General features: G+C 47.6%; 47 protein-coding genes and 3 pseudogenes (1 of these 50 running past the window's edge). 45 read left to right on the forward strand and 5 right to left on the reverse strand.

What is annotated here, in order from left to right:
* The 9 genes and pseudogenes from ACFO8Q_RS14190 to rsmI form a co-directional block, all read left to right on the forward strand.
* Positions 1-1033: the 3' portion of an aminotransferase class I/II-fold pyridoxal phosphate-dependent enzyme gene (locus ACFO8Q_RS14190; RefSeq protein ID WP_380026465.1), read on the forward strand. It extends 419 nt beyond the left edge of the window; the window shows 1033 of its 1452 coding nt (coding positions 420-1452); the start codon falls outside the window, past its left edge; the stop codon is at positions 1031-1033.
* Positions 1034-1043: 10 nt separating this feature from the next.
* The gene (gene tmk, locus ACFO8Q_RS14195) at positions 1044-1712 is read left to right on the forward strand and encodes a dTMP kinase (protein WP_380026466.1); all 669 of its coding nucleotides are present in this window, start codon (positions 1044-1046) and stop codon (positions 1710-1712) included.
* A gap of 28 nt (positions 1713-1740) precedes the next feature.
* Positions 1741-2070 carry a cyclic-di-AMP receptor gene (locus ACFO8Q_RS14200; protein WP_380026467.1) on the forward strand — a complete coding sequence of 110 codons (330 nt, stop codon included), beginning with the start codon at positions 1741-1743 and terminating at the stop codon, positions 2068-2070.
* A 101-nt stretch (positions 2071-2171) separates the two neighbouring features.
* On the forward strand, positions 2172-2618 hold the full coding sequence (locus ACFO8Q_RS14205) for a YaaR family protein (RefSeq protein WP_380026468.1): 447 nt from the start codon (positions 2172-2174) through the stop codon (positions 2616-2618).
* 10 nt (positions 2619-2628) lie between these two features.
* Entirely contained in the window at positions 2629-3609 is a 981-nt protein-coding gene (gene holB, locus ACFO8Q_RS14210) for a DNA polymerase III subunit delta' (RefSeq protein ID WP_380026469.1), read from the forward strand.
* A gap of 4 nt (positions 3610-3613) precedes the next feature.
* Positions 3614-4255 (forward strand): annotated as a pseudogene (locus ACFO8Q_RS14215) (PSP1 domain-containing protein); the annotation flags it as partial.
* Between the two features lie 30 nt (positions 4256-4285).
* On the forward strand, positions 4286-4609 hold the full coding sequence (gene yabA / locus ACFO8Q_RS14220; RefSeq protein WP_380026470.1) for a DNA replication initiation control protein YabA: 324 nt from the start codon (positions 4286-4288) through the stop codon (positions 4607-4609).
* A 186-nt stretch (positions 4610-4795) separates the two neighbouring features.
* A complete protein-coding gene (locus ACFO8Q_RS14225) occupies positions 4796-5566 on the forward strand; it encodes a tRNA1(Val) (adenine(37)-N6)-methyltransferase (RefSeq protein ID WP_380026471.1) in 771 nt (256 codons plus the stop codon).
* Entirely contained in the window at positions 5550-6434 is an 885-nt protein-coding gene (gene rsmI / locus ACFO8Q_RS14230; RefSeq protein WP_380026472.1) for a 16S rRNA (cytidine(1402)-2'-O)-methyltransferase, read from the forward strand. Before ACFO8Q_RS14225 ends, rsmI begins: the two co-directional genes overlap by 17 nt.
* 83 nt (positions 6435-6517) lie before the next feature.
* On the opposite strand, the gene ACFO8Q_RS14235 is transcribed toward rsmI, so the two are convergent.
* Positions 6518-6757: an AbrB/MazE/SpoVT family DNA-binding domain-containing protein gene (locus ACFO8Q_RS14235; RefSeq protein ID WP_380026473.1), complete on the reverse strand. Its 240-nt coding sequence runs from the start codon at positions 6755-6757 to the stop codon at positions 6518-6520.
* A 238-nt stretch (positions 6758-6995) separates the two neighbouring features.
* Here ACFO8Q_RS14235 and metG point away from each other — a divergent pair, with 238 nt between their 5' ends.
* From metG to ACFO8Q_RS14260, 5 genes are all read left to right on the forward strand, one after another.
* Positions 6996-8999 (forward strand): methionine--tRNA ligase, encoded by a 2004-nt coding sequence (metG, locus tag ACFO8Q_RS14240; protein WP_380026474.1) that lies wholly within the window; start codon positions 6996-6998, stop codon positions 8997-8999.
* A 47-nt stretch (positions 9000-9046) separates the two neighbouring features.
* Positions 9047-9835 carry a TatD family hydrolase gene (locus ACFO8Q_RS14245; RefSeq protein WP_380026475.1) on the forward strand — a complete coding sequence of 263 codons (789 nt, stop codon included), beginning with the start codon at positions 9047-9049 and terminating at the stop codon, positions 9833-9835.
* Between the two features lie 5 nt (positions 9836-9840).
* Positions 9841-10404 (forward strand): ribonuclease M5, encoded by a 564-nt coding sequence (rnmV, locus tag ACFO8Q_RS14250; RefSeq protein ID WP_380026514.1) that lies wholly within the window; start codon positions 9841-9843, stop codon positions 10402-10404.
* A gap of 25 nt (positions 10405-10429) precedes the next feature.
* Positions 10430-11296 (forward strand): 16S rRNA (adenine(1518)-N(6)/adenine(1519)-N(6))-dimethyltransferase RsmA, encoded by an 867-nt coding sequence (gene rsmA / locus ACFO8Q_RS14255; protein ID WP_380026476.1) that lies wholly within the window; start codon positions 10430-10432, stop codon positions 11294-11296.
* Between the two features lie 250 nt (positions 11297-11546).
* Positions 11547-12029, forward strand: a complete 483-nt coding sequence (locus ACFO8Q_RS14260) for a ribonuclease H-like YkuK family protein (protein ID WP_380026477.1) — start codon at positions 11547-11549, stop codon at positions 12027-12029.
* Between the two features lie 43 nt (positions 12030-12072).
* Here ACFO8Q_RS14260 and asd read toward each other — a convergent pair whose 3' ends face one another.
* Positions 12073-12912 (reverse strand): archaetidylserine decarboxylase, encoded by an 840-nt coding sequence (gene asd / locus ACFO8Q_RS14265; RefSeq protein WP_380026478.1) that lies wholly within the window; start codon positions 12910-12912, stop codon positions 12073-12075.
* A 299-nt stretch (positions 12913-13211) separates the two neighbouring features.
* On the opposite strand from asd, the gene ACFO8Q_RS14270 reads away from it, so the two are divergent.
* The 15 genes from ACFO8Q_RS14270 (at position 13212) to ACFO8Q_RS14340 (ending at position 27178) form a co-directional block, all read left to right on the forward strand.
* Positions 13212-14156, forward strand: a complete 945-nt coding sequence (locus ACFO8Q_RS14270; protein WP_380026479.1) for a DHH family phosphoesterase — start codon at positions 13212-13214, stop codon at positions 14154-14156.
* Positions 14157-14199: 43 nt separating this feature from the next.
* A complete protein-coding gene (gene yabG, locus ACFO8Q_RS14275) occupies positions 14200-15060 on the forward strand; it encodes a sporulation peptidase YabG (RefSeq protein ID WP_380026480.1) in 861 nt (286 codons plus the stop codon).
* Positions 15061-15245: 185 nt separating this feature from the next.
* The gene (veg, locus tag ACFO8Q_RS14280) at positions 15246-15524 is read left to right on the forward strand and encodes a biofilm formation stimulator Veg (protein WP_380026481.1); all 279 of its coding nucleotides are present in this window, start codon (positions 15246-15248) and stop codon (positions 15522-15524) included.
* Between the two features lie 103 nt (positions 15525-15627).
* Positions 15628-15807, forward strand: a complete 180-nt coding sequence (locus ACFO8Q_RS14285) for a small, acid-soluble spore protein, alpha/beta type (protein WP_380026482.1) — start codon at positions 15628-15630, stop codon at positions 15805-15807.
* Positions 15808-16061: 254 nt separating this feature from the next.
* Complete coding sequence (locus ACFO8Q_RS14290) at positions 16062-16895, forward strand: cyanophycinase (protein ID WP_380026483.1); 834 nt, start codon at positions 16062-16064, stop codon at positions 16893-16895.
* A 4-nt stretch (positions 16896-16899) separates the two neighbouring features.
* Positions 16900-19560, forward strand: coding sequence for a cyanophycin synthetase (gene cphA, locus ACFO8Q_RS14295; RefSeq protein ID WP_380026484.1), 2661 nt, complete (start codon positions 16900-16902; stop codon positions 19558-19560).
* Positions 19561-19696: 136 nt separating this feature from the next.
* Complete coding sequence (gene ispE, locus ACFO8Q_RS14300) at positions 19697-20545, forward strand: 4-(cytidine 5'-diphospho)-2-C-methyl-D-erythritol kinase (RefSeq protein WP_380026485.1); 849 nt, start codon at positions 19697-19699, stop codon at positions 20543-20545.
* Positions 20546-20593: 48 nt separating this feature from the next.
* Positions 20594-21286 (forward strand): molybdenum cofactor guanylyltransferase, encoded by a 693-nt coding sequence (gene mobA / locus ACFO8Q_RS14305; protein ID WP_380026486.1) that lies wholly within the window; start codon positions 20594-20596, stop codon positions 21284-21286.
* A 66-nt stretch (positions 21287-21352) separates the two neighbouring features.
* A complete protein-coding gene (purR, locus tag ACFO8Q_RS14310) occupies positions 21353-22186 on the forward strand; it encodes a pur operon repressor (RefSeq protein ID WP_380026487.1) in 834 nt (277 codons plus the stop codon).
* Positions 22186-22566 (forward strand): RidA family protein, encoded by a 381-nt coding sequence (locus ACFO8Q_RS14315; protein ID WP_380026488.1) that lies wholly within the window; start codon positions 22186-22188, stop codon positions 22564-22566. Before purR ends, ACFO8Q_RS14315 begins: the two co-directional genes overlap by 1 nt.
* A gap of 183 nt (positions 22567-22749) precedes the next feature.
* A complete protein-coding gene (gene spoVG / locus ACFO8Q_RS14320) occupies positions 22750-23022 on the forward strand; it encodes a septation regulator SpoVG (protein WP_380026489.1) in 273 nt (90 codons plus the stop codon).
* Positions 23023-23138: 116 nt separating this feature from the next.
* Positions 23139-24539 (forward strand): bifunctional UDP-N-acetylglucosamine diphosphorylase/glucosamine-1-phosphate N-acetyltransferase GlmU, encoded by a 1401-nt coding sequence (gene glmU, locus ACFO8Q_RS14325; protein WP_380026490.1) that lies wholly within the window; start codon positions 23139-23141, stop codon positions 24537-24539.
* Between the two features lie 2 nt (positions 24540-24541).
* Positions 24542-25486 (forward strand): ribose-phosphate diphosphokinase, encoded by a 945-nt coding sequence (locus ACFO8Q_RS14330; protein ID WP_380026491.1) that lies wholly within the window; start codon positions 24542-24544, stop codon positions 25484-25486.
* 146 nt (positions 25487-25632) lie between these two features.
* The gene (locus ACFO8Q_RS14335; RefSeq protein ID WP_380026492.1) at positions 25633-26292 is read left to right on the forward strand and encodes a 50S ribosomal protein L25; all 660 of its coding nucleotides are present in this window, start codon (positions 25633-25635) and stop codon (positions 26290-26292) included.
* 238 nt (positions 26293-26530) lie between these two features.
* Entirely contained in the window at positions 26531-27178 is a 648-nt protein-coding gene (locus tag ACFO8Q_RS14340; protein ID WP_380026493.1) for a sigma-70 family RNA polymerase sigma factor, read from the forward strand.
* A 110-nt stretch (positions 27179-27288) separates the two neighbouring features.
* Here the strand turns inward: ACFO8Q_RS14340 and ACFO8Q_RS14345 are convergent, their stop codons facing one another.
* Both ACFO8Q_RS14345 and ACFO8Q_RS14350 read right to left on the reverse strand, forming a co-directional pair.
* Entirely contained in the window at positions 27289-27840 is a 552-nt protein-coding gene (locus ACFO8Q_RS14345) for a hypothetical protein (protein ID WP_380026494.1), read from the reverse strand.
* Between the two features lie 81 nt (positions 27841-27921).
* Positions 27922-28338, reverse strand: coding sequence for a hypothetical protein (locus ACFO8Q_RS14350; RefSeq protein ID WP_380026495.1), 417 nt, complete (start codon positions 28336-28338; stop codon positions 27922-27924).
* Positions 28339-28621: 283 nt separating this feature from the next.
* On the opposite strand from ACFO8Q_RS14350, the gene pth reads away from it, so the two are divergent.
* The 14 genes and pseudogenes from pth to ACFO8Q_RS23950 all read left to right on the forward strand — a co-directional run.
* Positions 28622-29179, forward strand: coding sequence for an aminoacyl-tRNA hydrolase (gene pth / locus ACFO8Q_RS14355; protein ID WP_380026496.1), 558 nt, complete (start codon positions 28622-28624; stop codon positions 29177-29179).
* Positions 29180-29239: 60 nt separating this feature from the next.
* Positions 29240-29473: an anti-sigma-F factor Fin gene (locus ACFO8Q_RS14360; protein WP_380026497.1), complete on the forward strand. Its 234-nt coding sequence runs from the start codon at positions 29240-29242 to the stop codon at positions 29471-29473.
* 86 nt (positions 29474-29559) lie between these two features.
* The gene (gene mfd, locus ACFO8Q_RS14365) at positions 29560-33087 is read left to right on the forward strand and encodes a transcription-repair coupling factor (protein WP_380026498.1); all 3528 of its coding nucleotides are present in this window, start codon (positions 29560-29562) and stop codon (positions 33085-33087) included.
* Positions 33080-34012, forward strand: coding sequence for a peptidylprolyl isomerase (locus ACFO8Q_RS14370; protein WP_380026499.1), 933 nt, complete (start codon positions 33080-33082; stop codon positions 34010-34012). The genes mfd and ACFO8Q_RS14370 overlap by 8 nt, the downstream gene beginning before the upstream one ends.
* Positions 34013-34300: 288 nt before the next feature.
* Entirely contained in the window at positions 34301-34843 is a 543-nt protein-coding gene (gene spoVT / locus ACFO8Q_RS14375) for a stage V sporulation protein T (RefSeq protein WP_380026500.1), read from the forward strand.
* Positions 34844-35017: 174 nt separating this feature from the next.
* The gene (locus ACFO8Q_RS14380; RefSeq protein ID WP_380026501.1) at positions 35018-36640 is read left to right on the forward strand and encodes a putative polysaccharide biosynthesis protein; all 1623 of its coding nucleotides are present in this window, start codon (positions 35018-35020) and stop codon (positions 36638-36640) included.
* Between the two features lie 12 nt (positions 36641-36652).
* Positions 36653-38113, forward strand: coding sequence for a bifunctional methyltransferase/pyrophosphohydrolase YabN (yabN, locus tag ACFO8Q_RS14385; RefSeq protein ID WP_380026502.1), 1461 nt, complete (start codon positions 36653-36655; stop codon positions 38111-38113).
* A 113-nt stretch (positions 38114-38226) separates the two neighbouring features.
* Complete coding sequence (locus ACFO8Q_RS14390) at positions 38227-38502, forward strand: HU family DNA-binding protein (RefSeq protein ID WP_380026503.1); 276 nt, start codon at positions 38227-38229, stop codon at positions 38500-38502.
* 1 nt (position 38503) lies between these two features.
* Positions 38504-38794, forward strand: coding sequence for an RNA-binding S4 domain-containing protein (locus ACFO8Q_RS14395; protein ID WP_380026504.1), 291 nt, complete (start codon positions 38504-38506; stop codon positions 38792-38794).
* Positions 38795-38981: 187 nt separating this feature from the next.
* Positions 38982-39281: a sporulation protein YabP gene (yabP, locus tag ACFO8Q_RS14400; protein WP_380026505.1), complete on the forward strand. Its 300-nt coding sequence runs from the start codon at positions 38982-38984 to the stop codon at positions 39279-39281.
* A gap of 98 nt (positions 39282-39379) precedes the next feature.
* Positions 39380-40069, forward strand: coding sequence for a spore cortex biosynthesis protein YabQ (yabQ, locus tag ACFO8Q_RS14405; RefSeq protein WP_380026506.1), 690 nt, complete (start codon positions 39380-39382; stop codon positions 40067-40069).
* A 14-nt stretch (positions 40070-40083) separates the two neighbouring features.
* Positions 40084-40455 (forward strand): FtsB family cell division protein, encoded by a 372-nt coding sequence (locus tag ACFO8Q_RS14410; RefSeq protein ID WP_380026507.1) that lies wholly within the window; start codon positions 40084-40086, stop codon positions 40453-40455.
* 80 nt (positions 40456-40535) lie between these two features.
* Positions 40536-40997, forward strand: coding sequence for a S1 domain-containing RNA-binding protein (locus ACFO8Q_RS14415; RefSeq protein ID WP_380026508.1), 462 nt, complete (start codon positions 40536-40538; stop codon positions 40995-40997).
* A 146-nt stretch (positions 40998-41143) separates the two neighbouring features.
* A pseudogene (locus tag ACFO8Q_RS23950) lies at positions 41144-41293 on the forward strand (response regulator); the annotation flags it as partial.
* 364 nt (positions 41294-41657) lie between these two features.
* On the opposite strand, the gene ACFO8Q_RS14420 reads toward ACFO8Q_RS23950, so the two are convergent.
* Positions 41658-42062: a hypothetical protein gene (locus ACFO8Q_RS14420; protein WP_380026509.1), complete on the reverse strand. Its 405-nt coding sequence runs from the start codon at positions 42060-42062 to the stop codon at positions 41658-41660.
* A 151-nt stretch (positions 42063-42213) separates the two neighbouring features.
* Between ACFO8Q_RS14420 and ACFO8Q_RS14425 the strand changes: the two genes are divergently transcribed.
* Complete coding sequence (locus ACFO8Q_RS14425) at positions 42214-42975, forward strand: hypothetical protein (RefSeq protein ID WP_380026510.1); 762 nt, start codon at positions 42214-42216, stop codon at positions 42973-42975.
* Between the two features lie 129 nt (positions 42976-43104).
* Positions 43105-43350: pseudogene (locus tag ACFO8Q_RS14430) on the forward strand (IS110 family transposase); the annotation flags it as partial.

Consider the following 43350-nt stretch of genomic DNA (forward strand, 5'->3'; position numbering starts at 1 on the left):
TCCAACGGAAATTACGGTTCAAGAAGTCAGACGCGCCCTGGAAGAGAACCCCGATGCTCAAGCTGTAATGCTGACGAGCCCGACCTATCAGGGAATTTGTTCGGATATTGCGGCAATTGCGGCGGAAGTTCACGGGCGGGGGAAACTGCTGTTGGTGGATGAGGCGCACGGGGCCCATTTTTCGTTTCATGAAAAATTGCCTGTTTCCGCGATCCGGTTGGGTGCCGATCTGGTCGTTCAGAGCACCCACAAAATGTTGGGGTCGTTGACGGGCAGTGCGATGCTGCATGGGAAACACGGCAGGTATGATGGGGAGCGATTGCGAACCATGCTTGGAATGGTGCAGACCTCAAGTCCGTCTTATCTGATGCTGCTGTCCTTGGACGCAGTCCGGCATGAAATGGCAACTCGTGGTCGCGGTCTGTTGGATGAAGCTCTGGAAGCGCTGGATGTGGGAAGAAATGAGGTAAACAAGCTCTCGGGTCTTACCCTTTACGAAGGGAAGAACATCACGTCAGGAGTGGACCCGTTTAAGTGGTGGATTCAAGTTGAGGGGTTGGGATTGAACGGTTTTGACGCAGAAGAGCTTTTGCGAGCGCGGAAAGGAATCTTTTTTGAGATGGCGGATGAGGCACATTTACTCGCCGTCTTTTCCTATGCGGATACCCAAAAACAGGTGAATCGCCTGGTAGAGGGACTGCGGTTTTTGGCGGAGACCCGGGCGGATCATTTGGCATCCGGTGCGGGGAAACGAAATCGGCCGGTATTCCCGCAACCTCATTTTCGTCTGGAACAGGCTGCACTTCCAAAAGATGCCTTGCATGGATTGCGCCGCCGTGTCAAACTGGAGGTAGCGACCGGACAAGTTGCCGCTGAACCTGTGATTCCTTATCCTCCCGGAATTCCTTTGATTCTGCCGGGAGAACGATATACCTCCGAGTTAGTCGAATATTTACAAGGAATGAAACAAATTGGTGCCCGGTTCCAAGGGACAGTTGATCCAACGGTTGAATATGTCCGGGTTCTGGAATAGGAGAATGCCCATGTCAGGATTGTTCATCACATTTGAAGGACCCGACGGAGCCGGCAAATCCACTCAATTGCGGCTGCTGGCTAACCATTTGGACTCTCTGGGCATAGCATACATTACAACCCGCGAACCGGGCGGAACGCCCATTTCCGATAAAATTCGTGCCCTGCTGCTCGATCCGGAAAACTCAGCCATGGCTCCGAAAACGGAGGCCTTCTTATACGCGGCTTCCCGAGCCCAGCATGTTGAGGAAGTGATAAGACCGGCTCTTGCTCGGGGAAAAGTGGTGCTGTGTGACCGGTATATCGATGCAAGCATTGCCTATCAAGCGGTTGGTTTAGGGCTATCACCGAAGATGATTCGGCGGTGGAGCGAAGAAGCGACCGACGGGTTGTGGCCGGTCCGAACATTTCTGATCGATATTCCCCCTGATCAAGGTTTGACAAGGATTCAATCACGGGGAGGACCGGATCGGATTGAAGGACGGGATCTGTCCTACCATTCCCGGGTTCGGGAAACTTTTCTTGCGTTAGCTTCTCAAGAACCGAATCGCTTCGTAGTGCTTGATGGAACAAAAACGATTCAAGAAATTGCAGATCAGGTTCGGCACGAGATGCAGACACTTCTAAATTTGGGAAACTCCGAAAAGAACGCCACCGTCCGTGGTGGCAAATCGGACTAGATCATCCATGATCTAAGGAGGGATTGCCTTGCGTCTAGTGATTGCAGTGGTCCAGGACAAAGATAGTGTGAAATTGTCAGACCGTCTTGTCAAGGCAGGCATCCGTGCGACCAAACTTGCGAGTACAGGCGGATTCCTGAAGTCAGGGAACTCCACGTTCCTGATTGGGGTAGAAGATGAAAAGGTGGACGAAGTTCTCGAACTCATACGGCAAAGCTGCCGGGCTCGGGAACAACTGGTTTCTCCCATGTCCCCAATGGGGAATCAAATGGATTCCTACGTCCCTTATCCCGTATCCGTTCAAGTAGGCGGTGCCACCGTATTCGTAGTGGACGTTGAAAAATACGCGCACTATTAAAATTACCCATTAAAGTGACGTAAGCCTTCGCAGCTTAATCCGAGTACTTTAATGGGGACCCGACAAGATCACTCATAGCCTCTAAAGCGAGGTGTATCGCAATGAAGATTAACCGCAGTTCGAGGTCGTTTATCGAACAATTGGGGTTACGTGAGGAGAAACAGGCAGGGGATGTGAATCGCCCTGCCTTTCAAGATATTTTATCCCTGTCGAATTCCCGCCTTCAGCAAGCTGAATTGGACAAGCTCCTGAGATCGATAGACCAACTCGGAAAGGAGCTGTCAAAACAATGCTCATGGAGAGCGTTGATGAATTACAAGGAGCGAATTCGCAGATTCCTGGAAGAGGTTGTGAAGGGCGGTTACGGAATCAGGGAACGACAGGGGTTTGACCGCCGCGGAAGGATGAAACTCTACAAAATGGTTTCTGAGATCGATGAATTGATGGCTCAATTGGCGGAAGAAGTGTTGAAGGAAGAAAAAAATGAACTCGAAATTCTGAAAAACATCGGGGATATTCGAGGTCTTCTTGTGAATCTTTATTCTTAAGGAGAACGTGATGCGTGTAAAATGGCCAGTGGCAGGCGTACCTGCAGAAATGTTACAAAATATGTTGGCAACCGGGCGATTGGCACATTCTTATCTGTTTCTGGGGCCGGAAGGTTCGGGAATGAAAGAAACAGCCGTTCATTTTGCCAAGGGCATCCTTTGCGAGCAGGAGCTCCCCGAAAGGCCTTGTGGGACATGCATTAACTGCCGGCGGGTGGATTCCGGAAATCATCCGGATCTTGTGTTTCTCGAACCGGATGGCCAAACCATCAAGATCCAACAAATCCGCGAGGTGCAGAAGTCGTTTTCGTTAAAAGCTTTGGAAGCCTCCCGCAAGGTGTATATTGTGACCCATGCCGAACTGATGACACCCGAAGCTGCGAACGCGCTGCTCAAGTTTCTTGAAGAACCTTCCACTCCAGTTGTGGCGATTCTGCTTGCGAATCGAAAGTCCGGCTTGATGCCGACCGTTGTTTCAAGATGCCAAATTATTCCATTTCAAAGAATTTCACCCGCTTTGATTCAGGCTGCCTTACAGGCTGAAGGAATGCCGGCTGCAAAGGCAAAATTGCTGTCCTACCTTAAGGAAAGTATTGACTCCGCTAGGAAATTTTCCGAGTATGAGAAATTTGCCGAAATTGTAAATCTGGTGGTACAATTAAGCGAAGAAGCAGCTTCGACAAGAGGCAATCCTCTTTTTCTTATACAGGACAAAATTCACAAGCCAGGTTGGACCTCTGAAGATGTGGAATCTTTCCTGGATTGTCTAGCATGGTGGTATCGAGACTTACTGAACGCGAAACTCGATAATATAGATCGGATTGTATTCGAGAGCCAAGCCTCTCGCATCCAGACCCAGGCAGCCTCCTACCGTTCAGAAGATTTGGTCCAAATGGTAGAGATTGTCCTGTCGACCAAAAAACGTTTACAATCCCATGCGAACCAGCAGTTGGCCCTGGAACACATGGTATTGCAGCTGCAGGGGGAATAATTCAATGAAATATACAGTGATCGGTGTCCGCTTCAAAAAAGCGGGCAAGATCTATTATTTCGATCCGGGACCACTTCCTGTGAGCGTCAACGATCATGTGATCGTCGAAACGGCCAGAGGAATTGAATACGGACATGTCGTAGTCGGGAAAAAAGAAGTTACGGAAAATGACGTAATTCTTCCGCTCAAAAAGGTCATCCGAATCGCAGACAAGAAAGATGCGGATCAGGTGGAGCAGAACAGGGAACAGGCGGTAAAAGCCCGCTCCATCTGCCTTGAGAAAATTCGCGATCACCAGTTGGAAATGAAGCTGGTGGACGTGGAATATACGTTTGACCGTAACAAAGTGATTTTTTATTTTACCGCGGATGGCCGGGTCGACTTCCGTGAACTGGTCAAGGATTTGGCAGCCGTATTCCGCACTCGCATCGAATTGCGTCAAATCGGTGTCCGTGATGAAGCGAAACTTCTCGGCGGAATCGGTCCGTGCGGTCGAGTTCTGTGTTGTTCTTCCTGGTTGGGTGACTTCGATCCGGTTTCCATCCGTATGGCGAAAGATCAAAATCTGTCCCTGAACCCGTCCAAGATTTCGGGTCTGTGCGGACGATTAATGTGCTGCTTGAAGTTCGAAAACGATTCCTATGAACAAGTTTCGGGATAAAGTGGGGGGAAGGCCATGGACAAACAAGCCGTGTTTGCCCAGGTCGCTAACTTAGAAGAGCGAATCGGGGAGCTTTATGGGGAACTGGGAAGCCTGAAGAAAAAGATTATGGAACTGCTGGAAGAAAACTCGAAGCTCCAAATCGAGAATGAGAATCTTCGCAACCGGCTGGAACGTCAAACCCACAAACAAGGGGACGTAAGTGTTCCCTTGGGGGAAGGGTTCGATGCCTTGGCGAGGCTCTATCACGAGGGGTTTCATGTCTGCAATGTCCATTACGGTTCCATGCGGACAGAGGGTGACTGTTTGTTCTGTCTCTCATTTCTTCATAAGTCTTGAGGTGTGACTTTCTTTGCGATTAAAGTTTTACACGCGTCCGATCAACGAGTTGCCTGGCTGTCATCGCTTCCTGCAGTGACGGGAATTTTGGCGCTGATCCCGGGCGCTATTTTTTTGGACAGATTGAAACCGAAACACTGCAGGAATTGGAATGATTGCAAATTGGACAGATGCGGAGGGGGACAGGTGGGATTTCAGCTTAAGCTTGGTGAACGTTTGGATGATCTGATGACAAAGGGGCTGTACTTGATTCAAAGCGAGGAAGTGTTCTCCTTTTCAATGGATGCGGTGCTGCTGGCTCATTATGCTTCTGTTCGCCCAAATGATCGGGTATTGGATCTCGGAACCGGCAATGGTGTCATTCCAATCCTGCTTACGACAAGAACGCGTTATCCTTTAAAACGGATTGTTGGGCTTGAACTTCAGGAACGGCTGGCAGACATGGCCCGGCGCAGTGTAGAAGGAAACAAGCTGGACGACCTGATTGACATTGTGAGAGGGGATCTAAGAGAAGCGGTGTCCCTGTTTGGGGCGGGCCAATTTGATCTGGTTACCTGCAATCCCCCTTATTTGCCGGTGGGACAGGGCGATCCCAATGCAAATGAACATGTTCGGATTGCCCGGCACGAAATGACGTGTACCCTGCATGATGCGGTAAAAGCGGCCGGTCAGATGACGAAGTCCGGCGGAAAAGCGGCTTTTGTTCACCGACCTGACCGTTTGGCGGATTTGCTTTATGAGATGAGGTGTGCGAAATTGGAACCCAAGCGAATGCGCTTGGTGTATCCACGGATTTCTCAAAAGCCCAGCATTATTCTGGTGGAAGCGATCAAGAACGGAAAACCGGATCTGAAGATCGATCCCCCTTTGATCGTCTACGGGGAAGACGGGAAGTGGACGGAGGAAGTCGAGGCTATTTATAACGGCGGGAGCGGTTCTCATGGAGAAGAAATTTAGCTTTCAAGGCACAAACGAAAAAGGCACGTTGTTCTTGGTTGCCACCCCGATAGGCAATTTGCAGGACATGACATTTCGGGCTGTCGAAGTGCTTAAGCGGTCTGCAGTCATTGCCGCAGAAGACACGCGGCAAACCCGCAAGTTAATGTCCCATTTTAACATAGAAGGTCCACGGCTGATGTCCTACCATGAACACAATAAAAATCGCATGGAGAATCAGATTCTTGAATTCTTGGAAGGTGGTCTCGATGTATCGCTTGTATCGGATGCGGGGACTCCGGGGATTTCCGACCCGGGCGAAGATATTGTTCGGGCAGCCGTGTCTGCAGGGCATACAGTTGTACCGATTCCGGGGGCGTGCGCGGGCATCACGGGGTTGATTGCTTCAGGACTGCCAACCGGTCAGTTTTCGTTTGTCGGGTTTCTGCCCCGGGAACGCAAAGACCGAAAAAAAGAATTGGAGCGCTGGAAGGGCCGCAAAGAAACATTAATTTTCTATGAAGCGCCTCACCGATTAAAAGATACGGTAAAAGACCTGCTTGAGCTGTTTGGCAACCGGCCAGTCACCGCTGCCAGAGAGTTGACCAAAAGATACGAAGAGTTTGCGAGGGGAACCCTTGAACAATTCCATGAAAGTCTTCAGACGGAGGCTCCAAAAGGGGAATATGTGCTGCTTGTTGCAGGCGCCAGTGAGGAGACGGCGGATGGGGAGCAGGAGGTTTGGTGGAGCAGCTTAACTCTGGAAGAACATGTACAAGCATTAATGAATCGGGGGATGCCGAAAAAAGATGCGATCAAGCAGGCGGCGAAAGATCGGAACATGCCCAAGCGCGATGTTTATAACGCGATCTTGCAGACTGAACAATAAAAGCGTTTTCTTACAACAAGAAACCATTGAATCGGACAAGCCGGTTCAATGGTTTATGTTTTGCCGGCTTTAAACCGTTTTCTTTATGCGTTCATTTCGGTAATGCAGGTTGGGCAGATATTCTTGCCTTTAAAATGAACAATCTCATCGGCCTGTCCGCAGAAAATACAAGCTGGCTCGTATTTGCGAAGGATGATGCGGTCGGAATCAACATAGATTTCGAGAGCGTCTTTTTCCCCAATTCCCAAAGTTCTGCGCAATTCGATCGGAATTACGACACGGCCAAGTTCATCAACTTTACGTACAATACCAGTCGATTTCATGAATCCCTCTCCCTTGAATAAAATTCTACAAATATCGACATCTGCTTTGATAAGGCAATCGTACCAATTACTCCCAAAATAGTCAATAGAGAAATTCAAAAAATTTTGGTGATACATAAATAACTTAAATTTATTGTACAACAGAATCGAACTTTATGAAAAGATGAAAAGTTGTTATTGTAAGGGATGTAGGGTACAATATCCTTTATATAGCGAGGAAATATCTGGGGGATTTAAGATGTCGCGACCAACTTTTTATATTACGACTCCGATTTATTATCCGAATGACAAACTGCATATCGGCCATGCGTATACAACTGTCGCTGCCGATGCGATGACCCGTTACAAAAGGTTACGGGGTTATGACGTATATTTTCTGACAGGCACGGATGAGCACGGTCAGAAAATCGAACGGCGAGCGGCGGAAGCGAAGAAGAATCCGCAGCAGTTTGTTGACGAAATTATTGCGTGGATCAAAGAGCTCTGGAAAGAACTCGACATCTCGTATGACGATTTTATTCGGACAACGGAAGACCGTCACAAAAAAGTGGTACAGAAGATTTTTCAAAAGTTTCTTGAACAGGATGATATTTATCTGGCTGAATATGAAGGCCTTTACTGTACACCGGATGAGGCGTTCTGGACAGAACGGCAGGCACCTGATAAAAAATGTCCGGACTGCGGACGCGATCTGGAACTGGTCCGGGAGAAAAGCTACTTTTTCCGGATGAGCAAATATGTGGATCGTCTGCTTAAGCATTACGAGGAGAATCCTGATTTTATCCAACCGGAATCCCGTAAAAACGAGATGATCAATAACTTTATCAAGCCAGGACTGGAGGATCTTTGTGTATCCCGCACCACTTTTGATTGGGGGATTAAAGTTCCGAACGACCCGGAGCATGTCATTTATGTTTGGATTGACGCTTTGACAAACTATATCACCGCGCTCGGATATTTATCGGACGACCCGGAAGAGCGTGCAAAATTCGAACGGTATTGGCCGGCGGACGTTCACTTGGTAGGAAAAGAAATTATCCGTTTCCATACGATTTACTGGCCGATTATGCTGATGGCCTTGGGACTTCCACTGCCCAAAAAAGTATTCGGTCATGGATGGCTGCTGATGAAAGACGGCAAAATGTCCAAGTCAAAAGGAAACGTAATTGATCCGAAGCTGCTGATCAACCGGTACGGTCTGGATTCGATTCGATATTTCTTATTGCGTGAGGTGCCTTTTGGATCAGACGGAGTCTTCACTCCGGAGGCCCTGATTCAAAGAATGAATTACGATCTTGCAAACGATCTGGGCAATCTGTTGAGCCGTACGGTGGCGATGTTGGAGAAGTATTTCGACGGTGTGCTGCCTGCGTTGAACGATGCCACCGATCTGGATAAGGAATTACAGGCGCTGGCAACTTCCACTGTCGAAAGGGTGGAAGAGGCGATGGATAAAATGGAGTTCTCCGTTGCTCTGAGCGCCATTTGGCAGTTGATATCGAGAACGAACAAATACATTGATGAGACAGCTCCCTGGAATCTGGCAAAGGACGCTGCACAGAAAGATCGTCTTGGAACGGTACTGTATCATTTGGCGGAGACACTCCGAATTGTATCCATCCTGATCCAGCCGTTCATGACCCGGACACCCAAAGAAATGTGGCGGCAGCTTGGCATGGTTGAAGGAGAAATGACTTCCTGGGACAGCACCCGTCATTTTGGTTATCTCCAGGCGGGGACTCACGTTGCCAAGGGAGATCCGATTTTCCCGCGCCTTGATCTGAAGGCAGAGGTGGAGTACATCGACTCCGCGACCGGGGCAAACAAACAGGCGGCCACTCAACCGCCGCAGAGCCCGGCTGCCAAAGATGCGGGTGCAGAGAATCAGGTCGAAGCAAAAGTCACGGATGAAGAGACGGCTTTGATTACGATTGATGATTTTATGAAAGTCGATTTGCGGGTTGCACAGGTACTGCAGGCAGAGAAGATTGAAAAGGCCGATAAACTGCTGAAGCTCCAGCTTGACGCAGGCAATGAGCAGCGTCAAGTGGTATCCGGCATCGCGAAATATTACTCGCCAGAGGAACTGGTCGGACAAAAGGTCGTTCTGGTGGCGAACCTGAAACCGGTGAAGTTGCGCGGTGTGGAATCGCACGGCATGATTCTTGCCGCTTCGGAAGGGGACCGGCTGGTTCTGGTTGCCGTATCGGCAGATATTCCGAATGGTGCAAAAGTGAAGTAAAAACACCCCGAAAACATAGGCATTTGAACGAGAGTAGGTGCAAGAAGTTGTTATTTGATTCACACTGTCATTTAAACAGTGACAAATTTGATGAGAACGATATCCTTGAGATGATTCATACGGCTCGGGATCATAATGTGGTTCAGATCTTGGTTCCCGGATACGATATGGACTCTTCCCAGCGGGCGGTGGAACTGGCCGATGATTGGCAAGGTCTCTATGCTGCGGTGGGGATCCACCCGAACGATGCCAACGGTGCAACTGAAGAGATGTATCAGAAGCTGCGTGATTGGGCGCAGCTTCCGCATGTTGTGGCAATCGGTGAAATTGGACTGGATTATCATTGGGACACCACACCCAAAGAAGTGCAGTTTGAAGTATTCCGCCGTCAAATCCGGCTGGCGAAAGAAGTGAAGCTTCCGATTGTGATCCATGACCGGGAAGCGCATGCTGATATTGTGCAGGTATTACGGGAAGAGGGAGCCAAGGAAATTGGCGGGATCATGCATTGCTTCTCCGGCTCGTGGGAGATGGCGAAGGAATGCATGGACATGAATTTCATGATTTCGTTTGGCGGGCCTGTTACTTACAAGAATGCGAAACGGCCGCAGGAAGTGGCATCAAAAGTTCCGCTTGATTATTTGCTGGTGGAGACCGACTCTCCTTACTTAACGCCGGAGCCGCATCGCGGCAAACCCAATCAACCGCTCTATGTTCGCCACGTGGCCGAGAAGATCGCCGAGCTTCGCGGCATGGAGTTTGAGGAAATCTGCAGGATTACATCAGAGAATGCGGAGCGGATTTTCAATGTCCGGAATCCATTCGTTTCGTTATAGGCATGATGAAGATAAAAGAAGTTATCGTTGTGGAAGGATTGCATGACAAAATTGCGATCGAGCGGGCAGTTGAGGCGGACTGCCTGATATCCGGCGGGTCTGCCGTGTCGGAATCATTCTTGAAACAGGTGGAGCGTGCGCAGCGGGAGCGCGGGGTGATTATATTCACCGATCCTGACTATCCGGGTGAAAGAATCCGTAAGATCGTGGCAAAAAGGGTACCCGGCTGCAAGCATGCTTTTCTGCCTAAGGAAGAAGCCATGGAGAACGGAGATATCGGGATCGAGAACGCCTCGCCGGAGAGTATCCGTCGTGCTTTGGAAGCGGTTCGAACAGAATGGGCCGGTGCGGAAGAGCAATTCAGTTGGCTTGAGATCCAGCAGCTGGGATTGACCGGTTTGCCGAATTCAGCGGAACTCCGGGATCAATTGGGGCGGATACTGGGAATCGGTCATGGAAATGCCAAAACGTTTTGGAAGAAGTTAAACATGCTTGGCATAACCCGGGCAGAATGGGAAGCGGCATGGAACCAAGTGGAGACGGCCCATTCCAACACCGGGAAGAATTGAACACATACAACAAAGGTGGCTTGTGATGAAACGGCTTGTCAATCCCTCGGTTACCCGAGAGGTAGTGGACCGATTTAGTTTTCATTTCAAGAAACAGCTTGGACAAAACTTCTTGATTGACGCCAATATTCTCAATAAGATTGTGGAAGCCGCGGAATTGTCCGAAGCGGATGGGGCGCTTGAAATTGGCCCGGGAATCGGCACTCTGACACAGGCTTTGGCTGAACAAGCAGGGGTAGTTGTGGCGGTTGAGAAGGACGATCGTCTCATTCCCATTTTGTCGGAAACATTAAGCGACTGCGCGAATGTTACAATTCGTCATGCGGATGTACTGGACACCGATCTGCATGCACTGTTTGAAGAAAAGTTTTCAGGCCGCAGGGTGAGTGTGGTGGCCAATCTGCCTTATTACGTCACCACTCCGATCGTCATGAAGCTGCTGGAGGAAGGGCTTCCTTTACGATCCATTGTCGTCATGGTGCAAAAGGAAGTGGCGGAGCGCATGGCTGCTTCTCCCGGCGGAAAGGACTATGGAGCGCTTACAATTGCGGTGCAGTATTATACTGAGCCTCAGATTGTCTGCAAGGTGCCTAAGACAGCATTTATGCCGCAGCCAAATGTGGAATCGATTGTGATCCGGTTGAAGCTGCGGGAGAGCCCTGCAGTGAGCGTTCAGGACGAGGAGCTTTTTTTTAAAGTGGTGAAGGCAAGCTTCGCTCAACGTCGGAAGACGATCTTAAACAATCTGCAGCACGGCTTTTCGCTGCCTAGCGGCAAAGAAGCGATGCTTGAGATCCTTCAGCGTGCCGATATTGATCCCACACGGCGTGGCGAAACTTTGTCACTTGACGAATATGCACGTTTGGCAGATGAATTTGCCCTTAAGAGGTAAGGAACAGTAAACAACTTGGCATTCACCAAGTCCAGAACTTGGCGAATGCCAAGTTTTCTTTTTACCGAATCACATCACGGGTTTTTGCAAAATCTTAAAGTATTGAGAAAGGAGCCGGGACATTGGCCGGCGAAATCTCTTAATAATGAATATGCGTTTCAGGCCAGCCGGAACCAAATGTTGAAGTTAAGTCAAAGCCCACATCTTGACCGTTGGTAACGAATATGATGTAGAAAAGGGCGGTGGTTGCGTGCAGTTCCTCAATCCGACAAAAGGAACCTTAACGCTGGACGAAGTGATTGGAGATATCTGTGAATTTGTGGGGGCCGGACCTGACGACGCATATAAAGTTGTGATCGGTTCCGATTCGCAGAATCGTTATGACCGGGGAATCACGATGTTTGTGACTGCCATCATCGTGCATCGTGTCGGCAAGGGAGCCCGCTATTACATTCATCGGCGTCCTTCCCGGGAGATTCGATCACTGAAGCAGAGAATGTTTACAGAAGCTTCGTACTCCCTTCTCTTATGTCAGGAAATGTCGGAAAAAATTCCTCAAATCTGTGGCGAGCATTTGGAAATTCATCTCGACGTCGGAGAAAAAGGCGCGACGAAATCTTTGATCAAGGAAATCGTCGGTTGGGTAACAGCTTCCGGATATACGGCAAAAGTAAAACCAAACGCGTTTGGTGCTTCCAAAGTGGCCGACCGATATACAAGATCACTTGGATAACAAAAATGCAACCGGCTTTGCAGCAGCCGGTTTTTTATTGGAATCAGGTGGCGGCTTGGACTTCCCCAATTCGCTGCCCCATTCGAACGAATTGCCCTTCTTTGATATCCTCTAATGCAACCATACCCGGTTCGAATAAACAAACTACGGTGGAGCCGAAACGGAAAAGGCCGAGTTCATCCCCTTTTTCGAGAGTTGGGCCTTCAAGAGACTCGTGAGTCATACGTCCGTTCCGTACATTGGTCGCAAGTTTCTTGTCGTAAACAACCTGAACGGATCCGACGATGGTGGCACCCACTTTCACAATCGCATATTCGCCGTACGGGGACGAGAGATAAGTGGTAAGACGTTCATTTTTGGAAAAGAGGCCGGGCACGTTGCGGACACCAAACGGATTGACCGGAAACAAGGTTCCCGGTATGTAGGAATATCCTGTCACGCTTCCCTTCAGACATGTATGGATTCGATGATAATCGCGTGGCGACAAGTAAATGGTAAGAAAGGTCCCACCTTCGTACAATTCGGCTTTCCGGGAGTCTGCGAGCAGCTGTTCCAGTGAATAGGCAACCCCCTTCGCCTGAAGCAGCGTTCCGTCCTGAATCTTCCCGAATTGCGAGACAACTCCGTCTACGGGCGAGACCAGTACTTTATCCCCTTCTGCGATCGGACGGAATTCACTCTTGAGTTTCCGAGTAAAAAACTCTGTGAGCGTCCGGTAGTCCCCGATCGGTTTTTCCGCTTGTTCCAAGTCGATCTGAAAGTGTCGAGCGTAATAAGGAATCACCCACTTAGAAAGCCTGCTCCCCGCGAAACGACCGGCCAAACGGGAAATTGTATTCTTTGGAAGCAGGTGAAGCAGGGCTAGACGTAATCGATCACTCATGACTTTTTCCTCCGATTCTGAATGTACAATTTCCAATATAAAGGTCACAGCGTTCCGTTGCAAGGACAAGACACTCGACAGTGGCGTCCTGCTGGTAATAGTAAGTGAGTGCGGGAGGGAATCCGGCACATTCAGTTCAAACATGGGGTTATACTATTCTTGGGATGAGAACCATTCGATTCGGAATTTCATATAGTACTAGAAAAATGTAGCAACATCCCGGCAAGAAATGGTACAATCGAGTAGCTCGTATTTAAATGATCGGACAAACGTTCGGTCGTAATGTAGGATGGTGTCACATGAAGTCGTTTGTGGAAGCTATGGCCAAGATTCAGGGAGGAAACAATCTGATTCTTTGTCATGACCAGGCGGATAGTGATGCAATAGGTGCCGCTTATGCATTGTCCCGGTTGATTGGCGGAGATATTGGTGTTCCGCAGGAAATTGCCGGCCATAGCAAGCGTCTGATTGAGGAGCTTGGGATGACGGTTGTGCACGCTCCCCAAGTTTGCGATTATAAAAATATTGTGGTGGTGGATACCGCTCATGGAGCCCAATTGTGCGATTCGGTGCCTCAGCGGTTTTTTGTCATTGATCATCATCCGAACAACCACCTCATTCAGAAAGCCGATGTGGCACTTCACGATGTTGTTTCCTCAACCAGTCAGCTGGTTTATCGAGTTCTGAAGGAATTGAAGGCACCGATTGACAAAAAAATGGCACTTGCGATGTGCGCGGGCATCCTGACAGATACCATCCACTTTCACAAAGGCGATCCGGAAGCATTTCAAGTATTTGGTGAACTGCTTTCAAGGGGTGGTCTCAGTTACGAAGACATCCTGAATCTTTATGTGGTGGAAGATCGCCGGGACCGGGGGGCGATTATTGATTCGGCACTGTCTGCGAGAAAAGCCACCTTTGGCGGGTATCACATCCTGGTAGCTGAAATCGACGCCAACATTCCAACGTATGCGGCACGGGCACTGTTTGATCTGGGAGCGGATGCAAGCGTTGTGGGGTACCGCAAAGGGGAAGAAGTCGAAGTACGAATGTACCTGCGCAATGAACTGTTGGAGCAGCAGGGGATTCAAGCCACAGAAGTATTCCGCAGCACCAATTCGATGAAGAAGGGGAAAACGTGGGGATACGCATTATTTGCCGGATTCCGCAGTTCCAACGGCCAACTTGATCTTATCTTTGACGAGATCCTGCAGGTGTTTCATGATCGATTGACACGGGTTTAATGACATTCACATACGATATCCTAGTTCGATTGGGGGGATGCGTATGTGGAAAGTCGGTGACCGGGTAGCCCGTAAATCATATGACAAAGACGTCCTTTTTATGGTGATAGACGTTGATCCATCCAGCCGGGTTGCAACCCTGAAAGGGATGGAGGTACGACTGCTTGCAGACGCTCCGTTCGAGGATTTGGTACCGGTAGCGGATCAGGAATGGCAATCCCATATGCTGCAGCATTCAAGACGTGAGGCGGACAGTTTGAGGTTAATTCGCATGCGCCGTCTTATAGAAAAAGAAAAACAAATGCTTCGTTCAGGGGTGAAACTGCAGGAAGGCAAGGAATTTTTTGAGCGGCCGGGGCGGGTACTCCATTTGGACGGTGACGGCTCCTACCTGAACAAATGTATGCTTTTTTACGAAGAACTGGGGCTGCCGGCGAATGGGCATCACGTAAGCGAATCACGAATGGCGGATGTGCTTCCCCATTTTCTCGAGTCCTATCAGCCCGATATTTTGGTAATCACCGGACATGACGGTTTGATCAAAAAAGGGCAGGATACAACGAAAATATACAACTACCGGAATACGGAGAACTTCATTCACGCAGTGCAAGTGGCCAGAAAATACGAGCGCAGCCTTGACGAGCTTGTAATTTTTGCCGGCGCGTGCCAGTCGTATTATGAAGCGATCCTTGAGGCAGGGGCAAACTTTGCGTCTTCACCGAAGAGAATCTTGATTCACGCTCTTGACCCTGTACTTGTAGCTGAAAAAGTCGCCTATACCCCGATCAATCAGACAATTAACATCTATGATGTTGTACAATCAACGATTACAGGAACTGACGGATTGGGAGGATTGGAATCCCGTGGAAAATACCGCCTTGGGCTCCCGAGAACTCCGAGATAAAAGGGAAAGTGGAATGCGTCGAATATTGCCAAAATTAGAACTTTAAACGTAAAAGTACCAAAAAATTTCTCAATAGGCGACAAAAGCCCCATTGACAGGGTTTTGCAAGCGTTGTTATAATATTTTACTGATTTGACACACCCTTTCCCTGGTGGTATACTTGTCAATGGAAAGAGGTGGTGTCGATGGCAACGAAAAACCCTCTAAATGAAATCAAGCGGAATCTTGATGGATTCATTGGGGAAAAGATCTTGCTTCGAGCTAACGGTGGTCGTCGAAAGACGATTGAACGAATGGGGGTACTGGAAGAAACATACCCTTCCGTATTCGTTGTGAAGCTTGAAAACACTGGAAACTCTTTTAAACGAGTATCTTACAGCTATGCGGATATCCTCACCGAAACCGTCGAGTTGACGGTTTGCAAAGATGATGAACACATCCGGGTAACTTACGTAGAGGGATAAAGGATTATGATGCAACGAGGAAATGCTTCCGAAAACGGGGGCATTTTTATTTTGCCCGTATCCAATACTATACCTGGACGCCAAAACAAAGGAGGCGATGACAATGGCTCGACGTCGCGGCATCATGTCCGAAGAGTTGAAGGTGGAATTGGCCAAAGATCTTGGTTTCTATGACACTGTCCAACGCGAAGGTTGGGAGAACATCCGGGCGAAAGACGCGGGAAACATGGTCAAACGAGCGATAGAGATTGCCGAACAGGCTATGGCCAAGCAGAATCTCTAACCTACGACTCCTATAAGGCGTACCAAACCAGGGCAAATGCCCTGGTTTTTTAAATTAGAAAGGTTTATCTCGCTTTCTTACTTTGATGGGGGACGTGGCGTACGCTTTTTCGCGGGGTTCTTTGTTCAATGTTGAATATCCCGCATTATCTTGGGTCAAGCTAAAAATTAATCTGCCCATTAAAACACAAGTGAAACTCTGTTGCTAATTATGGGAACCCAAATTCATGTTGGAACGTGGAGGAGGCACGTGCAGTGAGCCAGACCCCCGGACATTTAGTGGTTATCGGTGGAGCTGAAGACAAGAAGGGGGAATGTAAAATCCTTCGGGAATTCGTTCGGCTAGCCGGAGGACCTCATGCGCGAATCGTCGTAATTACGGTGGCAACGGAACTGCCGCTGGAAGTGGGGGCGGAATACCTGGAGGTATTTGATCGAATAGGTGTGGAAGATGTTCGAACATTTGACGTTTCCAACCGCGAGAATGCCAACTCGGTCAGTGCTGTGAAAGCAATTGAAAAAGCAACCGGTGTATTCTTCACAGGGGGAGACCAGGTTCGCATTACGAATCTACTTGGTGGCACCAAGATTGATGCGGCGCTCCATAAGCGCCATGAGGAAGGAATGGTGCTGGCGGGTACAAGTGCCGGCGCTTCCATGATGTCTACCACAATGATCATTGAAGGGGTGCCTGAAACGAATCCGCGGATTGGAATTGTAGAGATGGCTCCGGGAATGGAATTTATTCCTGGGGTTGTGATAGATCAACACTTCGCTCAACGGGGCCGGTTAGGACGGCTATTGTCGGCTGTTGCTCAATACCCTCACCATTTAGGGCTTGGTATTGACGAAAATACAGCTTTGGTGCTGCAAAATCATGAATTCGTCGTAATCGGAGACGGTGCGGTAACCGTTATCGACGCTGGCGCCCTTATTTATTCCAATTTGCCGGGGCTGAGAAAAAATGATGATTTGGCTTTGTGCGGAGTTGCGCTTCATATTCTTCCGGCCGGGTATAGGTTTAATTTGCGGGAACGGACTCCTGTCATAGAGAAAGATGCAACGAAAGCAGACCGAACGAGGAGCTGACACAATGAGAATCAGTGAGATTCGGACGTTGCCGGGTCCGAATATCTATAATCATAAACCGGTTTTGGTGATGAAGTTACATTTGGAAGAGTTAACGGAAAAAGAAAGTTACGAAATTCCAGGCTTTATTGAACGGTTACTCAATCTGCTTCCAGGCGTCCATACCCATCATTGCGCGAAAGGGCGGCCCGGGGGTTTTATTGAACGGCTTTACGGGGGTACATATTTCGGACATATTGTGGAACACGTAGCGTTGGAATTAACAGAGTTAGCCGGAATCCCTGCGTTTTTCGGCAAAACGCTTTATGCCGATGGGCCAGGCATTTACGATGTGGTAGTGGAATATAAAGCGGAACAAAGTACTCGATACATCCTGAAAACAGCGGTGGAGCTGGTCGAGGCTTTGGCAAAAGGAGAACCGTTTCCCTTGGAGAAACATGTGGAAGAGGCAAAGCGTATCGCGGCTCTAACGGAGCTCGGCCCTAGTACCCGGGCTATTGTCGATGCGGCCGAGCGACGCGGTATTCCATATGTGCGTTTAAACGACGGGAGTCTGGTTCAGCTCGGGCACGGGAAAAACCGAAAGCATATTCAAGCTACCCTATCGGAGCATACTCGAGCCATAGCAGTTGATATTGCAAGCGACAAAGCCTTAACAAAAACTCTTCTGGAGCAGGCTTCTGTACCGGTTCCACGCGGCAGAACAGTCAGAACAGCTGAGGAAGCAATCCAGTTCCTGGCGGAAGCGGGTGCACCCGTTGTTGTAAAACCTCTGAACGGATGTCAGGGCAAAGGGGTATCCCTCAATCTGACGACAGCTGCGGAAGTAAAGCACGCTTATAACATTGCCCGCGAATATTCTTCGGACGTTATGGTCGAAGAATTTTTTAAAGGAAGCAACTATCGTGTGCTCATGGTAAACGGAAGAGTTATTGCTGCAAGTGAACGGCTGCCAGCCTATGTTGTGGGAGATGGGGTACATTCCATTGTGGAGTTGATCGAAATTGTGAATCAGGATCCGCTTCGTGGGGACGATCACGAAAAGCCTCTCACGAGAATTATCATTGATCCCATCCTGATTGCCTATATCCGCAAATGTGGGCGAAGATTACATGATGTTCCGGAGAAGGGCGAGATCGTATTTTTACGGGAAAGTGCAAATCTGTCCACCGGAGGAACAGCCAGGGATGTGACGGCTATTCTGCATCCGCAGATAGCGAGGCTTTGTGAGAGGGTGACTAGGATCATAGGTCTGGACATTTGCGGAATTGACCTGGTACATCAAAATATTGCTGAGCCCTTGCAAATAGGCGAGGGGGGAATTATCGAAGTCAATGCCGCTCCCGGTATCCGTATGCACCACTTCCCCAGTGAAGGGGAAGCTAGGGACGTGGGAGAGGCGATCATTGAGATGCTGTATCCTGCCGATTCATCAGCAAGAATTCCAATTGTTTCGATCACGGGTACGAATGGAAAAACAACTACGACACGGATGATTGGACACATTCTTGGAACCACGGGGAAGACGGTAGGAATGACGACCACCGACGGAATCTTTATCGCCGGTGAATGTATTGCGAAAGGGGATACTACAGGTCCCCGTTCAGCAAGAACGGTTCTTTCCGATCCCAGTGTTGAAATTGCGGTTTTGGAAACTGCAAGGGGCGGAATTGTCCGTTCGGGACTCGCTTACGACTGGTCTGACGTAGCTGTAATTACCAATATTCAGCCGGATCACATCGGTCAGGACGGAATTGAACAACTGGACGATCTCTTGCATATCAAATCGCTGTTGGCGGAACGTGTACGAGAGGGTGGAACTCTTGTCCTGAATGCGGATGATGAGCTTTTGGCCGGCTTGATGGACATCCCCCGGATTCGTAAAGTGAAGAAAAAAGTGGTGTATTTCTCCTTATATGCCAACCAGCCGGTGGTGAAGCGACATCTGGAAATAGGTGGGACTGCATATTTCTTGAAGCACGGCTGGATTGTGGAAGCGGTCGGGGAGACTGAAAATCGGATTGTTCGTGCGTCGGATATTCCGGTCACAATGTGTGGAACGGCCGAGTTTCACGTGGCTAATGCAATGGCTGCAATCGCCGCATGCCGTGGGTACGGGATGACTCGAGAGAGAATCGCCTCCGCAATAAAAAGTTTTCGCAGTGACCGGGATAATCCGGGTCGGACCAATCTTTATAAGGTCGCAGGTGGCTATGTGTTGGTGGATTATGGTCATAATCCGGATTCGTTTGCAGCCATCTGCCGGATGGCCTCTCAGTGGAAGGGACGAACCGTTACAGGTGTAATCGGCGTTCCGGGAGATCGGGACAACTCCACGGTCGAACAAGCCGCCAGAGTGGCAGCCAGGGGCTTCCATCGTCTTATTGTGAAGGAAGACCGGGATTTGCGAGGCCGCTTGCGGGGAGAAATTGCAAATCTTATGTACCGCGCTGCGAAAACCGAAGTTCCCGATCGGGAATGCCATATTGTATTGGATGAGTGCGAGGCGCTTGCAAAAGCGATCCAAGAGATGCGAAACGATGAGATTTTAATTGTTTTTTATGAAAAGCTGGAACCCGTTATGGACGTTCTCAGAAAGTTCGGGGCCGTTTCCGTATCGACCATCGAGGGGTTAGTTCCGCAATTAAGCGCCGTAAAAATTTAACCCCGGAACCATCCTTTCTTGTGAGAGGATGGTTCTTTGTTTCCTGCCGATGAAATTAAAATATGGTATCATTATGACCGTATTTTAGGGTTTGGCTTTTCAGAATTTTGAATGACAGTAACCGGGCGGTGGAGTTGTGTTTAGCGAAAAAGCGAAGGCAAAGATCAATTTAACGCTTGATGTTCTTTATAAACGTCCCGATGGATATCACGAGGTGGAGATGGTGATGCAGACGGTGGATCTGTCCGACCACCTTGTGTTTGAAGACAGGGATGACTCAACCATCACATTGTCGTGCGGAGTTCCCTATATTCCGTTGGACCATCGAAATTTGGCCTATAAAGCGGCAGCGCTGTTGCAGGAACAATTTGGAATCCGAAGAGGAGTCCACATTTCGATTGAAAAAAATATTCCGGTTGCGGCAGGGCTGGCTGGAGGATCAAGCGATGCGGCGGCTGCGCTTCGCGGACTTAACCGGTTGTGGGACCTGGGGCTGTCTTTGGACGAGTTAGCGGAACTGGGCGCGGAGTTGGGATCGGATGTTCCCTTTTGTGTCTATGGCGGAACAGCAATTGCGAGAGGACGAGGGGAAAAAATTGAGCGATTGCCTGCCGCTGCGCCCTTGTGGGTTGTTCTCGTGAAACCTCCGATCGCTGTTTCAACAGCTGATATTTATGGAAATCTGAATGTACGGGAAATAGTGGTGCACCCCGATACGCAAGCGATGGTGAAAGCATTGGAGACAGGGGAACCGGAACGAATTGTAGACCATCTCGGGAATGTTCTGGAGACGGTCACGTTTAAGCTCCATCCGGAAGTGGAAAAGTTAAAGTACCAGATGATGAAGTTCGGCGCCATGGGTGCCTTGATGTCCGGGTCGGGCCCCACGGTGTTCGGAATCGTCGATCGAGAGAGCAGGGCACAACGCATCTGCAACGCGTTGCGTGGATTTTCAAAAGAAGTATATTTAACACGATTTCTATAATTCCTTGTTTAAAAGTTTGGGCATGATGGTAAATGGGGAGTGATTCCTATGTTGGCTTGTGTACTTACCGGAGGAAATAAAGTTGAATTCTCACCGGAAGGAAAAGCGTTTGCCCGTATTCATGGAAAAACCATGCTGGAGTATGTGACAGAAGCATTGGCCGGAGTCTCAGCAATTCAGAAGATCGTCGTCATTAAAGATCATGAACGCTTGATAGACAGTGTGCACGAAGCGTTACAGCAGGGGCCGGAACAGGATCAATACGTTCTGATCGTCACATGTGATGTGCCCTTTTTGACCACGGAAGCGGTTGAAGATTTCCTGGCGAGATGTCAGTCAGATGCGGATCTGTATTACCCCATTGTAGACAAACGGGATTATGAACGACGGTTTCCGGGAATCCGCCGAACCTATGTAAAACTTAAAGAAGGAACATTCACGGGCGGTAACCTGTTTCTTGTGAAACCGGGAAAACTCCTTCCCATCTTGGGGAGAGTCGAAAAGATTTTGGAGCTTCGAAAGAGCCCTCTTGCGTTGTCCGCAGAGTTAGGGGTGAGTTTTGTTGTGCGTTTGCTGCTGACCAAATTGGCAGGGTTATTGACCATTTCGAAGTTGGAGACCCGAATTGCGGAAATGTTCGAACTGGATGCACGGGCCGTTATTTCCCCCTATCCTGAAGTTGCGCACGACATTGACAGACCGGACGATCTCGAGTGGGCAACCAAAATGTTGTCCGGATAAGGGCGTACTTGTTGTTTTTACGAAAATAATGGTATTATTTGATTTACAATGTTCGTGTTTTGGGGGGTGAGCGGCTTGCGCAGAAGTGAACGGATTGTACGTTTGACGCAAACTTTGTTGGAACAACCGTATCGGCTGATTTCCCTGACCGATATGGCGGAAAAATTAAACTCCGCCAAATCTTCCTTATCAGAGGACTTGGCCATTATAAGGGAGGTACTTCTGAAAGAAGGCATCGGAACGCTTGAAACTCAAGCGGGGGCGGCCGGCGGTGTTCGTTACATACCGGGTGTTCCGGACCAGCAGGTATCCGATTTTTTGAGAGAAATGAGCAGGTTGTTGGCGGATCCTGATCGAATTCTTCCAGGCGGATACCTATACGTTTCCGATATCCTGGGCAGACCTGACGTACTGGACAAGGCAGGAAGGATTTTCGCTCATATCTTCTCAATGTCCGGAGCGGACTACGTGTTAACCGTGGAAACAAAGGGGATTCCTTTGGCTGTTTCAGCTGCCAGGTATTTGCATCTTCCGACGGTTGTGGTCCGTCGGGATCACCGCGTAACGGAAGGTTCCGCCGTGTCAATCAATTATGTGTCGGGTTCCAGACGAATCCAAACGATGTCACTGTCTCGTCGCTCACTTCCTGAACGCTCCCGAGTTTTGATCATCGATGATTTTATGAAAGCCGGCGGAACTGCCAAGGCGATGTGTGATTTGATGAAAGAATTTAAGGCAGAAGTAGTGGGGGTGGGCGTGTTTATGTCCACTTCGGAACCCACAAACAAAATGCTTGAAGACTATGTGGCCCTGACCGTTCTTTCTCATGTTGATGAGATCACCAGGGAGATTCGGGTTGAACCCGGCACATTCAAAATTTCACAGAAAGGAGAATTGTAATGGCAAAGACGATTGTTTCCACCACAAAAGCTCCGGCCGCAATCGGTCCTTACTCGCAAGCGGTACAAGTGGGAAATATGCTGTTTACTTCCGGTCAAATTCCTCTTACTCCGGCAGGGGAACTGGTGACAGGTGACATTCAGGCGCAAACCCGGCAAGTGTTTCAAAATCTGGAAGCTGTGCTGAGTGAAGCCGGTTATTCGTTTCAAGATGTTGTGAAAGCAACGGTGTTTATTGCCGATATGAACGAGTTTGCCAAGATTAATGAAGTCTATGAGGAATATTTCAGGGAGAATCCTCCTGCCAGATCGACAGTTCAAGTCGCCCGCTTGCCGCGAGATGTCGGTGTGGAAATTGAACTTATCGCAATCCGCGGCTGATAGTGACACGTCTGCATACCTGCGCAATCCTTTCCGAGGATTGCGTATTTTTTGTCAATTAAACTCGATTTATGTCGTTAAATATTTGTTGTTCTAGTTAATTTTTTGGGCAGGAAAAATTATGTATTTAGCGAATTATCCCAACAAGGGGGCATTAACATCTAGAAAGGGGTTGGCCAAAGGGTGCAAATCACCGATGTACGTCTTCGCAAAGTCAACACGGAAGGCCGCATGAAAGCGATCGCTTCCATTACGATTGATCATGAGTTTGTCATTCATGACATTCGGATCATCGATGGCAACAACGGCATGTTCGTTGCAATGCCAAGCAAACGGACTCCGGATGGGGAGTTCCGGGACATTGCTCATCCGATTTCTTCCGAAACCCGTCAAAAGATTCAAAACGCCGTACTTGAAGTGTACTACCGAGCGGAAGACGTTCAAGAAGGCGCATAATTAAACATTTTGTCAAAGAACAAAGTATCCCGCAGGAGTTTTCTTGCGGGATATTTTTTATTGGGGTACAATGAGGGGTGGATTAGAGACGGAGAAGGACGGAGGAATCACAAAAAATGTCAATTAACGCCATTGTCCTGGCAGCAGGACAAGGGACCCGCATGAAATCCCAACGTCATAAGGTTCTTCATCCCGTATGCGGGAAACCGATGGTTCGCCATTTGTTGGACGCCCAGAAAGCGGCCGGCATTACCCGTCGAATTGTGGTAATCGGCAGCATGGGTGAACAGGTGCAAGCCGCCCTGCAGGGTGAAGTTGAATTCGTTTGGCAGAAAGAGCAGCTTGGAACCGGCCATGCAGTCATGCAGGCGGCGCCTTTGTTGGAAAATCAGGATGGAATTACCCTGATTTGCAGTGGGGATACTCCACTCATTACCTCTGAGAGCATTACGAAATTACTTGAGCTCCACAGGGAACAGGGGGCTGCCGCAACCGTGCTGACCGGTATTGTGGACAATCCGTTTGGTTATGGTCGGATCATACGCGGGGAAGATGGATCGGTACTGCGAATTGTGGAAGAAAAGGATGCTTCTCCTGATGAAAAATCAGTTCGTGAAATAAATGCCAGCACGTATTGTTTTGATACGCGTTCACTGGCTCAAGCGTTGAAAATGGTGACAAACAACAATGCACAAGGGGAATACTATCTCACGGATTGCATTGATATTTTACGGCGACAAGGAAAAAAAGTGGCGGCCCATTGCGTGGATGATGCCGATGAAATTCTGAACATTAATGATCGTGTGCAGCTCGCGATGGTTGAAAACATTCTTCGGGACAAAATCAGACTGCACCATATGCAAAACGGAGTCACACTGGTGGATCCGAGTTCGACTTATATTGATATAGACATTCAAATCGGGGCCGATACTATTATTTATCCGGGGAGTATGCTTACTGGTTCGACAGTAATTGGCAGCGGTTGTGAGATAGGACCACATACGCGTATCCAAAACAGCATAATTGGGGATGGAAGCGTTGTCATGCAGTCGGTGCTGCTGGATTCGACATTCGGTTCCGGTGTCAATATTGGACCTTTCGCCTATGTTCGTCCGGGTTCCACAGTAGCCGATAAAGTAAAAATCGGCGACTTCGTGGAAATCAAAAATTCCACGATCGGCGAAGGAACGAAAATCCCGCACCTCGCCTACGTAGGTGACGCGGATGTGGGAAATGGTACGAATATCGGCTGCGGTACCATTACCGTGAATTTCGATGGAATGGCAAAACATAGGACCGTTGTGGGGGACAACAGCTTTATTGGTTGTAACACAAATCTTGTTGCTCCCGTTACAGTTGGAAATGATACGTATGTGGCTGCAGGATCGACTATAACAGACAACGTCCCGGATGGAGCTTTAGCTATTGCGCGGGAAAGACAAGTGATAAAAGAAGGCTATACGGCAAAATTAGAAGCCCGGTTACGTGAACGGGGCTCAAAAAAAGTGAGGGGTTAAGGGTGTATAAAGACAAAAAATTAAAGGTTTTCACTTGTAATGCAAATCCTGAGCTAGCTAAAGAAATTACCCAGCATCTTGGCATTGAGCTCGGTGTTTCCCATGTTACCCGCTTCTCCGATGGAGAAGTCAGAATCAAATTGGAAGAAAGCGTTCGAGGATGCGATGTATTTGTAATTCAGCCAACATCCGCTCCGGCTAACGAACATCTGATGGAAATGCTGATAATGGTCGATGCATTGAAGCGTGCTTCAGCAGGAAGCATCAATGTTGTCATTCCATACTACGGATATGCGCGTCAGGATCGTAAAGCGAGAGCCCGAGATCCGATCACGGCAAAGCTGATTGCCAATTTGATTGAAACAGCGGGTGCCACCAGGGTCGTTACGATGGATCTGCACGCGGGGCAAATCCAGGGGTTCTTTGATATTCCCGTGGACCATTTGTATGCCGAGCCGATTTTGGCCGATTATTTCAAGGGAAAGAACCTGGAAGACGTGGTCGTGGTTTCCCCGGATATGGGTGGGGTGACTCGTGCCCGCAGCATGGCGGAACGCTTGGGTGCACCGATTGCGATCATCGACAAGCGTCGTCCTGAACCGAACGTTGCGGAAGTGATGAACGTCATCGGGAACATTGACGGGAAAACGGCAATTATGATCGACGATATGATTGATACAGCCGGAACGATTACACACGGTGCGAAAGCTTTGATTGAGCTTGGTGCACGTGAGGTGTATGCATGTTGTACACACCCCGTCTTTTCCGGTCCTGCCATGCAGCGTTTAAATGATTCGGTATTGAAAGAAGTTGTGGTGACAAACTCAATCGTTTTGGGTGAAGAAAAACAATCACCGAAGATTAAAACATTGTCGGTTGCAAAGCTTATAGCGGACGCAATCCTACGGATTCATAATGAAGAATCCATTTCGACGTTGTTTGAATAAGAACACACACTTGAGGCATGCTCTCCAAAGGAGGGTATGCCTCTTTTTGGGTTTGAACTTTCTGCAAAATGGGCAACTACTATACTAAGGTACTTTAACTGGCACAAACTGCTAAGTGCCGTTCAGTAGCTTATGAATCAGGAGGGATGGCTGTGGAACAAGTTCTGGTCCGGGGTGGACTGCGAAAGAAATTGACTAAAGGGGAACGCAATCAAATTCGTCGAGAGGGCGGCATTCCCGGGGTAATTTACGGAAGAAAGGTTGCTTCAACCCCGATCTTTATCGATGCGGAATCTTTTAAAAGAATCGCCGCCAATAACGGATATGGGCTTATCGAAATGAACATCGAGGGGCTTGGCCGGTACCATGCGATGGTTCATCATATTGATCGTGAACCCGTAAAGAGACATGTGCTGCATATCGATTTTCATGCGGTTTCATTGGATGAACCGGTCGATGTTGAGGTTCCGGTTTACTTAAACGGTTTGGAAGAAGTGGAAAAACGGGACGGTGTTATCCAACAGCAGATGCGGGAAGTAATGGTTCGGGCACTTCCGGCCGATGTACCGGAACATATTCTGGTCGACATTTCCCACTTGCAGATCGGAGACAATTTGCGCGTGAAAGACCTGCCAGTTCCGGCTTCCTGCGAGATCAAATCAGACCCGGAAGAGCTGATTGTTGCCGTGATCGCAGCCAAAAATGCACCGCCTGACACTGAAATTGAACCAAAAGAGCCGGATTTGGTTCATGATACGGAAGGACAGGGTGTGGGTGCTCACGAAATTCCAGGAGCCCACGAATAAATGAAGTTAACTATTTAAATTCGAGAAAACCGCTGTGCGTCCGCCTTTTTTAAAGGTGGGCGTTTTTTGTTGTTTGAAAAAAGTGACTTTATTCCCACCCAAAAAATGAATCTAAAGTTCTATAGATATTGGAAAAACTGGGTGTTTCGTACCTGTTTATTAAAAGCTCGCGCATGTAGATTAGTAGTAGGTGTGAAATCGACAGATTTCGTCAGTATTTGCGGAAGGAGGAATGGGAATGTCTCTGGATTTAAACGAACTTGCAGTGAAAGCGAAGACTTGTGAGTATGCTTTTCAGGAAACACTTAAACGGGTAGAGCCGATGTGCCGGAGAATTGCTCATCGCTATGCTTCATGGATGGCCGATCGTGATGAGGTTTTCCAATGGGCGAGAATAGAAGTCTGGAATGCGGTAAAGTCGTTTGAAACCGGGAAGATGTCATTCTTCTCTTATTGTAAGCTGACAGTGGAGAACCATATCAAGTCGCGTCTTCGTCGGTTGTATGGACAAGCAAATGTTCCAAACCGGACAGCGATGCGATTGGATGGGCCTAGCGTAAACGAAGATGGAGTTGTCAGCGACACCTCTTACCTTGAAGGAGTTATCGATAAACCCAGTAAGTCTACTTATCACATCCTTCTTCGAAAAGATTCCTTACAGAACATCCGAAATATTTTAAAGAACGAGAATCTCACGCCGCTGGAGTACAATTGTCTGGTATTATTCTATTTTGAAGAACGCAGTCATATGGAAATTCAAAATATTTTGGATCTGCCTAGCCGCAAAGCGGTTGACAATGCTTTAACCCGCGTACGGCGGAAGTTGGCAAAAAATGAACAATTGCTCGAGATCTTCGAAGTTCTCGCCGCACAAGCAGCCATGTAATGGCGTTTCGATAGAGAAAGCCTTCCGAATGATAAACTCCCCTTATGGGGGCTTTTTCTATAAACATTTTTTATGCAAAAAAGCCCTCATTTCAGGGCTTACAATCGAAATTAGGGTTGATATTGTTTAGGATCGGAGAGTTTAGGAAGCTGTTTATAGTTCTCAAGTTCTCTTGGTATCTCTTCGCTAAATGTGGATAATAAGATAGTATCTCTCCCGTTTGAGTATTTCTTGTTTGTTTTGTCAGCTATAGTGAATTTACCCTGCCGCATCCCTTTTAGAACATAATAATTTTCATTGGGATTAGCTAAATCACCGTCATCCTTAGCAAGGAACAGGACAACTTCCTCACCAGGTGTAAAATCCGGATAACCGTCTGATACTACTTTTGTCTTATCTATTTCACCTTTATCTATTCTGACTACTATATCCTTGTTATTGTAAGGAGTTCCTTTAAAAATTTCATCAACCGCTATAACAATATCAGTTTGAACGATGTTTGGGACACCCTGACCTTTTTCACCGTTGGGATTGCTCCACTTACTTGGCAGTTTTGCTTTGACCGTTCCCCTTAAAATAACTTCGGATTCTCCTATTAATTGAGTCTTGGACTTAAACGGAATAACCCCGTCAATGTGGATTGTTTCGGTTTTAGGGTACAAATAATACCCTGTTCCACCGATTGATTACAAACGATGCACAAGTTAAGCCAGCTATCAGTTTTTTCACTTCAAAGTCGCCTCCTATCGGGGATAAAGCATCAAAATACCGTCTTTATCAGCTTGTTCCAACGTCCGCTTTTTCGTTTCCTGAGGGTCGGAATAGCCATACATTGTTATTTCGGAAGAAGCGGAATCATAATGGTCTGCCAATCCCGTATTTCCTTTTGTAATTTGGTTCGCTCCGTTTTTATTGGGATAGACGGTGTTGTCATGGTCAGAAGAGCTTTTGTAAACGAGATTACCCGACCCTGCATTATTCCAAGTTGAAGCTGCATTAGCAATTGCTGTTTTGGATTCGGGCGCTAGGCCTGAATAAGCCGATACATAGTTTGGGACTGATGACCAACCACTATTTGAACTATCAGAAGCAATTGCAGTTCCTATCCCAAGTCCAGCCGCAATCACAGCGGAAATGGTCGCTGAAAATTTTTTCCTCATTAGGATATTACCTCCTATATAGTAATATACTTTCGTATTTTCATAGTTCACCCTAAAAAGGAAAATTCCTCCTTTAGGGAGTTTCTTCCTGTGTGTAAAACAACTGACAGGAAGGTTACAGTCATGGTCTATTTCGGTTGATGACGGTTTGACGCAGGGTGAACTGGAAAAGTAAAAGCGAGCTTCGCCCGTATAGAGTCTGTACTTTCATTAAAAAACGTTGCATCAACGACGCTCGAACGCTACTCTAGATAATGAACGGCAGGTCAAGGAGGAACGAATTGTGCGAATCATAATTGGCTTGGGGAATCCAGGCAAAGAGTACGAAACAACGCGACATAATGTGGGATTTGTCGCGATTGATAAGTTGTCCGATACACTTGGTATAGAAGTTCGAAAAAGCAAGTTTCAGGCGCTCTATGGGGAAGGCATTCACAAAGGTGAGAAAGTGGTTCTGGTGAAACCGATGACTTATATGAATTTAAGCGGACAATCGGTTCGGCAACTGCTGGATTGGTACAAACCTGAACCGGATGAATGGGTGGTCGTCTATGATGATATGGATCTTCCCTTGGGTACAGTGAGATTGCGTGTTAAGGGAAGTGCGGGCGGACACAATGGGATCAAATCCATTATCGCCAGTACGGGAACACAGGAGTTTCTTCGTGTTAAAATTGGTGTAGATCGACCGGCTCCCGGTGTTACCGTTGTCGATCATGTCCTCAGCTCTTTTCGCAAAGAAGAGCGTCCCTTGGTTGACGAAGCGATCAAAAAAACAACTGACGCGCTGCAAACATATATTGAAGAGAGCTTCCAAAATGCTATGAACAAGCATAATTAGGTATGTCAACCTGCTTCCTCGTCCATACTAGTTCAGAAGAATACGGAGGAGGAATTTCTTTTGAAGTTAATCTATGTATGCAGACACTGTCATACCTATCTGGGCGCGTTGGATCGGGATCGAGTGGATGAATCGAGACTCGGCCTGACTTCCTTGACGGCGGAAGAACAGGCCGATATAATATCGTATAATCTAAATGAGGATGTTGCTTACGTGAAAACCATTTGCGACTATTGCCAAGAAGCGATTGAAGCTCACCCGGAATTGGCGCTGCTTCAAAGTCCGCTTCAATGAAGTCAGAGGTGAATGCAAGAAGCCTGGGTCATCGACCTTAAGGCTTTTTTGCACTTGGTTCGAAAAGCTATGGAGGGGATTGGATTTTGCATCCGTTAGTTGATCTGATTCGTTCGGATCCCGATTTTAACTCAATGTTGAAAGGATTCGAACAAGCTGTTTCCGAACAATGGGTAGCGGGTATAAGCGGCTCTGCACGGCATTTGTATATGGCCGGGTTGCGGGCTTCTTTGTCATGCCCCCTACTAATTGTCACACACAATATGCAGCAGGCGCAGCAAGTTTATGAGGATCTGACCGAACTTCTTTCGATCGAAGAGGTGTCTCTTTTTCCGGATCGAGAGTTGTCTTATTTGGACATTTTGGCCTATTCTCCGGAACAGGCGGCAGCCAGACTCGGTGTACTGGAGTCCTTGGTGCAGGGAAAAGCATCCGTGGTGATCGCACCGATTGCCGCTGTTCATCAGACGTTACCTTCCAAACAGCAATTCGCTGAAGCGGCGATTCATCTCAAACCGGGAGATGAAATTGCTTTGGAAGAGTTGCTGGAGCGATTGGTCTACTTGGGGTATCAGCGGGTAGAAATGGTGGAGTCCAAAGGGGAGTTTTCCGTTCGCGGAGGAATTGTCGACATTTTCCCGTTAACGATGGACAACGGTGTTCGGATTGAAATGTTTGATGTGGAAGTGGATTCGATCCGTACGTTCGATCCGACCAATCAACGTTCAATAGAAAAATTGGAAAGTGTCAGGTTATCGCCGATCCGCGAAATACTGGTACGCCCGGAACAGCTCCAGGCGTTGGCGGATGATGTTCATCAGCGGCTCGAAACCCATAAGAAAAAAATTAAAGATTCGGCTTTGCTAGAAAAATTGGAACAGCATATCGGGCGAGAAATTGAGCAGATGCAAGAGGGCATCGTGTTTCCCGGACTTATTCGTTATTCACATATTCTGGACTCTTCATCCGCCAACTTGCTTGATTATATGCCCCCAAGCACCATTGTAGTGTTTGATGAACCAACCCGCCTTCGGGAAGCGATTCAATTGATCGAGAAGGAACAGGCCGAATGGGAAATGGCCGCTCTGGAGCATGGGGAGATACTGCCGGGCCTGGTACCCGAAATCGACAGAAGCAAACTTTTCACCGACAGGAAATGGCGCCGACTGTTCTTATCCTTGTTCCCGCGGGGATTTCAAGGGGTTACGCTGCAGCAGGTGATTAATGTCACAGCCAAGGCAGGCCAGAATTTTCACGGACAGATGGCCGTCTTAAAAGGGGAGCTGGATCGTTGGCGCAGGTCGGGAGTTCGTGTGATCTTCTTGGCGGCGGGTCCGGAACGTGCCGAACGCTTGGAACGTGTTTTAAATGATTACGGAATGGAAGCGGACCGTGTCACAACTTTGGGAGGGTTCGGAAAGCGTCCGGTTATTTTGGAGGCCAATTTGGCTGGCGGTTTTGAGCTTGTAGCATTCAAGGTAGCGGTTATCACTGAGAATGAGGTATTTTCCAACAAGCGAAAGGCTAAAAAGATTCGAGCGCTATCGGATGCCCAGAAGCTGAAAAGCTACCAGGATCTAAAAGTCGGAGATTATGTGGTTCACGTCAACCACGGAATCGGTCAATATCTTGGCATCGAAACGCTCGTTATTGACGGAAACCACAAAGATTATCTCCACATTAAGTACAAGGGCAAGGACAAACTCTATGTACCCGTTGAACAAATCGACCAGATTCAGAAATATGTAGGGGCGGAAGATAGGGATCCGAAGCTCTATGCATTGGGCGGCACGGAATGGGCAAGAGTCAAATCCAAAGTTCAAAGTTCCGTGAAAGATATCGCTGAGGATTTGATTAAACTGTATGCGGCTCGTCAAGCAGCATCAGGACATGCGTTCAGTCCCGATACGCATTGGCAGCGGGAGTTTGAGGCAATGTTCCCTTATGAAGAGACGCCTGACCAGCTGCGGGCGATCCGTGATATCAAGAAAGACATGGAGATGCCTCGCCCGATGGACCGGCTTTTGTGCGGTGATGTCGGGTACGGAAAAACGGAAGTGGCCATCCGAGCGGCTTTTAAGGCTGTGATGGACGGGAAGCAGGTCGCGGTTCTGGTTCCCACCACGATCCTTGCTCAGCAGCATTATGAAACATTTAAGGAACGATGCGCCGGGTTCCCGGTGAATGTGGAAGTGATTTCCCGGTTCCGGACACAAGCCCAGATGAAAGAAGTACAAAAGGGACTCGAGGAAGGAAAAGTGGATATTGTAATCGGAACTCACCGGATTTTGAACAAGAACATTAAATTTAAAGATTTGGGACTGTTGATTATCGATGAAGAGCAAAGGTTCGGGGTCACTCACAAAGAGAAGATCAAACAGTTGAAACATAATATCGACTGTCTGACTCTTACAGCAACCCCGATTCCGAGAACACTCCATATGTCGATGCTTGGGATTCGTGACCTGTCTGTAATTGAGACACCTCCCGAAAATCGTTTTCCGGTACAGACCTACGTCGTTGAATATAATGACATTCTTGTGCGGGAAGCGATCGAGCGGGAGTTGGGAAGAGGCGGACAAGTGTACTTCCTCTATAATAAAGTCAAGGATATTGACAATATGGCGGATCGCCTGCGCAGTTTGGTACCGGAGGCAAAAGTGCTTGTCGGTCACGGGCAAATGGGCGAAGAAGAGCTGGAGCGGGTGATGTTGGATTTTCTTGAAGGCGACGCAGATGTACTTGTCTCAACAACAATTATTGAGACAGGTCTGGATATCCCAAACGTCAATACGCTCATTGTGTATGACGCGGATCACATGGGGCTCTCCCAGTTGTATCAGCTTCGCGGGCGTGTCGGCCGATCCAACAGAATTGCCTATGCTTACTTCACCTACCAACGCGACAAGGTATTGACCGAGGTCGCGGAGAAAAGGTTACAGGCAATCAAAGAGTTTACAGAATTAGGATCAGGGTTTAAGATTGCCATGAGGGACTTGTCCATTCGGGGAGCAGGGAACCTCCTTGGGGCCGAGCAGCATGGATTTATCGCTTCGGTTGGCTTTGATCTCTATTCCGATATGCTTTCCCAGGCAATTCAAGAATTGAAGGGAGAGAAGCAAGAGACACCTCCGGATCCTCAAGTGGAGCTTGCAGTCGATGCGTATATTCCAAGCGAATATATTGCGGACACAATGCAGAAGATCGAGATTTACAAAAAATTCGTGGGCGCACGCACATTGAGCGAAGTCCAAGACCTCGAAGAAGAAATCGAGGACCGGTTTGGCGATATTCCACAGGCGGTGCGAAATCTCTTGGCAGTTTCCCGAATCAAATCGTACGCGATTCGATATGATTTCACTTCCATTGTTCAAGAGGGTCATGACATTGTGATGAAGCTGTCGGAACGACAGAATTCGCAAATTCAGGGGGAAAAATTGTTTGCCTTAACCCAGCAGTTTCCGGATCGCCTGAAATTGACGGCAGGGACTTATATTACGGTCACTTTCCGGGTAAAGGGATTAAAGGAGCCTGAGACTCTGGATCTGATTGAAAAATTTATGGTCGCCTACAAAGGGGTCCTAAAGAACCAGGAGGAATTGCAAAATGCGTAAAAGCAATCGATGGAGAATTGTTTCGGCGACTTTAACATTATGTCTCGGGCTGGTCGGATGTGGTACCCAAACGGGAGACACATCGGGGCCGGTAGTGGCCACCTACAGTGGGGGCAAGGTGTATCAAGGGGAACTCGATAAACAGTATCACATAAGACATGAACTGTTGGGGGAAATGGACCAAGCAAAAGGGCAGAGCAAGCAGGAGTTCCTGCAGGAGTATGTTTTCTACCACAAGGTAATGGTTGACGAAGCGAAAAAATCCGGGGTAAAGGTCGACCCGAACCAGGTGAATTCCTCCCTTACCCAGTATAAAGACATGCTGAGCCAATTTTCTTACGGCGGAGACAAGAAAAAGCTTGGGGACAAAATGAAGGAGTTAAAAGTTCAAGATGCGGATATCAAGATGTTGATCGAAAATTCTCTGTATCTTGAGCAATTCCAGAAGCAGAAACTCGCTCCGGAAGACAAGCTCAAAAAGACCTATGAAGAAAACAAAGCTTCTTTTGCAACTGCAACTGTACACCATGTGTTAACAAAGACAAAAGAAGAAGCGGAGAAGGTAAAAGAGCGTCTCACCAAGGGGGAAGATTTTGCGAAGGTAGCGAAGGAAGTTTCTATCGACCCGAGCGCGAAAGAGAATGGTGGAAAAATGGAAGGACCTCTCAGTCAGTATGTACCTCAGTTCCGCGATGTTGCTGCCAAAATCGAAATTGGGAAGATTTCGGATCCGGTGCAAACGGAATATGGGTTCCACATTCTGAAGGTGGAAAAAAGAGGGGAATCGGAGCCGTTTGAAAAAGTGAAGCAAAATGTGGAAGAGCTCTATTTCGCCGCCAACCAGGCGACTATTGAAAAAGAATGGAAGACATTCGAGGATGAATTGAAGAAGAAAGCGGACATCAAGATTACGCTGCCGTCCTAGTCCAAATACAAGCAATTGGCCGATTTTGCAACCCTGTTGGAGCCTTTGACCGGTTCTGACAGGGTTTGCTATTTTTTGTTGCATATTCCATGAAATCGGGTAGGATACTAAACCCACTTTCCCTCCATTTCAGCCCAGGAAGTAAGCGAGGTCAGGCGCCCATTATCTTCCAATGTAATATTTCGGTCAGTCGGACAAAATAATGGCAACAGCGGAAAAGAACAAACCGATGCTCCTCATCTCGCATACAACATTTTGACATCATGAAAGAGAGGTCGAACATCATCTATGAAAGCTACTGGTATCGTTCGAAGAATTGATGATTTAGGTCGTGTCGTGATTCCCAAAGAAATCCGTCGTACACTGCGAATCCGGGAAGGAGATCCTCTCGAGATTTTTGTGGACCGTGATGGAGAAGTCATTTTGAAAAAATACTCTCCAATTGGAGAACTGGGTGATTTTGCAAAGGAATATGCCGATTCCTTGAACGAAAGTTTGGGACATATCACTCTCATTACGGATCGTGATGTCGTAATTGCCGTAGCTGGAACGTCCAAGAAAGAATTCATGGACAAATCGATCGGATCAGATGTCGAAAAAGTTATGGAGGATCGCAAAACATCTGTTGTGTCGGCACCGGCTGAAATGTCAATTTTAAAGGAACGTACTGAGCGGTTTGCTTCACGGGTGGTTGCACCCATCATAGCCCAAGGGGATCCGATTGGAACGGTCATTCTTTTGTCCCGTGATGAGAATGTCAAGATGGGGGAACTTGAAAGTAAGCTCGCTGAAACCGCTGCAGGTTTCTTGGCGAAACAAATGGAGCAATAATCAATCCATATTTTGAAGTTGTGCAGAGCGCCGTTGGCGCTCTGTTTTTTGTTACATACGGGCGAAAGAAACCGCATAGAGTAGGATAGGCCGAGCACGTCCCGCCGTACTCGGACACTTGCTGAATACCAAGTTTTCTTTATACTGGTCCTTATAGGAGAGGTGTCGAACCGAATGTCGGAGCGGAATTTGTTTCTGCGTGGTGCCTTTGTGCTGGCTGCAGCGGGAATTTTATCCAAGATAATGGGATCGGCGTATACGATATTCCTGCAAAATATTATCGGAGACCGCGGATTGGGTCTGTATCAGATGGCCTATCCGATTTATTCCACTTTACTGATTTTATCTACTGCCGGATTTCCGGTCGCCGTCTCAAAGTTCGTTGCCGAACATATCGCGATTGGTGATTATCGGGGGGCAAAAAAGGTATTTCGAGTAGCCGGTGTCCTCTTATTGGCATCGGGAGCCGTGTGCTTCCTGCTGTTGTGGGCAGGGGCCCAATGGTTTGCCGAAATCTCCGGCGACCCGGGAGCTGTTTATGCGATCCGTGCAATCGCGCCTGCACTCCTCGTGGTGCCGGTAATGGCCGCGATTCGCGGATATTTTCAGGGCTGGCAGTTAATGGAGCCTACTGCAGTATCTCAGGTTATTGAGCAGTTGGTTCGTGTCGGAACGATCATTGCCGCTTCCTGGCTGCTGTTAAACTGGGGATACGGGGAAGAGTGGGCGGCGGCAGGAGCCGCGTTTGGGGCGGTAACGGGTGCCTGCATCTCATTCGTATTATTATTGGGGTATGCATGGAACAAACGCCAGCTCTTCCGTCATGATGTCCGAATGCCCAATCGGGTACCTGCCGAGAGAACCAGAGTCGTAGTGAGAAAACTTTTTTATTATGCGATTCCAGTCTCGTTGGGTGCACTGGTAGTCCCATTGATGAATAATGTGGATGTCATTACGGTTGGCAATTTGCTGAAGCAAGCGGGATACTCGCAGGAACAAGCTACTGAAATGTTTGGATTGCTTTCAGGCCGTGCTTTTAAACTGATGATGTTACCATCTACCATTGCCACTGCGATTGGTGTCGCCCTCATGCCCGCCATTGCCGGGGCGCTTGCTGTCAAGGATATCAAGAAAGCTTACAGCCGCATGGAACTGGCGATGCGGATGACTGTGTTGATTGCTTTGCCTGCTTCAGCAGGTCTCTTCTTGTTGGCAAAGCCGATCGATATTATGCTGTTTAAAGATTCATCGGGCACTGCAGCCATAATGGCCATTTCAACGGCTACACTGTTTTCCTCCGTTCAATTGACAACCTCCGCCATTTTGCAAGGGATGGGATTTGTCTACCTGCCTGTGCGCAATTTGTTTATCGGGGGAATCTGCAAATTCGTGTTCAACCTGCTTCTTGTTCCCAAGTATGGGATTGTAGGCGCTGCATATTCCACGGTACTTTCGTTTTTCGTATCAGCGCTTCTCAACCTGTGGGATGTCTACCGAAGAAGCGGTGTTGTGTTTGACCTCCGTTTGCTGCTGTGGCGGCCCCTGGTTGCCGTGTTTTTCATGGGAGTGGCGGTTTACGTTTCCTTGCGGGAAGGATTTCCGCATTTCTTGCATCTGATTGACAATGAGCGGCTTGCATTTGCGGCGTTTACCATGACAACCGTGACGGCAGCGGGAGTTGTATACGGATTGGCCCTTCTTGCCTCGGGCAGTTTAACAAAAGAAGATATTCGTTCGGTTCCCCGGATCGGGCAGCCATTGGCCCATATCCTGACAAAAATCGGACTCGTTCGCTAAGGAGGTTCATTTATGGCAATTCTGCATATTGTGGGACTAGGCCCCGGATCGTGGACAGGCCTACCGCTTGGCACCTATCAAATTTTGCAGGAAGGAAAGAAATTGTTTCTTCGGACGGAGCGCCACCCGGTTGTTCAGGATTTGGAGAAAAAGGGGATCCGGTTTCATCCGTTGGACGAGTTGTATGAGCAGGCCGAGGACTTCGAATCGCTGTATCAAGAGATTGTGGACAAGCTGTTTCGTGAAGCAAAAGAACACGGGGAGATCGTATATGCGGTTCCCGGACATCCGGGAGTAGCGGAAAGGACAGTTCGCATCGCGTTGGAAAAAGGGGCTTCTGCAGGTGTGGAAATCAAGCTTGGACCCGGACACTCGTTTCTTGACGAGCTGCTGCTGAGAATTGGCGTTGATCCCACAGATGGACTATTGATTCTGGATGGAACTGATCTGAAAGCGAGTAGTCTGAATCCGACCCTGCATACGATACTGGTTCAGGTCTACAATCAGGAAATTGCAGCTGAAGTGAAACTGTGCTTAATGGAAGACTATCCGGATGATTATCCGGTCACAGTCGCCCGTGCAGTTGGGGTTGAAGCGCAAGAGCGGGTTGAGCAGGTGCCGCTCTACGAACTGGACAGGCTGGACTTTGTCGATCACCTGACCACTTTGTATCTTCCCGGCAGCGAGGAGGCGCGGATTACACACCGGCAATTTTCAAAACTGGTGGAGATTGTACAGATCCTTCGTTCGCCGGAGGGATGCCCCTGGGATCGGGAGCAAACCCACCAGTCAATTCGCAAAAATGTGATCGAAGAGGCGTACGAGGTAGCAGAAGCAATCGACCTTGACGATCCGGATGCTCTAAGTGAAGAGTTGGGGGATTTGCTGCTGCAGGTGGCGCTTCACGCACAAATCGCATCGGAAGAGGGAACCTTTACGATCCATGATACGATCCAGGCGATTAACGACAAACTGATCCGCCGACACCCGCATGTCTTTGGAAACAAGGATGCTGCCGATGCGGAGGATGCATTGACCAATTGGGAAGAGATTAAGCGGCAGGAAAAAAGGGAAAAAGGGCTTCCGGAGGGAGTTTCGATTCTGGATTCGGTTCCGGCAAGCCAGCCTGCCATGGCAGTTTCCTATAAGCTCCAGAAAAAAGCGGCCGAAGTCGGTTTTGAGTGGCCCGATGTGGACGGTGTACTCGACAAAATAAAAGAAGAACTGGAAGAACTTCGGGAGACGCAGGACAAGAGTGAGGAGCTTGGAGATGTGCTTTTTGTCCTAGTCAATCTGGCGAGATATCTCAAAGTGGATCCGGAAGAATCATTGGCAAAAACAAATCATAAGTTTCGGCGCCGCTTCGCATACATCGAGAAAAAGCTGTCCGAACAAGGAAAATCGTTCCAAAACAGTACTCTGGAGGAGATGGATCATTGGTGGAATGAGGCGAAAATGCTTGAGAAAAAGTAGGACTTTAGAAATATTTAGCTTGAATTTTGCAGGATTTTCTGCTTTACCCCACGAATATGCAGGATAGGTTTACTCAAAACCAAAAAAATCCTTGCTTGGAAAGGAGATTTCTAATGAACAAGGTAGAACTCATCGCCAAAGTGGCACAAAAAGCAGGTTTAAAGAAAAAAGATGCAGAAGCAGCAGTTAACGCATTGCTGGATGCTATCGGACAAGCGCTCAAGAAGGGTGACAAAGTGCAATTGATCGGTTTCGGGACTTTTGAAACTCGCAAGCGCGCTGCGCGTAACGGCCGCAACCCGCAAACTGGCGCGGTTATCAAAATTCCTGCAACTAAAGTTCCTGCATTCAAACCGGGTGCCAAGTTGAAGGAAATGACCAAGAAGTAAGATGAGACTGGACAAATTTCTCAAAGTCTCTCGCTTGATCAAGCGCAGAACTTTGGCGAAAGAAGTCTGCGACCAGGGGCGAATCCAGATTAATGGACGCCCCTCAAAAGCTTCTTCAGAGGTGAAAGCGGGGGACCTCTTGACGATCACATTCGGCACCAAGATCGTCGACGTCAAAGTGAATGCGATTGCGGAACACGCTTCCAAAGGTCAGGCGGCAGAGATGTATACAGTGGTATCGGAAAAAAGAATACAGGGAGATCCAAAATGGGACGATGGGGATGACCAATAGGTCATCCCTTTTTATTTTACATGTTTTTTCGGGGGCCCCCACAAAGTACTCGGTGTTGCTGCCACGCTTCACGTCACTTTGTGGGGTTATTGTGTTCTTTCTTGTCCCATTCCTGCATAAAGTGGTAGCGAGACAAGCGAACGCCGTGTTCGTGTCCTCGCTATTTTGTTCGGTGGAGGGGTTCAGCATGGATGAAAGAGCTCGGAACCATAAACAGTTGGAGCGTCATGAAGTTACGCTTTTTAATCGTCAAGGCGTTCAGGTCAGCGGTGTCATCAACGTGGAAAGTTTTGACGCACACGAGTTTGTTCTTCAAACAGGATACGGCCTGCTGGTGATTCGCGGAGAAAATCTGCACATTAAAACTTTAAACCTGGAAAACGGGATGGTAGCAATCGAAGGCTTGGTGTTTGATCTTGGCTATTTTGACGAGAAAGCATCCCCCAGCGAGAAGGCAAAAGGGTTTTTCGGGAAGCTTTTCAAATAACTGCGTTGCGACTTTATTTCGGGTCCCCATCAAAGTACTCGGAATAAGCAACAGAGCTTAACGTCACTTTGATGGGACAACAAAGGGGGCTCAACGCCGTGACACTGGAAGCACAATACATGACCTTGCTGGTCATGAGTATAAACGGTGTCGTTTTGGGGGCCGTATATGACATGTACCGGGTAGTCCTGCGGCATTGGAAATTTCTTCGCTGGGCGGGTCCGATCTTTGATTTTGCGTTTTGGATCTTAGGGATTTTTCTGGTATTTTGGAGTTTGATGTGGGCCAACCACGGTGACTTGCGGATTTATGTGTTTATTGTCCTGTTAATCGGATACGCCATTTACCGGATTTTCTTCCGGCGCATAGTGGTGGGCAGTACGATAGGAATCATTATGGGAATCGGATACATCTGTCTCACGTTATATCGGGCTTTTCTGCTTCTGGTCATCGCCCCTTTACAAAAAATGTGGCTTGCTTTATTGGCGCTGCTGCGTGCATTGGATCGGCTTTTACGTGTGTTCGAAAGGGCTATTTTGTGGCCCTTCAAACCGCTAAAAACAATTCTGTTTTGGCTGGCTCGCTTCCTGCTTGCTTTAGTGAAGGTAACTGCAAGACCTTTTGTAAAACCTTTGCTGCCTTACATCCTGCCCGTTGTGAACAGGCTGAAGACAAAAGCGGCTCCGTTTGTCCGCAGGGGCCGCGCAATGTTGAAAAAAGGAAAAGGATTTTGGTCGAGATTGACGAATTGGTTATTGAATAGGGATGATAATAAACCTAAGCCCTAATTCAGGTGATTCCCATGAAAAAGTCTCGATCTTCAACCGAAAAAAACTCAAATGTCATTTACGTGGTTCCTGGCCAGACCAAGCCGGTACCGCAACCCGGTGATCAAAAACGAGCCAAAAGAAAGCCAAAACTCAGGGCTCTCTTTTTAGTCGTTTTTGTCTTATGGGCACTGTACACCTACTTTTTCGTATTGACGCCCAACAAGGCTCGTCTGGAAAAGGAACAGCAGGAACTGCAGCAGAATCTCACCGGACTTCGCCAACAGGAACAAGAGTTGAAGACGGAGTTAAACAATTTGCAGGATGAATCTTATATCGCACGACTTGCCCGTAAATACTATAATATGATCAAAGAAGGGGAAATTATTTATAAACCGGGAGAGTAGCCTTCTTGACACTTTTTCCGGCGGTCGCATATAATTTGAATTGGTAAATGGTTTTAAAATTAAGGGGGAGCTTTTTTTTCATGTCGATCGAATTGGGCAGCAAACTTGAGGGCAAAGTTACGGGAATTACTCATTTTGGGGCGTTTGTGCTGCTACCCGGGGGTGTCACTGGTTTGGTGCACATATCGGAGATCGCTGATTCCTATGTGAAAGATATAAACGAACATCTTAAGGTGAACGATACCGTTGTGGTCAAGGTATTAAACGTAGACAAAGACGGTAAGATCGGATTATCCATCCGTCAGGCGATTGACAAGCCTGCAGTTCCAGAAGGTTCGTCTCAACGTGGGGACCGTCCTGACAGAAGTTTCGATCGTGAGCGCAATTTGCGCGGTGATCGCGGATCTCGCGACCGTTCACGCTCATCTCACAAGTCATTTGAAGAAAAGATGAACAAGTTCCTGAAAGAAAGCGAAGACAGATTATTGGCTCTTAAACGCAGTGAAAGCAAGCGAGGCGGACGGGGCGGACGGCGGGGCTAACGATTAATGTTTTTCGAATGATATGTATGGAGAAGCACTTTCATAACCTCTAGATGAAAACATAATTAAAAGAATTTTCTTTCGATGAGAATGGTCATTGGGATCGTTCCCTTGAGAAACATAAGAAGCGAATCCGGCCGGTGGTTATCAAGGAGATTGAGAAATTCCATAAGTGTGTGGATCGGTGTGGGTTTTACCTTATTTGCCTATCCTGCCCTATGGGGCATCAAGCGATGGTAGTGGAAGCAATTCAAGCGGAGGCGAAGGATTTTGTTGTTAAACCATTCAATGAATAACGGTTAGTGATACAGTTAAGTAGGTAGGTGGGGAGAGGAATTCCATTTGTTTCAAGGAAAAAAGGTAATTTCGGGGCGGCCGGGATATGGCAGCCCCTTTTAATTTGAGTTCGTGCCAAAAATTCCAATCGATACGAACGTTTGTTTCTAAATAAATAAGCAACACAATCAAATGTCTCCTTTCGAAAGAGTGAGGACCGTAATTCAATATTCAACGCTACCTCGAAACAACATACTTTGCATTGGTATGCGGTCATTTTATGCTCCGGTGGAGGCTGTTCATCGAGGCTAGATCCCTATAAGGATGCCAAACACTCTTTATTCCCCATACTAGTAACCTAACAATGAGTTTAAGTATTACAGGTTACTGTCTCGCTGGAACCTCTTTATAAAAACTAGTTACGAAACTATGTCCTAACACGATTGAGGGAATTTGAATAAAAAATTCTTGAGCTAAAAAGGCAGTCAATCCTTGAAAAGGAATGTATGCGACAAGAGCTAAAAAAGGGAGACTTAAAAAAGTTGCCTTTACTTTATTTAATTTCCACTTTCCCTGTTTTCTAATTTCCGTAACAAAATGATCTAATCCTAATAATACACCCAAAAGTATGTAAATCATAGTTAAAACAAGCTGATAAGTATAGAGATATTGAGCTGTTACTTCCATTAATTCTCTTAATTCATCTAACACAAATTTAGATCCGATAACAACCCCCAGTATGAGCAAAAAATACGCAGTGTAGGCAAGGGCCTTGCGATTGTTATTCAAGTAATTCTCCTCCTTTTTATAATGGATATGGGTTTCGGTGGTATTATATTGTAACAATCTTAAAATTATTTTTCAATATTGAATTTTTTGTAAGTTATCGACTATGATATCGATTGGAAGTATAATCCAAATAATGGAGGAGTGTTAACGGATGAAGAAAGCTTTTTATGGATTGTTGGTGTTTGCTATGTGTTCCTTAACAACGGTGCCAGCGGTATTAGCAAATCCTACATCCAAAACTCCCGAAGTTGTTTTTGAGAAAGAAGAAATTAAAGATCAAAAATCTCTATTTGAAAGGGCATCTAAAGGAATTACAGACTTAGAAAACTCGCCTTTTTCTCCTGTTGGAGAACTGGAAAATACTAAAACAAAACTAAAAGAGAAGGTTAAAACAATCTCTACTACTCAACACGTTAAGAGTGAAAAATATCCTAATGGAGAAGTAAAAGATGCGTATGTAACAACCTCTTTTGCTATAATACCGAAGCATAAATCTCAAACTCAAAACTATACTGGAAGCGCTGGATTGGAATATGACCAGAGCCAGAGCAGTGGTCAATGGGACGAATCTATTAGTGTATATGCCTATTCAACAATCTATTGGAATAAATACAACACTGATTATTTTGATCTGCAGAAAGTAGATGGGGGTTGGTCTATACAAGATTCCCAAATGGGAGTAAAGGATAAGAGAGTCCGTCTAGCAGCTAGTGGATATAAAGACTATCCTGCAGGATATGCGGAGCAGTATAAAGATTATTATCCGTCTGGTCTTACTTACTCTTACTTCGCCCCTTCAGAGTGGGTTCCTATAAATTCAAAAGCTACCCCTCGGGTATTTGGTATGATCGCATACTGCACGATTTTTGATTACACTACATCTTGGAATTTTACTTTTAAAAACCAATATTAGGTTTCTTTCAATTTTAAAGGAGCCATTCCTGTAATGAATTAATTTGAGGTTTGAATAAAAAGAGCGCCTCCTGTATGCTGGGTCTCGAATGCATCACATTCACTGCCCTTATTAAGGAGGACGCTCAAGATGAAGTATAAGCACAAACAGAAGCAAAATCAACGGATTCAAAAAATTACCGAATCGACTCTGGTTGTCGGGGCCGACATCGCGAGCAAACACACGTCGCTCGCGCAGTCGATTTCAGAGGGATTGAACTTGGTAAAGAATGTGTCTTTCAAAACCATCGCCAAGGATTGACAAGATTAGTAGCGTGGATGAAGGAATTGCAACGGGTTCATGCCAAGACAACCATTGTGTTTGGCATTGAACCGA

The sequence above is a fragment of the Effusibacillus consociatus genome (assembly GCF_042652925.1).
GTDB classification, from domain to species: Bacteria; Bacillota; Bacilli; order Tumebacillales; family Effusibacillaceae; genus Effusibacillus; species Effusibacillus consociatus.

Bases quoted from the DNA above. Each gene is read 5' to 3' on its own strand.
- rnmV (WP_380026514.1), top strand. From the start codon at position 9,841: ATGAAGATAAAAGAAGTTATCGTTGTGGAAGGATTGCATGACAAAATT.
- ACFO8Q_RS14390 (WP_380026503.1), top strand. From the start codon at position 38,227: ATGAACAAGGTAGAACTCATCGCCAAAGTGGCACAAAAAGCAGGTTTA.
- ACFO8Q_RS14410 (WP_380026507.1), top strand. From the start codon at position 40,084: ATGAAAAAGTCTCGATCTTCAACCGAAAAAAACTCAAATGTCATTTAC.
- spoVT (WP_380026500.1), top strand. From the start codon at position 34,301: ATGAAAGCTACTGGTATCGTTCGAAGAATTGATGATTTAGGTCGTGTC.
- ACFO8Q_RS14335 (WP_380026492.1), top strand. From the start codon at position 25,633: ATGGCTGTGGAACAAGTTCTGGTCCGGGGTGGACTGCGAAAGAAATTG.
- ACFO8Q_RS14340 (WP_380026493.1), top strand. From the start codon at position 26,531: ATGTCTCTGGATTTAAACGAACTTGCAGTGAAAGCGAAGACTTGTGAG.
- holB (WP_380026469.1), top strand. From the start codon at position 2,629: ATGCGTGTAAAATGGCCAGTGGCAGGCGTACCTGCAGAAATGTTACAA.
- rsmI (WP_380026472.1), top strand. From the start codon at position 5,550: ATGGAGAAGAAATTTAGCTTTCAAGGCACAAACGAAAAAGGCACGTTG.
- rsmA (WP_380026476.1), top strand. From the start codon at position 10,430: ATGAAACGGCTTGTCAATCCCTCGGTTACCCGAGAGGTAGTGGACCGA.
- ACFO8Q_RS14350 (WP_380026495.1), bottom strand. From the start codon at position 28,338: ATGAGGAAAAAATTTTCAGCGACCATTTCCGCTGTGATTGCGGCTGGA.
- ACFO8Q_RS14315 (WP_380026488.1), top strand. From the start codon at position 22,186: ATGGCAAAGACGATTGTTTCCACCACAAAAGCTCCGGCCGCAATCGGT.
- yabG (WP_380026480.1), top strand. From the start codon at position 14,200: ATGTGGAAAGTCGGTGACCGGGTAGCCCGTAAATCATATGACAAAGAC.
- ACFO8Q_RS14270 (WP_380026479.1), top strand. From the start codon at position 13,212: ATGAAGTCGTTTGTGGAAGCTATGGCCAAGATTCAGGGAGGAAACAAT.
- mobA (WP_380026486.1), top strand. From the start codon at position 20,594: ATGTTGGCTTGTGTACTTACCGGAGGAAATAAAGTTGAATTCTCACCG.
- metG (WP_380026474.1), top strand. From the start codon at position 6,996: ATGTCGCGACCAACTTTTTATATTACGACTCCGATTTATTATCCGAAT.
- veg (WP_380026481.1), top strand. From the start codon at position 15,246: ATGGCAACGAAAAACCCTCTAAATGAAATCAAGCGGAATCTTGATGGA.
- ACFO8Q_RS14380 (WP_380026501.1), top strand. From the start codon at position 35,018: ATGTCGGAGCGGAATTTGTTTCTGCGTGGTGCCTTTGTGCTGGCTGCA.
- ACFO8Q_RS14395 (WP_380026504.1), top strand. From the start codon at position 38,504: ATGAGACTGGACAAATTTCTCAAAGTCTCTCGCTTGATCAAGCGCAGA.
- ACFO8Q_RS14370 (WP_380026499.1), top strand. From the start codon at position 33,080: ATGCGTAAAAGCAATCGATGGAGAATTGTTTCGGCGACTTTAACATTA.
- ACFO8Q_RS14235 (WP_380026473.1), bottom strand. From the start codon at position 6,757: ATGAAATCGACTGGTATTGTACGTAAAGTTGATGAACTTGGCCGTGTC.
- ACFO8Q_RS14415 (WP_380026508.1), top strand. From the start codon at position 40,536: ATGTCGATCGAATTGGGCAGCAAACTTGAGGGCAAAGTTACGGGAATT.
- tmk (WP_380026466.1), top strand. From the start codon at position 1,044: ATGTCAGGATTGTTCATCACATTTGAAGGACCCGACGGAGCCGGCAAA.
- yabP (WP_380026505.1), top strand. From the start codon at position 38,982: ATGGATGAAAGAGCTCGGAACCATAAACAGTTGGAGCGTCATGAAGTT.
- yabA (WP_380026470.1), top strand. From the start codon at position 4,286: ATGGACAAACAAGCCGTGTTTGCCCAGGTCGCTAACTTAGAAGAGCGA.
- cphA (WP_380026484.1), top strand. From the start codon at position 16,900: ATGAGAATCAGTGAGATTCGGACGTTGCCGGGTCCGAATATCTATAAT.
- glmU (WP_380026490.1), top strand. From the start codon at position 23,139: ATGTCAATTAACGCCATTGTCCTGGCAGCAGGACAAGGGACCCGCATG.
- yabN (WP_380026502.1), top strand. From the start codon at position 36,653: ATGGCAATTCTGCATATTGTGGGACTAGGCCCCGGATCGTGGACAGGC.
- asd (WP_380026478.1), bottom strand. From the start codon at position 12,912: ATGAGTGATCGATTACGTCTAGCCCTGCTTCACCTGCTTCCAAAGAAT.
- ACFO8Q_RS14425 (WP_380026510.1), top strand. From the start codon at position 42,214: ATGAAGAAAGCTTTTTATGGATTGTTGGTGTTTGCTATGTGTTCCTTA.
- ACFO8Q_RS14205 (WP_380026468.1), top strand. From the start codon at position 2,172: ATGAAGATTAACCGCAGTTCGAGGTCGTTTATCGAACAATTGGGGTTA.
- ACFO8Q_RS14285 (WP_380026482.1), top strand. From the start codon at position 15,628: ATGGCTCGACGTCGCGGCATCATGTCCGAAGAGTTGAAGGTGGAATTG.